This is a genomic window from Mycolicibacterium sp. XJ879 (assembly GCF_053483935.1).
This window is the reverse complement of the sequence record NZ_JBEFTH010000012.1, coordinates 56,457-111,983: the sequence shown is the minus strand read 5'-3', so window position 1 is coordinate 111,983 and position 55,527 is coordinate 56,457. Positions and strand designations below refer to the sequence as shown.

Genomic DNA, 55,527 nt, shown 5'->3' with positions numbered 1-55,527 from the left:
GGCTGGCCCTGGAAGGCCGCAGCGACCCCGTCGACACGCTCGAACAACCCGTCTTCGCGTGGTCATAGCCCGCAGATATCAAAGTCCTAACGATCTCGTCAATTCCGCGGGTGCGCCTCGCCCACGGGCCTCAGCCGTGGTCTGGTGGTGGCGATGTCAACACATGAGCCGTCCGCATTGTCCTTCTTGGCCGCCGCGACGGCGGGAGCCGCGCTGCTCACTTTCGGGGTACCAGTGGCGGCGGCCGCGCCCACGTCGGACAGCCGCGGCTACGTCGACTCCACCGCGCGCTGTGCCCCGCCGAGCACCGCGGTGGTCTTCGGCAGCACCGGCAGTTCGCGGGTGGCGATCTGTATGTCTACCGACGGCGATTACGAGTACCGCGGTGTGCGGGTGCGCGACGGCGCCAAGCTGATCGCGCCGGCTTCGCCTGCGGACGACGGCGGCTTCAGCGCCGACAACGACGGGATCACCTACACGGTGACCGCGGACGCCTTGACCATCACGTCCGGCACGAAGGTGATCCGGGAGGAGACCATGGTCGACTTCCATGGTTCAGCACCGTCGGGCAACCCGGGCGCCTCGCCGGCAGCGCCGAGTGCGACCGCCACGCCGACGACACCGCTGCCGCCGCCCTTACCCGCCGAGGTGGGTGGCGACAGCAGCAGCTAAGGCCTGGTGGCACAGGCTTAGCCGCGTACCCCACCGCGCAGGTACTCGTCGCGGCAGGCCCGTCGAGCCAGCTTGCCGCTGGTGGTGCGCGGGATCGAACCGGCGGGCACGAAGCGGACGTCGGCGACCGACAGGCCGTGCACATCCGCGACCGCGGCGCGGATGGCGGCGATCGCCGGCAGCGGGTCGGCGCGGCGGGTACCCGACGCACGTTCGGCGATGACCACCACGTCGTCATCGCCGACGGTGAACACCGCCACGTAACCCCGGCGCACCATCGCCGACGCCAGCGCCACCGTGTTCTCGATGTCGTGCGGATAGTGCTGGCGCGCACCGACGGTCACCAGATCCGCCATGCGGCCGGTGACGTAAAGCTCCCCGTCCAGATACACCCCGAGGTCGCCGGTGCGCATCCAAGCGGCGTCGCCCGGTGCCCCGTCGGCGTGGCTGGCCGTCGTCAGCCGCGAGTCCAGCGTGGCATCGAACGTCTGCTGTGATTCCTGCGGGCGGGCCCAGTACCGCCGCGCAACGTTGTCGCCGTGCAACCAGATCTCACCGACCCGACCGTCGGCGACTTCCTCGTGGCCCTCGGGGTCGACGATCACCGCCCACTGGCTGCGCGCGACCTGACCGCAGGACACCTGCGCCAGCGCACTTTTCGCGTCGGCTGGCACCCGCACCGCGCGTCCATCGGCGAGCTGCGCGCGATCGAGGTACACCACGGACGGCTCGGCGTCGGGCGCGATGGTCGACACGAACAGGGTGGCCTCCGCGATGCCGTAGGACGGTTTGATCGCCGTTGCAGGCAGCCCGTACGGCGTGAACGCATCGGTGAACGTCGTGATCGCGTCCATGCTGACCGGTTCGGATCCGACGATCATCACCACGTTGCGCAGGTCGATGTCCTGGCCCGCGGCGGGCACGCCGCGCTGGGCGGTGTACTCGTAGGCGAAGTTCGGCGCGGCGGTGACCACCCGGCCGCGGCCCGACTCGTCGGACAGTGCGCGGATCCAGCGCTCGGGCCGCCGAAGAAACGCGGTGGGCGCCAGCAGCGTCGAATGGCCGCCGTAGACCGCGGGAAAGCCGATCATCGACAAACCCATGTCGTGGTAGAGCGGCAGCCAGCTGAGCCCGTGGGTGTTTCGGTCCAGCAGGTCGATCGACAGGATCATCTGGATCAGGTTTGTGCCGACCGCCCGGTGGGTGATCTCCACGCCGACCGGGGGCCGCGTCGATCCGGAGGTGTACTGCAGGTGCGCGACGTCGTCCACATCCAGATTGACCGGTGAGAACGTCTCGCCCACGGAATCGGGTATCTCGTCGACGACGATGAGTACGGGGCGGGGCCGCAACGTGCGCTGTATCAGGAACGCCTCGATGGCGTCGGCGGCCGCGCGCGTCGTGAGAACCGCCGCGGGCCGGGCGTCGCTCAGGGCGGTGTCCAACCGTTCGGCGTGGCCCTGGAGTTCGGGGGCGAACAACGGAACCGCGATCATGCCCGCCTTGACCGCGCCGTAAAACCCGGCGACGTAATCGAGGCCCTGCGGAGCCAGGATGGCCACCCGGTCACCCCGCGAGGCGACGCGTTGTACGGCCGCACCGATCGCCCTGATACGACGTCCCAGTTCGTTCCATGTCAGCTCGATGGCCCGACCGTCTGCCGATCCCGTGTAGTCCAGGTACCGGTAGGCGACCGCGTCACCGACGTTGGCGATGTTGCGGTCGATGAGCGAAACCAGCGTGACGCCGGGCGGCAGAACGACGTTGCCCTCGGCATCCAGGCAGTCCTCGATCTGCAGCAGACCTCTATGGTCGGTGGAAGCGGCCATACCGTCGAGTCTAATTAATGTGACGCGCGGTATCACCTATCTCTACCGGGATGTGACCAAAAAGGCTCGCAAGGTGCTTTGTCAGGAAGTGAGGGATCATGACGCCAACCATGCCGCTCGTGCCGCCGTTCACCCTCGATACCGCCACCGCGAAGGTGCGTGTCGCCGAAGATCTCTGGAACACCAGGGATCCCGAACGCGTCGCCAACGGCTACACCCCCGACAGCTGGTGGCGCAACCGGTCCACCTTCGTGCAGGGGCGGGCGCAGATCGTCGACTTCCTCACCGCAAAGTGGGCAACCGAACTCGAATACCGGCTCATCAAGGAGATCTGGGCCTACGGCGACAACCGCATCGCCGTGCGGTTCGCATACGAGTACCACGACGACTCCGGCCAGTGGTTTCGCGCGTACGGCAACGAGAACTGGGAGTTCGACGCCGACGGGCTGATGAGGACACGCCACGCCAGCATCAACGACGTCGTTCTCACCGAGGCCGATCGCCTGTTTCGCTGGGACCGAAGCGGGCCGCGACCGGCCGACCACGCCGGGCTCACCGAGTTGGGCCTGTGAACGCAACGCCTCGTCGTTAGGATTTCGCCATGGCGGAACTGGTGCAGGAGTACCTGGACCAAATCTGTGCCGAACACCTCCCCAACACCGAAGGGGCATTGGCCGACTACATTCCCGAGCTGACCCGCGTCAACCCCGACGCGCTTGGGCTGTCGTTGTCGCTGGCCGACGGATATGTCTATGAATGCGGCGATGCCGCAACGGAGTTCACGATCCAATCGGTGTCGAAGCCGTTCACGTACGCGCTCGCGCTCGACCGTTTTGGCCAGCAAGCGGTGGATGCGAGGATCGGCGTGGAGCCATCGGGCGAGGCGTTCAACGAGATCAGCGTCGACCGAACCACCAAGAAGCCGAAGAACCCGATGATCAACGCGGGTGCCATCGCTGCGGTTTCGCTGATCCCCGGCGTCAGCGCCGAGGACCGGTTCAACCAGATACTCGAGTTCTATTCGGAGTTCGCGGGTCGAGAGCTTACGGTCGATCACGACGTGTACGCATCGGAGAAAGCCACTGGCAGCCGAAACCGTGCGATCGCCTACATGTTGCAGAGCTTCGGCGCCCTCGAGGGTGATCCCGACGAGATCCTCGACGTCTATTTCCGGCAGTGTGCGATCAACGTGACGAGCACCGACCTGGCCAGGATGGCGACGACGCTTGCCCGCGGCGGTGTCGAACCCCAATCGGGGCGGCGGGTGACCAACGCCGCTGTGGTCACCCGCACGCTGAGCGTGATGGTCACCTGCGGGATGTACGACGCGGCGGGTGACTGGGTGAGCGCGGTGGGTATGCCGGCCAAAAGTGGTGTGGGCGGCGGTATTACCGCCGTCCTTCCTGGTCAGCTCGGCATCGGGGTCTACTCGCCGCGGCTGGATGCCAAAGGTCACAGCGTGCGTGGCGTGGAGGTGTGCCGCAGCCTGTCCGCGAACCTGGGAATGCACTTCATGTCGGTCACCCGCGAGTCACTCTCGACGGTCCGGGCCGCCTACGACGCCCGTCCCGGCATCCGGATCTACGAACTGCACGGCGACCTGTTGTTCGCAGGAACCGAGCAGGTGCTGCGCAACATCGAGCGGGAATACGACGACTTCGACGTGGCCATCCTGGAAGTGTCACGGGTGGACGACATCGACGCCACTTCCCGGCGCATGCTTGCCGGCATGCGCGAGTTCCTCACGGCGGCAGGCAAAGAAGGTTATCTGGTCGATCCCGACGATACGTTGCGGGTGGCCGATGTTTCGGAGTCTAAAGCGCAAGTTTTCGGCACGTTCGATGATGCGTTGCGGGCCGCGGAGAAAGCCGTCGCGGCACGGCGCACGTCAGACGGGTAACGCCAGGCGGGTCGGCTCGTCGTGCCCACGCAGCGTCACGGTGTCACCGAATGTCCAATGCGCTCGCTCGCTTTCGGATGCATTGGAAACGGCCGCCGACGACGCCAGCAGGTGACAGGGCTTGGTCTTGGCCAGTTCGCACAGCCGCGCCGCCTCGTTGACGGGTTCGCCGATGACGGTGTACTCGAACCGTTCTCGGGCACCGACATTGCCGGCGACCGCTTCTCCCGCCGCGATCCCGATGCCGGCGCCGAACTCGGGAGTCTCATCACCGATGCGCCGCGCGATGGCCCGACCCGCGGCTAGCGCCGCGTCTTCGGGGGAGCGCAGGTGGTTGGGCGCGCCGAAGACGGCCAATGCGCCGTCGCCCTCGAACTTGTTGACGAACCCGCGATGGCGGTCGACTTCCTCGACCACCACCGAGAAGAACCGATTGAGAAGGTCGACGACCTGGGTCGCGGGCAGTTGTGTCACCAGATGTGTGGAACCGATGATGTCGACGAAGATCACTGCAACGTGACGTTCCTCGCCGCCGAGCTTGGTGTGCTCTTTCTCGGCGGCGGCTGCGACATCTCGGCCGACGTGGCGGCCGAACAGGTCGCGCAACCGCTCCCGCTCGCGCAGCCCGTTGACCATCCGGTTGAAGCCGCGCTGCAACTCGCCGAGTTCGGTGCCGTCGAAAACCACCACTTCACAGTTCAGGTCGCCTTCTTCGACGCGATTGAGGGCCGCGCGCACTACCCGCAGCGGCGTCGCGAACAGCCACGACAGCAGCCACATCAGAAGGAAACCGAACATCAACCCAAGAAGCGAGATGATCATCACGGCGACGGCGAACTGCGTTTCCGACAGGTTCTGCAACACCAGCGCAAACAGCGCTGTGATCACGATGCCGATCAGCGGTACGCCCGAGCCGAGCAGCCACACCGTCATCGTGCGCCCCATGAGTCCGCCGCTCAGCCGCCGCGGCGGCGGGGCGTACTCCAGCGCCTGCGCGGCCACCGGCCGCAACGCGAACTCCGTCGTGAGATAGCCGGCCGTGGCGACCATGACACCGGGGAACGCCAACGAGAACAGGAACCGCGGGATGAAGACCGTATCGACGATGCCGTAGAGCGTGGTGAACAGCGCCGTAGCCACACCCCACAAGGCGATCAGCGCCCACGCCACCCGCCACGGCGCCACGAACGCGTTGCGGTGATCCTCGGCGGTGGGCCGGCGTTCTTCGATGGCCCACCGCAGCGCGTTGACCGTGCGCCTGGTGATCCAGAAGACGCCGACCACCAACGCTCCGACGATGTAGGCCGGCACGGCTCCGAACGACAGCCACGCCGGAGCGTCGGTGAACACGCTGGGCACCGGAAACGCGACCGCCACCAACAGCGTCGACACCGCAATGCCGAGGAAGTTCCAGAACAAGACCAGCACCGTCAGGATGATCTGGATGCGCACCCGACGGCGTAGCTGGTTCTCCGTCGACTTGCCGAGCAGCCAGGACCCGTACTCCGGACCGTCGGGTAGCCGTCCGCTCTGCCGGGTGACGGCTTCGGCGATACGGCCCAGTCGGCGCGCGAGGGTACTCTTGTTGGCGTTCATCTGGCCCCACCCTAAATCGCCCGGACCGCCCCTTAATGTGGTTCGGGTGCGTCTTGTCATTGCCCAGTGCACCGTCGACTACGTTGGACGGCTCACGGCACATCTGCCGTCGGCCCGTCGCCTGCTGCTGATCAAGGCGGACGGGTCGGTGAGTGTGCACGCCGATGACCGCGCCTACAAGCCGCTGAACTGGATGACCCCGCCGTGCCGGCTGACCGAGAACCTCGATGGGCCGGTGCCGGTCTGGGTGGTGGAGAACAAGGCTGGCGAGCAGTTGCGTATCACGATCGAAGGGATCGAGCACGACTCGAGCCACGAACTCGGTGTGGACCCGGGGTTGGTGAAGGACGGGGTGGAGGCCCACCTGCAGGAACTGCTGGCCGAACACGTCGAGCTGCTGGGCCCCGGTTACACGCTGGTGCGCCGGGAATACATGACCGCGATCGGACCGGTGGACTTGTTGTGCCGTGACGAGCACGGCGGATCGGTCGCCGTGGAGATCAAACGCCGCGGCGAAATCGACGGGGTCGAACAGCTCACCCGCTACCTCGAGTTGCTCAACCGGGACACGCTGCTGGCGCCGGTGGCCGGCATCTTCGCGGCCCAACAGATCAAACCGCAGGCGCGGACACTGGCGACTGACCGCGGGATTCGCTGCGTGACTTTGGACTACGACCAGATGCGCGGTATGGACAGCAACGAGTTCCGGCTGTTCTGATGGCTCGGCACGGCAGGCCCTCGCGGCGGCGACCGGCGCCGTCGACGCCGATGCCTGTCCCGCGTCGCATCGAGATCGGCCCGGACGGATACGAATACGAAGTTCGACCGGTTCCGGCCTCGCGCGCCACCAAGACATACCGGTGCCCGGGGTGCGATCACGAAATCCAACCCGGCACACCACATTTGGTCGTTTTCCCAGCCGAGGGCGGCGGAGCGATCGAAGACCGTCGGCACTGGCACACGCCGTGCTGGACGCACCGCAATACGCGTAGCCCGACGCGGAAGTGGTCTTAGTCGGCGGCGTCGTCTGAAGCGGGCTCGACCAACTCGATGAGCACTCCGCCGGCATCCTTGGGATGGATGAAGTTGATCCGCGAATTGGCGGTGCCGCGCCGCGGTGCGTCGTAGATCAGCCGCACGCCGTCAGCGCGCAGCCGCTCGGAAAGCGCGTCGATGTCGCTGACGCGATAAGCCAACTGCTGCAGACCGGGGCCGCGCTTGTCGAGGAACTTCGCGATCGTGGAGGTCTCGTCGAGCGGAGCCATCAACTGGATCTGCGCGCTGCCGACGGGGGCACCCCGCACGGACAGCATGGCTTCACGAACGCCCTGGTCCTCGTTGATCTCTTCGTGCAGAACGATCATTCCGAGGTGGTCGTGGTACCACTTGATCGCTGCGTCCAGATCGGGCACCGCGATTCCGACATGGTCGATTGCTGTGACCAACGCGCTCGCGAGGGCCGGACGGGCATCAACCTGTTCGGTGGTCATAACGTAACGGTAACCTTGAGACAACTGGTTGCGGAATGTGTCATGGGCCACATATGTGTGTACCCATGGCTGGGAGGATTTAAATGACAACGTCGGTGATTGTTGCTGGAGCACGCACTCCGGTGGGCAAACTCATGGGTTCGCTCAAGGATTTTTCCGGCAGTGACCTCGGCGGCATCGCGATCGCCGGGGCACTGGAGAAATCCAAGCTTCCAGCCTCGGCCGTCGAGTACGTGATCATGGGACAGGTGTTGACCGCCGGTGCCGGGCAGATGCCGGCCCGCCAGGCCGCGATCGCCGCGGGTATCGGCTGGGACGTGCCCTCGCTGACCATCAACAAGATGTGTCTGTCCGGAATCGACGCGATCGCATTGGCCGATCAGTTGATCCGTGCCGGCGAGTTCGACGTGGTGGTCGCCGGGGGTCAGGAGTCGATGACGCAGGCGCCCCATTTGTTGATGAACAGCCGCTCGGGCTACAAGTACGGCGACGTCACGGTGTTGGACCACATGGCCTACGACGGCCTGCACGACGTGTTCACCGACCAGCCGATGGGCGCGCTCACCGAGCAGCGCAACGACGTCGACCAGTTCACCCGCGCCGAGCAGGATGAGTTCGCCGCGCGCTCGCACCAAAGGGCCGCTGCGGCATGGAAAGACGGCGTTTACGCCGACGAAGTCGTGCCCGTGCAGATACCGCAACGCAAGGGTGACCCGATCGAGTTCGCCGAGGACGAGGGCATCCGGGCCAATACCACTACCGAGTCGCTGGCGGGTCTCAAGCCAGCCTTCCGCAGGGACGGCACCATCACCGCCGGTTCCGCGTCGCAGATTTCCGACGGTGCGGCCGCAGTCGTGGTGATGAACAAGGACAAGGCCGTCGAGATGGGTCTGACCTGGCTGGTCGAGATCGGCGCCCACGGCGTCGTCGCAGGCCCGGACTCCTCCCTGCAGTCCCAGCCGGCCAACGCCATCAAGAAGGCCATTGCGCGCGAAGGCATCTCCGTTGATCAGCTCGATGTGATCGAGATAAACGAGGCGTTCTCCGCGGTGTCGTTGGCCTCGGCCAAGGAACTCGGCGTGAATCTGGACAAGGTCAACGTCAACGGTGGCGCGATCGCCATCGGCCATCCCATCGGGATGTCGGGGGCTCGGATCGCCCTGCATGCGGCCCTCGAGCTGGCGCGACGAGGTTCCGGCTACGGCGTGGCGGCCCTGTGCGGGGCGGGCGGCCAAGGCGACGCGCTGGTTCTGCGCGCCGGGTAGCGCCTACGACGCTGCGTAGTAATCGGCTCGGGTTTCGGGCACAATGGCGGCCATGACCCGTGCGCTCGATCCTCGGTCCGTCGCTCGATGGTTCCGATTGGTCGCCCTGCTTGAGGCAATCAGCTGGGCCGGACTGCTGATCGGGATGTATTTCAAGTACCTGGGCACGCCTCGGACCGAGATCGGGGTCAAGGTGTTCGGCGCGGCGCACGGGGCGATCTTCGTGGCCTTTGTTGCGGTCGCCTTGCTGGCCGGACTGGTGTTCAAATGGGCGTACGGCACCTGGTTGCTGGCGGCGTTGTCGAGCATTCTGCCGATGTGCAGTGTGATCTTCGTCATATGGGCCGATCGCACCGGGCGGATCGGCGTCGGCGCGGTCGCCGGGCCCGTTGCCCAGCCGGGCCTGACCGCACCCGAATCGACGTGACAAACTTGTAGCGTGACTCGTCCTCGACCTTCAATTGCGGCCTCGATGGCCGGTGCGGTTGACCTGTCAGCGCTCAAGCAGCGGGCGTCCGCGGGTGACGGTGGTTCGGCAGCCCCATCGGGTGGGGTAGAGATCACCGAGGCCAACCTCGAAGCAGAAGTTCTGGCCCGCTCCGGGCAGGTGCCCGTCGTCGTGTTGTTGTGGTCGCCGCGCAGCGACGCCAGCATCCAGTTGGGTGATGCGCTTGCCAACCTCTCGTCGACCGACGGCGGTAAGTGGGCGCTGGCGACGGTCAACGTCGACACGGTTCCGCGGGTGGCGCAGATGTTTGGCGTGCAGGCCGTCCCGACGGTCGTGGCCTTTGGCGCCGGCCAACCGTTGTCGAGCTTTCAGGGCGTGCAACCGCCCGAGCAGCTGCGGCAGTGGATCGATTCACTGCTGAACGCGGTCGCCGGCAAGCTCCCCGGCGGTGATGATCCCGACCAACCCGAACAGGTCGATCCCGAACTCGCGCAGGCGCGCGCGCACCTCGACGCCGGTGACTTCGACGCGGCGGGCAAGGCCTATCAGGCAATCTTGGACGCCAACCCAGCCCATGCCGAGGCCAAGGGCGCGGTGCGCCAGATCGGCTTTCTTCAGCGGGCGACTACGCGTGCCCCCGGCGCGATCGTCGCCGCCGATGCCCAGCCGGACGACATCGAGTTGGCGTTGGCGGCCGCCGACGTCGAGATCCTGCAGCAGAACGTCGGTGCGGCCTTCGACCGGTTGGTCGGGTTGGTCAAGCGCACCGCCGGTGAGGACCGCGCCAAGGTCCGCACGCGGCTCGTCGAGCTGTTCGAGCTGTTCGACGCCGCCGACCCCGAGGTGATCGCGGGCCGGCGCAAGCTCGCCAACGCGCTCTACTAGCTCCGCGCACCTGGCGCCGAGGGCACCCAGCTTCCGCCGAGATCGACGAAATGGCGGAATTTACTCGCACATTTCCGCCCGTTTGTGCCTTTGGGCGTGAATGTGTCAGGCCGGTTCGAACCAGAGGGCGGCCAGCGGCGGTAGCACCATGACCGCCGACGCGGGGCGGCCGTGCCACGGCTCGTCGGTCGCTTCGACCGCACCGTAGTTGCCGATCCCGGCGCCGTTGTAGATGTCGGCGTCGGTGTTGAGCACCTCGCGCCACGTGCCCGTGTGCGGCAGGCCCAGCCGGTAGCGGGTGTGCTCGGCGCCGGAGAAGTTGAAGACGCACGCCATCACGGAGCCGTCATCGCCGTAGCGCAAGAAGCTCAGCACGTTGTTGGCCGAGTCGTTGGCGTCGATCCAGGAATAGCCCTCGGGGCTGGTATCGCGCGACCACAGCGCCCGCCTGCTGCCGTAGATGGCGTTCATGTCCTGCACCATGCGCTGGATGCCCGTCGAGTAGCTGTTCTCGTCGAGCTGATACCAGTCGACGCCACGTTCCTCCGACCACTCGGCACGCTGGCCGAAATCCTGGCCCATGAACAACAGCTGCTTGCCCGGATGCGCCCACTGGTAGGCCAGCAGGCCGCGCAGCCCGGCCGCCTTGACGTGGTCGTTGCCGGGCATCCTGCCCCACAGTGTGCCCTTGCCGTGCACCACCTCGTCGTGGCTGACCGGCAGCACGTAGTTCTCGCTGAACGCATACAGCATCGAGAACGTGATCTCGTGGTGATGATAGCTGCGGTGGATCGGGTCGCGCTTGACGAACTCCAGGGTGTCGTTCATCCAGCCCATGTTCCACTTCATCGAGAACCCAAGGCCGCCAAGATTTGTCGCTCTGGTGACGCCCGGCCACGACGTCGACTCCTCGGCGACGGTGACGATGCCGGGTGCCCCCTTGTGCAGGGTCGCATTCATCTCCTGCAGGAACTGCACGGCTTCGAGGTTCTCCCGGCCACCGTAGATGTTCGGCGTCCAGCCGCCCTCGGGACGCGAATAATCCAGGTACAGCATGGAGGCGACCGCGTCGACGCGCAGACCGTCGATGTGGAACTCCTGGCACCAGTACAGCGCGTTGGCCACCAAAAAGTTGCGCACCTCGGCGCGGCCGAAGTCGAATACGTAAGTGCCCCAGTCGAGTTGCTCGCCGCGACGCGGATCGGAGTGCTCGTATAGCGCTGTCCCGTCGAAGCGGCCCAGCGCCCACGCGTCCTTGGGGAAGTGGGCGGGCACCCAGTCCATGATCACGCCGATGCCGGCCTGGTGGAGGGTGTCGACGAGGAAGCGGAACTCGTCGGGGGTGCCCAGCCGCGACGTCGGCGCGTAATACGACGTCACCTGGTAACCCCACGAGCCGCCGAACGGATGTTCGGCCACCGGCATCAACTCGACATGGGTGAAGCCTTGTGCCACCACGTATTCGGTGAGCTGCTCGGCCAGCTCGCGATAGCTCAGCCCGGGCCGCCACGACATGAGGTGCACCTCGTAGGTGCTCATCGGCTCGAACACCGGGTTGAGATCGGCCCGCCGGTCCATCCATTCGCCGTCGCGCCAGCGGTACTCGCTGTGCGTCACCTTCGACGCCGTCTGCGGCGGCACCTCGGTGGCGAACGCCATCGGATCGGCGCGGTCGCTGACCGAGCCGTCGGCGCCGTGGATCCGGAACTTGTACAGGCCCCCGATCTCGAAACCGGGCCAGAACAATTCCCACACACCGGTGGAGCCCAGCACCCGCAACTGAGCCTCCGTGCCGTCCCAGTGGTTGAAGTCACCAATCAGGCTGACACCTTTGGCATTCGGCGCCCACACCGCGAACGAGACCCCGTCGACCACACCGTCGGGCGTGGTGAAGCTGCGCGGGTGGGCGCCCAGCACCTCCCACAGCCGCTCGTGGCGGCCCTCGGCGAACAGGTGCAAGTCGATCTCGCCGAGCGTGGGCAAGAACCGGTAGGCGTCGGCCACGGTGTGGCGATGGGTCTTGCCGTCCTGGCCGGCGTAGCTGACCTCGAGGCGGTAGTCGACCAGGTCGGTGAACGGCAGCGCCACCGCGAACAATCCGGCCTCGATATGGGTGAACGGATACCGCGCGTCGCCGATCAGCGCGACCACCTCCAGCGCGTGCGGCCGGTAGGCCCGGATGACGGTGTGGTCGTCGTACTCGTGGGCGCCGAGAACCGAATGCGGATCGTGATGGTCGCCGGACAGCAGCCGGTTGAGGTCGGCGGTGTGTGGCCTCAGATGGGGGCTGGTGAGTGGATTGGTCTGCGTCATGTCGGTCACTCCCTACGCAGCAGGTTCAGTCGGTGCTCCGGCGCAACCTGAGGCATGTTGAGCACGTGCGCCACGGCTCTGGCCGGATCGATACGGACGTAATTCGCTTGGCCCCACTGGTATTCCTCGCCGGTGATCTCGTCGCGCACCCAGAACCGGTCGTAGGGTTCCATACCCAGCGCGGCCATGTCGAGCCACAAGGTGGTCTCTTCGACGCCGAACGGGTTGAGTGTCACCACCACCAGCACCTGGTCGCCGGTTGCGGGGTCGAACTTGCTGTACGCCAGCAGCGCATCGTTGTCGGGGTGGTGGAACTTGATGGTGCGCAGCTGGTGCAGCGCCGGGTGGACGCGCCGAATCTCGTTGAGCTGAGTCAAAAACGGCTCCAGCGATTCGCTGTCGGCCACCGCGGCCTCGAAGTCGCGCGGCCGAAGTTCGTACTTCTCGGAGTTCAGATATTCTTCGCTGCCCTCGCGCACGGCCCGATGCTCGAACAGCTCATAGCCCGAATACACCCCCCATGACGAGCTCATCGTCGCCGCCAGCACCGCCCGGATCGCGAACATGCCGGGCCCGCCGTGTTGCAGGCTCTCATGCAGGATGTCGGGGGTGTTGACGAACAGGTTGGGCCGCGCATAGTCGGCGTGCTCGGCGATCTGCTCGCCGAATTCGGTCAGCTCCCACTTCGCCGTGCGCCAGGTGAAGTACGTATAAGACTGGGTGAAGCCGAGTTTGGCCAGCCCGTACAACCGGGCCGGGCGGGTGAAGGCCTCGGACAAGAACAGCACGTCGGGGTCGTCGTTCTTCACTTCGCCGATCAGCCAGGCCCAGAAGTCCGGCGGCTTGGTGTGCGGGTTGTCGACGCGAAACACCTTCACGCCGTGTGAAATCCAGTACCGCACGACGCGCAGCACTTCCTGGTACAGCCCGGCCGGATCGTTGTCGAAGTTCAGCGGGTAGATGTCCTGGTACTTCTTGGGCGGGTTCTCCGCGTAGGCGATGGTCCCGTCGGGTAAAACGGTGAACCACTCGGGATGCTCACGCGCCCAGGGATGATCGGGCGCGGTCTGCAACGCCAGGTCCAGCGCGACCTCCATACCCTCGTCACGGGCGGCGGCGACGAAATCGTCGAAATCGGAGATGGTGCCCAGCCTCGGGTGCACGGCGTCGTGGCCGCCCTCGTCGCTGCCGATCGCCCACGGTGAGCCGACGTCGTTGGGCGCCGCGGTGACGCTGTTGTTGCGGCCCTTGCGGTGCACTTTGCCGATCGGGTGGATCGGCGGCAGATACACCACGTCGAACCCCATCCGCGCGATCCGCGACAGCGCCTTGGTGGCGGTGGCGAACGTGCCGTGTACGGGGTTGCCGCTGGCGTCCCACCCGCCCGTCGACCGCGGAAACATCTCATACCAGGCGCTGAACCTCGCCAGGGGGCGGTCGACCCACACGCCGTACTGCTCGCCGCGGGTGACCAGTTCGCGCAGCGGATAGCGCGATAACAACTCGTCCACCTCGGGGGACAGCGCCGCACCCGCACGGGCGAACGGATCGCCGGGTTCCCGCAGCCGGGCCGCCGCGTCGATCAGCGGAAACCGATCCTGGCGGGGCACCCCGGCGGCGGCGCGCTCCAACAGAGTGGCGCCGACCAACAGGTCATTGGACAGTTCGGCCTCGCTCTGCCCGGCGTCCAGCTTCGCGGTCACGTTCTTGCGCCACGTCGAAATGGGGTCGCCCCACCCGTCGACCCGGAACGTCCACAGACCGACCGCGTCGGGGGTGAACTGACCGTGCAACACGTCCGGCGTCGTGCCCGTCGACATGGGCAGCCGCTGCGGTTTGATTCGTGAGGCTCCGGTGACGACCTCCTCGATCGGCACGGCTTCGGCCGCCCGCACCAAACCGGGTGGGTCCTCGACCAGCTTCGGGTAGCCGCGGCCGTGGTAGCGCACGACCAGCGTGGCCGCGACGGCGTCGTGGCCCTCGCGCCACACCGTCGCCGTCACCGGCACGATTTCGCCGATGACGGCCTTGGCCGGGTACCGACCGCCGGAAATGACAGGTGCGACGTCGTCGATTGCGATCCGACCGGCCACCCCACCACTCCTTAACGTTGTCGCGGCCCTGTGCCTAACAGCCTCGTGAGAACCCTCTGCCGCCCTATACCCACCGTAATGCGCGGCCCAACCCCTCGCGCCGAAGCGAACAGGGTTCCCAGCTGCGCCGGTGTGACAGATCAGTAAGGTTGTCTCGCGTGAAAGCCCTGAGACGGTTCACCGTGCGCGCCCACCTCCCCGATCGGATGGCCGCGCTCGAACGGCTGTCCATCAACCTGCGCTGGACGTGGGACAAACCCACGCAGGACCTGTTCGCCACCATCGACGAGGATCTGTGGCGGCAGGTCGGCTGCGACCCGGTCGCCCTGCTGGGGCAGGTGAGCCCGAAGCGCCTCGATGAGCTGGCGGTCGACGAATCGTTTCTGGGTCGCCTCGACGGGCTCGTCGCCGATCTCGACGACTACCTGACCCGCCCGCTGTGGTATCAGCAGCAGCTTGACCACGGCGCCGAACTACCCCACGGCATCGCCTACTTCTCGATGGAGTTCGGGGTGGCCGAGGTGCTGCCGAACTACTCCGGCGGCCTGGGCATCCTGGCCGGTGACCATCTCAAGTCAGCCTCCGACCTGGGCCTGCCCCTGGTCGCGGTGGGGCTGCTGTACCGCTCGGGCTACTTCCGTCAGTCGTTGACCGCCGACGGCTGGCAGCACGAGAGCTACCCGTCACTGGATCCGCAGGGCCTTCCGCTTCGACAGCTCACCGACCGCAGCGGCAGGCCGGTGCTCGTGGACGTGGCGATGCCCGAGCAAAACCAGCTGCGCGCACGGATCTGGGTCGCTCAGGTGGGCCGAATTCCCTTGCTGCTGTTGGATTCCGACATTCCGGAAAACGACCACCGGCTACGCGGGGTGACCGACCGGCTCTACGGCGGCGACCAGGAACACCGAATCAAGCAGGAGATCCTGGCCGGCATTGGCGGGGTGCGCGCGATCCGGGCGTTCATCGAAATGGAGGGCCGCCCCTCTCCCGAGGTGTTCCACATGAACGAGGGACATGCGGGCTTCCTCGGTGTCGAGCGCATCCGGGAGCTCGTCGACGCCGGGCTGGACTTCGACACCGCGTTGACGGTGGTGCGCTCGTCGACGGTGTTCACCACCCACACGCCGGTGCCCGCGGGCATCGACCGGTTTCCGGTGGAAATGGTCAGGCGCTACTTCGGCGGTGGCGCCGATGCGCCCGCGCACGACGGGCAGCCGGCCGGTGGTCCGCCCTCGCGGCTGCTGCCCGGGGTCCCGCTGGACCGCATCGTCGCGTTCGGCGCCGAAGAGGACCCGGCGAAATTCAACATGGCCCACATGGGTCTACGGCTAGCCCAGCGGGCCAACGGTGTATCGCTGCTGCACGGCAAGGTCAGCCGCCACATGTTCAACGCGCTGTGGCCGGGGTTCGACCCCACCGAGGTGCCGATCGGCTCGATCACCAACGGCGTGCACGCCCCGACGTGGGCGGCGCCGCAGTGGCTGGAGTTGGGTCGCGAACTGATCGGCGCCGGCTCGCGTGGTGAGCCCGCGGTGTGGGAGCCCGAGGTGTGGGAGCGGCTGCATCAGGTCGATCCCGGCCATATGTGGTGGATCCGCTCGCAACTGCGCAATCAGCTGGTCGAGGACGTGCGGGTGCGGCTGCGCCGGTCGTGGGCCGAACGCGGCGCAGCCGATGCCGAACTCGGTTGGATCGCAACGGCGTTCGACCCGGAAGTGCTGACCATCGGGTTCGCCCGGCGGGTTCCCACGTACAAGCGGCTGACGCTCATGCTGCGCGACCCCGAACGCCTGGAACGGTTGCTGCTCGACGAGCAGCGGCCGATCCAGCTGATCGTGGCGGGCAAGTCCCACCCCGCCGACGAGGGCGGCAAGGCGCTGATCCAGCAGGTGGTCAAGTTCGCCGACCGGCCCGAGGTGCGGCACCGCATCGCCTTTCTGCCCGATTACGACATGTCGATGGCCCGCCAGCTGTACTGGGGATGCGATGTATGGCTGAACAATCCGCTGCGGCCGCTGGAGGCGTGCGGCACCTCGGGGATGAAGAGTGCGCTCAACGGCGGGCTCAACCTGTCGATCCGCGACGGCTGGTGGGACGAGTGGTACGACGGCGAAAACGGTTGGGAGATCCCGACTGCCAACGGCCTCGCCGACGAAGAGCGACGCGATGACCTCGAGGCGGCCGCGCTCTACGATCTGCTCGAGCAATCGGTGGCGCCGAAGTTCTACGACCGCAACGAGCACGGCATCCCGATGCGGTGGGTGGAGATGGTGCGGCACACGCTGATCGCACTCGGACCGAAGGTGTTGGCGTCGCGCATGGTTCGCGACTACACCGAGAAGTATTACGCGCCCGCCGCCCAATCCTTGCGTAAGACAGTGCAACCCAACTCCAACGGTGAACCGTTCGGTGCGGCCTGCGACCTCGCGGCCTACCGGCGGCGCGCCCAGGACGCCTGGCCGAAAATCCAGATCACCGATGTCGACAGCTCCGGGCTGCCCGACACCCCGCTGCTCGGGTCCGAGCTCACGTTGACCGCGAAGGTGCAACTCGCCGACCTGCGACCCGATGAGGTGACCGTGCAGGCGGTGCTGGGTCGCGTCGACGCCAGCAACACCCTGGTGGATCCGGTGACCGTGCCGATGCAGCACACCGGCACGGCCGACGGTGGCAATGCGATCTTTTCGACGACGACGCCGCTGCCGGCCGCCGGTCCGGTCGGATACACGGTGCGGGTGCTGCCCCACCACCCGCTGCTGGCCGGCGACAACGAACTCGGCCTCGTCACCTCCGCATGACGGGTGCGCTGAAGGTCCCGCTCGACGGGGGGCCCTACGCACTGGCTCTCGGCGCCGACGGTGCGCTGTGGGTGACGCTGGTGCACGCAGGCGCGATCGCGCGGGTGACGACCACAGGTGAGGTCGCGGTGTTCCCCGTCGACGTGCAGAGTCGCCCGTCGCTCATCACCGCGGGTCCCGACGGCGCGTTGTGGTTCACCCGCGCCGGCGACCACCGTATCGGCCGGATCACCACGGCGGGGGAGTTGAGCGCGGTTGCGCTCGGCGAGGACCGCGGCCCCTACGGCATCACCGTGGGACCCGACGAAGCGCTGTGGTTCACCGCGATGGCCTCCGGTGAGGTCGGCCGGATCTCGCTCGACGGGCAGGTGACCGATCGCCATGCGGTCGGCGGCGCGCCGGCGATGATCACGACCGGACCCGACGACGCGTTGTGGTTCACCCTCAACCAGGCCAACGCGATCGGTCGGCTGTCGCCGCCGGATGGCCTGACCGTGCGCGAATTACCCACTGCTGCAGCGGGTCCGGTGGGAATCGCCGCAACGCACGATGACGCGGTGTGGTTCACCGAGATCCGCGCCGAGAAACTCGGCCGCATCCCGCTTGACGACGCGATCCAGGAGATCGACCTGCCCGGTAAACCACACGCGGTGGTGGCCGATCCCGACGACGGCGTGTGGGTGAGCCTGTGGGGGTCGCATCAGATCGCCAGGGTCGGTGGCGACGGCGAGATCGTCGTCATCGACCTCCCGCAGGGTAGCGAGCCGCACGGGCTGGCGATCGGCCCCGACGGCGCACCGTGGGTCGCGCTGGAGGCCGGCTACGTGTTGCGGATGCCGACCTGAGACCTGTGCCGCGCAATTATCCGGACACTCGTACAGCAGCCGCGGCGGCCCAGGTAGGTTGCCCTCCAGTGCGTCAATTACCGCGACGCGTGGCGAAGGACTTCAGCAGTGACGGTTGGACATGGGTTGCGGGGCGCCATCACCTTCCTGGCGATCAGCGGGCTGCTCGGAGGGCTGGCAGCTGCCACGGCGTCGGCCGAACCGGCGATCGAGCCCGTCGTCGACGTGGCGCCCGCCGCACCGCCACCAGAGGGCGCACTCGCACCTGACGCGCCACGGCCGCACGACGACGGTGCGGTCGCATCCACGCCGCCGGTGGTGAAGGAGGCTCCCGACGGTTGGCGTCTGGAACTGGGCGCCAGGGACGAGACCCAGGCCCCGGTTCCTCCGCTGACGACGGCGCTGTCGTCGCGCGAGTACGTGGTCGGCGGCACCTACACCGGCAAGCTGAGCGGTCCCGACGACGGCAGCACTCCGGGGGGCACCCTCGAGGTCGGCTACGAGATCGGCTGCGGCATCGACATGAGCACGTCCAACGGCGTCTCGCTGACCGGCACCGCGGGCATCAACCCGTCGCTGGGAATTCTGGGCATCGACGCCGCCGGACCGGTGGAGCTCGGGGTATTGCCCAGCGTCGGCGGCAATATCGGCGGCGGTATCACCGTCGGCCTCAAACCCGGTCTGATCAACGTGGTTCCGGTGACGAAAAAGGAGTTCACCGGCGCCGAGCCGTGGGTGATGGTGAGCGACTTCCGGGTCAAGATCGACGGCTGCGTCGGCGAGTCGTTCATCCGCTCGTATGCGTTCTTGACTCGCTCCACCGAGATGTCGGAGGCGATCGTCGCCTGGTACGGCGTGACCAAACACATTTAGCGGCTCAGCTCAGCCGCGAGCAACCCGCTGTCATGAGAAGCGTTTGAAGCAGCGGTCCTGATCGCCGAGCACCCCGATGCGGAACGCGTCGATCCGGGAAAACCCGGATGGCACCGACTCACCGTTGACATCGCTGGCGACCAAGCCGTTGGTGAGGATGCCCGACACCGCCTCGTCGACGTCGCCCGCGGTCAGCGCGACGGTGTTGCCGTCGGGCGTGGTGACCGACTTCGACAGCATCGTGGTGGCCACACCGGTCAGACAGGCGGTGCGCAGCGCAGCCTCGGCGTCGTCGAGCGCGACGCCGCCGCGCTGGTGCTGGATCGCCTGCATGTAGCGCGACACCAGCACCGAGTAGGCGGTGTTGTCGCCGGTGGCCAGCCCGACACCGCCGCTGGTGACGTCTAACGTGCCCATCCGGGCCAGCTCGTCGAGGTCGACGGCGATGGTGTTGGTGGCCGGGCAGTACGCCACCGGCGGGCTCGGTCGGGTGCCGGGACAGTCGGCGACCGCAAAGCTCAGCCGCGGCGGATCGGCGGGCTCGAAGAGAATGTTCAGCACGTCAATGATGGCGCGCACCGAGGTCTCGCTGACTTCCCACTCGCCCGTCTCGTTTTCGTCGAGCAGCACGGGCAGATCGCCTCGGCGCTGGCCGATTTCGCGCATGTCGATCGAGGCGCATGCGGCCGCGCCGTCGGTGAAGCCGAACTGGAACGCCGAGAGCCGTTCGAACGCCGAGCCGTGCGCGTCGACCCCGGCGTCCGGGTCGGTCTCGCTCATCAGCGGATCGCGGAACGCGATCACCGCGGCCAGCACGTTGTTGAGGCCTTCGCCGGTGGACAGCGTGAACCGCGGCGAGTGGTCCTCGGCCACCCAGCGCATGTAGACCCCGGCCAGGCAGTCGGCTTGCTGTTCGGCGACCAAGGTGGGGGTGATATCGCCGACCATCTTGGCCTGTCGCTGCACGGCGTGGCCGTACTCGTGGGCGAGCACCATCGTGACGCCCATGTCGCCGTAGGCGTGCTGCAGGTCGGGCAGCAGTTCGCCGCGGTCCCAGCCGATGGTCTGGTCGTCGTGGCAGAAGCCGGCGTTGACCAGGCCGTAGGTGTCGCCGCCGCAGAACTCGATGCTGTCGAATCCGTTGGCGTCCCAGGAGATCAGGGCCTTCACCCGGCGGAACGCGCCGCCGAGCGGCTCGCGGTAGGCGTCGGACCAGAATTCCTCGATGTCGCTGACGGCCTGGCGGGCCAGTTCGTCGACGTCGCCGCCGTCGGTGCCGTGGACCTTGCGGGTCGGTTCGGCGGCGTCGGGCCGCAGCCCGGTCGGTCCGTCGGTCGCCGGCATACCCGCGACGCGGAACGGGTCGGCGAACACCGAGACGGGTTGGCCCTGCAATGTCGCCGTACATGCCGCGACGAGCAGCGCCGACGCCGCAGCGAGCACGGCGCCCACCAGGTGTCGTCGACCCATGCAGATATACCTAATACGCCAAGTTTCGCCCAATGGGACATTTGGGCGCGAAAGTGCGAGTGAATTTCGCCAATACGTCGATTTCGGCGCAAGCGGGTCAGGCGCCGCGCAACCGTTGCAGCGCCTGGCGCACCCGCGTCGGATCGGTCGTCGCCCAGAACGGCGGCAGCGACGCGCGCAGGTAGCCGCTGTAGCGGGCAGTGGCCATCCGCGAGTCGAGCACCGCGACGACGCCACGGTCCTCCACGGTGCGCAGCAGCCGGCCCGCGCCCTGAGCCAACAGCAACGCGGCGTGGCTGGCGGCGATGGCCATGAACCCGTTGCCGCCGCGGGCCGCCACCGCACGCTGGCGCGCGGTGAGCAACGGATCGTCGGGCCGCGGAAACGGGATGCGGTCGATGAGCACCAGCGACAGCGACGGGCCCGGCACGTCGACGCCCTGCCACAGCGACAACGTGCCGAACAGCGACGTCTCGGGATCCTCGGCGAACCGCTTCACAAGCGCCGACGTGGTGTCCTCACCCTGGCACAGCACCGGGGTGTCGAGGCGCTCGCGCATGATCTCGGCGGCGGCCTTGGCCGCCCGCATCGACGAGAACAGGCCCAGCGTGCGCCCGCCCGCCGCGGTCACCAGCGCCGCGATCTCGTCGAGCTGTTCGGGGTTGTTGATTGTCGCCGACTCCGCGCCTCCGGGCCCGCTGCCGCGATGCCCCGGCGGCGGCAGATGCGCGGCGACGTAGAGGATGCCCGACTTCGCGTGCTCGAACGGCGACCCGACGTCGATACCGCGCCACTTGGTGTCCTCGCCGAGCCCCCAGGCCGCGGCCATCGCGTCGAACGTGCCGCCGATGGTCAGCGTCGCCGAGGTCAACACGGTCGTCGAATGCTCGAAAAGCCTGCCGCGCAACAACCCTGCCACCGAAAGCGGCGCCACCCGCAGCACCGCACGCACGTTGCCGCGGTTGTCCTCGCGGTCCAACCACACCACGTCGGTGCGGTCAGGGATGGCCGGCACGAACGAGTCGAGGATGCGCGACGCGGTGTCGGCGACGTCGGTCAGCGCGGTGACGGCCTCCGCGCGCGCCGACGCGGCCTTCGGGTCGGCCGGGCTGGTATCGATCGCCGAACGCACCCCGTGCGCGGCGTCCCGCAACGCGGTCAGATAGGTCGCCAACTCGTCGTCCAGCATGTCGATGCGCCCGGGCGTGGCGTCGTGGATCGCCGACGAGATCGTCGCGGTCGCGGCCTCCAGCCGTTGCGCGAGTTCGGCGTCGACGAGGCGCGCCGCGCGGCGCTGCGCCACCCCGAGCGACGTGGCCGAGAGCTCGCCGGTGGCCACCGACGTCACCCGGTCGACCAGTTCGTGTGCTTCGTCGACGACGAGCACGCGGTGCTCGGGCAGCACGGCCGCATCGGAGATCGCATCGATGGCCAGCAGCGCGTGGTTGGTGACGACAACATCGGCGTGCCCGGCCTTGTCGCGGGCCCGCTCGGAAAAGCAGTCGGTGCCGAACGGGCACCGCGACACCCCTATGCACTCCCGCGCCGACACGCTGACCTGCGACCACGACCGGTCCGGAACCCCCGGGGTCACTTCGTCGCGATCACCTGTGTCGGTGTTCGACGACCACGCGATGAGCCGCTGCACATCGCGGCCCATAGCGCTGGCGGCCATCGGCTCGAACAGCTCCTCCTGCGGCCGGTCTTCGGGTTCGGCCGCAGCCGACCCGTTATGAATCTTGTTCAGGCACAGGTAGTTTCCCCGGCCCTTCAGCAACGCGAACTCCGGGGCCCGTGGCAGCGCGTCGGCCAGCGACTCCGCCAGCCGCGGCAGGTCGCGGTCTACCAGTTGGCGTTGCAGCGCGATGGTCGCCGTCGACACCACGACCGGTTCCTCGATCTCGAGGGCACGTGCGATCGCGGGCACCAGGTAGGCCAACGATTTGCCGGTGCCCGTTCCGGCCTGCACCGCCAGATGCTCACCGGTGGCGAAGGCGCGCGCCACCGCCTCGGCCATCTCGATCTGACCGCTGCGCTGGCTGCCGCCCAACGAGGACACGGCCGCGGCCAGCAGGTCGGTGACCCGCCGCTGTTCCCGGGTCGTCCCCTGCGCTGCGCGCGTGGGCCCAGCGCTCCTACCCTCCGAAGCCGTGGTGCCTCCTAAGTTGCGCGCGAAACCATGCGGGTCGGGATCGCCGGTTCACCGCGGGACAGCGCCAGACCATGCCACGGCAAGCTTTCCAGCCCGGCGCGGACCCGGTCGCGCGCCGTCTCCAGCCTGAGGTCGCCGACCGGTTCGCCGTCGCGCACCAGCGCCTCGGTGAGCGGCCGCTCGACCAGCCCCCGCTCGTCTGCGGGCGGCTGTCCGTACAGGTGCACGACCTCTTCGACGACGGTGCCGGTGGTCTTGGCCAGCCGCGTCGCCTGTTTGCGTCCGCCGTGGGATTCCTTGTGGCTGCTGCGCTTCTCCACCGGCATCCCATCGACCTCGACGAGCTTGTACACCATGCCTGCGGTCGGTGCGCCCGATCCGGTCACCAGCGAGGTGCCGACGCCGAACATGTCGACGGGTTCGGCGCGCAGCGCGGCGATCCCGAACTCGTCGAGATCGCCGGAGACCACGATGCGGGTCCGGTGCGCACCGAGCCGGTCGAGTTGCTCGCGGACCTGACGCGCCAGCACCCCCAGGTCACCGGAGTCGATGCGGACCGCACCGAGTTCGGGCCCGGCTACCTCGACGGCGTTGGCTACGCCGGTGGTGATGTCGTAGGTGTCGACCAGCAGCGTGGTGCCCACGCCGAGCGCCTCGACCTGCGCCGCAAACGCCGCCTTCTCGTTCGGCCCCTGCTCGGTGGTGTAGAGCAGCGTGAACGCGTGGGCGCTGGTGCCCGCGGCGGGCACCCCGTAGACGCGCTGCGCCTCGAGGTTGGACGAGGCGCTGAACCCGGCGAGATAGGCCGCCCGGGCGGCGGCGACGGCGGCTTGCTCATGCGTGCGCCGTGAGCCCATCTCGATCAGCGAGCGGCCCTCGGCCGCCGACACCATGCGCGCGGCCGCCGACGCGATTGCGCTGTCGTGGTTGAAGATTGACAGCGCAAGGGTTTCCAGCACCACGCACTCGCCGAATGTGCCGTGCACGGACAGCACCGGCGAGCCCGGGAAATACAGCTCGCCCTCGCCGTACCCGTCGATGTCGCCGCGGAACCGGTAGTCGGCGAGGTAGGCCAGCGTCTCGGGGTCGCAGAAGTCCGAAAGCGCCGCGAGCGCGGCGTCGTCGAACGTGAACTGCGCCAACGACTGCACGAACCGGGCGGTACCGGCGACCACGCCGTAGCGGCGGCCCTCGGGCAGACGTCGGGCGAAAACCTCGAAGGTCGTCCGCCGGCGCGCAGTGCCGTCGCGCAGGGCGGCCGCGAGCATCGTCAGCTCGTACTTGTCGGTAAACAACGCCACAGCCGGCCGGGTCACACCGCAACCGTAGTAGTTAAAGGCCCTCGATATGCCCCGGCTATCCTGAAGAACATGGTTACGCCGGCCAAGGCTCGACCGGGAACCCGCGAGGAGCGTGACGTCGCCACGCACGAGGCGGCCGACGTCCCTTGGGTGACGATCGTCTGGGACGACCCGGTCAACCTGATGACCTATGTGACGTACGTTCTCCAGAAGCTGTTCGGCTACAGCGAGCCGCACGCGACCAAACTCATGCTGCAAGTGCACAACGAAGGTAAGGCCGTGGTGTCGGCGGGCAGCCGTGAGTCGATGGAGGTCGATGTGTCCAAACTCCATGCCGCCGGCTTGTGGGCGACCATGCAACAGGACCGCTGACAGAGCAGTGCGTAAATGGAAGCGGGTCGAGACTCCCGACGGCCCGCGGTTCCGGTCGGCGTTGGCCGCGCATGAGGCCGCGTTGCTGCACAGCCTCGCCACCTCGATGATCGGTATGCTCGATGAGCGCCAATCCACCGCTCCCGCAGATGAATTGGAACAGATCACCGGTATCCGCACCGGAAACTCCGCCCCGCCGCAGGACGAAACGATGAAACGCCTGCTGCCCGACTTCTACCGGTCCCAGACCGACCATCCCGCTGGTTCGGGCACGGCCGAATCCCTCAACAGCGCGTTGCGCAGCCTGCACGAGCCCGAGATCATCGACGCGAAACGTCAAGCCGCACAGCGGCTTCTGGACACCGTTCCGCAGGCGGGCGGCAAGCTCGAGCTGACCGAGGACGACGCCCACGCGTGGTCGGCCGCGGTCAACGACATGCGGCTGGCGCTGGGCACGATGCTCGGAGTCGCGTCGGGCGGACCCGACGCGCTGCCCGACGACCATCCGTTGGCAGGGCACCTCGACGTGTACCAGTGGCTGACCGTGCTTCAGGAATATCTGGTCCTCGGGCTCATGGGCAAGTCGCGTTGATGAGCGCCATTGGCGGAAAGAGAGAACAGTGACGGGTTCGATCACCGAGGTCGCCGGCGTCCTCGTCGGTCAGCACCATCAAATCGACGCCGATGCCACGCTCGGGTCCGGATGGGCCAGTGGCACCACGGTGGTGCTGGCGCCGCCCGGCACGGTCGGCGCCGTCGACGGCCGCGGTGGTGCCCCGGGCACCCGCGAGACCGACCTGCTCGACCCGAGCAACTCGGTGCGCCACGTCGACGCCGTGGTGCTGTCGGGTGGCAGCGCGTTCGGGTTGGCCAGCGCCGACGGCGTGATGCGGTTCCTGGAGGACCAGGGCCGCGGGGTGGCGATGGAGGGCGGGGTGGTGCCGATCGTGCCCGCCGCGGTGGTCTTCGACCTGCCCGTCGGCGGCTGGGCGTGCCGGCCGACGCCGGAGTTCGGCTACACCGCGGCCCAGAGCGCAGGCACCGAGGTGGCGCTCGGCACCGTCGGCGCGGGCACCGGAGCGCGCGCCGGCGTGCTCAAAGGCGGCGTCGGCACGGCGTCGACGACGCTCGAATCGGGCGTGACCGTCGGGGCGCTGGTGATCGTCAACTCCGCCGGTGACGTGGTGGACCCGGCGACCGGGTTGCCGTGGCTGGCCGACCAGGTCGACGAACTGGGCCTGGTAGCGCCGCCGCACGACCAGATCGCCGCCTACGCCGGAAGGCACCAGGAGTTCAGCCCGCTCAACACCACGATCGCCGTAGTCGCCACCGACGCGGTCCTGAGCAAGGCGGGGTGTCGGCGCGTCGCCGTCGCCGCGCACGACGGTCTGGCCCGCACCATCCGCCCGTGCCACACCCCGTTGGATGGCGATACGGTGTTTGCGCTGGCCACCGGTGCTGTCGAGGTACCGCTGGACCCCACCACCCCGGCCTCGATGTCGCCGGAGACGCCGCTGATCACCGCGATCGGGGCGGCCGCCGCGGACTGTCTGGCCCGCGCGGTGCTGGCGGGTGTGCTGGCGGCGGAGTCGGTGGCCGGAATACCGACGTACCGGGACATGTTGCCCGGAGCATTCGGGTGACCCGTCCACGAACAGGGCCCGTAGAAAGGGAATGACAGTGCTGGTGATCCGCGCCGACCTGGTCGACGCCATGGTCGCGCACGCCCGCGCCGACCACCCCGACGAGGCGTGCGGGATCATCGCCGGACCGGAGGGCTCCGATCGTCCCGAGCGGTTCATCGCGATGGTCAACGCCGAACGGTCCCCGACCTTCTACCGCTTCGACTCGATGGAGCAGCTGAAGGTGTGGCGGGCGATGGAGGAGGCCGGTGAGACGCCCATCGTCATCTACCACTCCCACACCGCGACCGAGGCGTACCCCAGCCGCACCGACATCTCTCTCGCTTTCGAACCCGACGCCCACTATGTGCTGGTGTCGACCCGCGATCCCGACGCGCACGAACTGCGCAGCTACCGCATCGTCGACGGCGTCGTCACCGAGGAACCCGTCAAGATCGTCAAGCAGTACGAGGAGCAACCATGACCGTGAACGTCTCGATCCCAACCATCCTTCGCCCCCACACCGGCGGTGAAAAGCGGGTGACCGCATCCGGTGACACCTTGGCCGCCGTCATCAGCGACCTCGAGACGAACTACTCCGGCATCGCCGAACGGCTCGTCGATAACGGCAAGCTGCACCGCTTCGTCAACATCTACGTCAACGACGAGGACGTGCGGTTCTCCGGCGGGCTGGACACCTCGATATCCGACGGCGACTCGGTGACCATCCTTCCCGCCGTGGCAGGAGGCTGAGTGGGCGCCCGATGACCCGTTACGAGTCACTGCTCGACGCGCTTGGTGACACCCCGCTGGTCGGGCTGCGCCGGCTGTCGCCGTGCTGGGACGACGCGCCCGACGGCGCACCGCACGTGCGGCTGTGGGCCAAGCTCGAGGACCGCAACCCCACCGGCTCCATCAAGGACCGCCCCGCGCTGCGGATGATCGAAGACGCCGAACGCGGCGGCCTGCTGCAGCCCGGCGCGACGATCCTAGAGCCCACCAGCGGCAACACCGGGATTTCGTTGGCGATGGCCGCGCTGCTCAAGGGCTACCGAATGATCTGCGTGATGCCCGAGAACACCTCGATCGAACGCCGTCAGCTGCTCGAGCTCTACGGCGCGCAGATCATCTTCTCCCCGGCCGAAGGCGGATCCAACACCGCGGTGGCGCACGCGAAAGAGCTTGCGCAACAGAACCCGTCGTGGGTGATGCTCTATCAATACGGCAACGCGTCCAACACCCTGTCGCACTACGAGGGCACCGGGCCTGAGCTGTTGGCCGACCTGCCCGAGATCACCCACTTCGTCGCAGGCCTCGGCACCACGGGCACGCTGATGGGCACCGGGCGCTATCTGCGTGAGCAGGTCCCCGACGTGCAGATCGTGGCCGCCGAACCCCGCTACGGCGAAGGGGTTTACGCGCTGCGCAACATCGACGAGGGGTTCATCCCCGAGCTGTACGACCCCGACGTGCTGACCACCCGCTTCTCCGTCGGCTCCTATGACGCCGTCAAACGCACCCGCGAACTGGTCCAGGTCGAGGGCATATTCGCCGGCATCTCCACCGGCGCGGTGCTGCACGCCGCGCTGGGCATGGCCGCCAAGGCGGTCAAGTCAGGTCAGCGCGCCGACATCGCATTCGTGGTCGCCGACGCCGGTTGGAAGTATCTGTCGACCGGTGCCTACGCCGGTAGCCTGGATGAGGCTGAAGACGCGTTGGAAGGACAGCTGTGGGCATGACAGGCACGGGCGGATACCCTGGCGCACCCGGGCCCGCGCAGCCAAAGAAGCGCCCCGCCTGGCTGGTCGGCGGCCTGACCATCGTCAGTTTCGTGGTGCTGCTGTGGCTGATCGAGCTGTGGGACTCGCTGACCGGACATCGCCTGGACGACAACGGAATTCGACCGCTGGAAAGCGACGGGCTGCTGGGCATCCTGTTCGCCCCGCTGCTGCATTCGGACTGGGATCACCTGATCGCCAACTCCATTCCCGCGCTGGTCCTCGGATTCCTGATGACGCTGGCGGGGATGTCGCGGTTCATTTTCGCCACCGCGATCGTGTGGATCCTCGGCGGCTTCGGCACTTGGTTGATCGGCAATGTCGGCACGTACTGCCCGTACGTGCGCTGCGAAACCAATCACATCGGCGCGTCAGGGCTGATCTTCGGCTGGCTGGCGTTTCTGATCGTGTTCGGTTTCTTCACCCGCAAGATCTGGGAGATCGTCATCGGCGTGGTCGTGTTGCTGCTCTACGGCAGCATTCTGCTCGGCGTGCTGCCCGGCACCCCGGGCGTCTCCTGGCAGGGCCACCTGAGCGGGGCGGTCGCCGGCGTCATCGCGGCCTACGTGCTGTCGGGGCCCGAACGTAAGGCGCGGGCGCTGCGACGGCCGGTCGAGCCGCCGCGGCTGACGTGACCGGACCTTCGGTGGACGCGGCTCTGCCGGTCGGCATCTTCGATTCGGGGGTCGGCGGGCTGACGGTCGCCCGCGCGATCATTGACCAGCTACCCGACGAGGACATCGTCTACGTCGGCGACACCGCCAACGGACCCTACGGGCCGCTGACCATTCCACAGATCCGCGCGCATGCGCTGGCGATCGGCGACGACCTGGTGGCGCATGGCGTCAAGGCCTTGGTGATCGCCTGCAACTCCGCGTCGGCGGCGTGCCTGCGCGACGCCAGGGAACGCTACGCGCCGGTGCCCGTCGTCGAGGTGATCCTGCCCGCGGTGCGGCGTGCGGTGGCCGCAACCCGCAACGGCCGCATCGGGGTCATCGGCACCGAGGCGACCATCACGTCGGGGGCCTACCAGGACGCCTTCGGGGCCGCGCGCGACACCGAGGTGACCGCGGTGGCGTGTCCGCGGTTCGTTGACTTCGTCGAGCGGGGTGTGACCAGTGGGCGCCAGGTGCTGGGCCTGGCCGAGGGCTACCTCGAACCGCTGCAACGCGCCGAAGTCGACACCCTGGTGTTGGGCTGCACCCACTATCCGATGCTGTCGGGGCTGATCCAGTTGGCGATGGGTGATCATGTGACGCTGGTGTCCAGCGCGGAGGAGACTGCCAAGGACTTGCTACGGGTGCTCACCGAACTGGATCTGCTGCGTCCCCACCGCGAGCAGCCGGACGGCCGCGGTGCGCAGCGGATCTTCGAGGCGACCGGTGAACCTGAGTCGTTCACCGCACTTGCCGCCCGGTTTCTCGGTCCGTCACTGGACGGTGTTCGACCTGTTCAACGTCACGTCGGGGCCGGGAAGTGATCTACCGCAGGAAAGAAGCGCAAACGCGCCATGTCTTCGTCACATGAGTGACGGGCATGGCAAGCTAGAGAGCGTGCGAATCACCGTACTCGGTTGCTCCGGCAGTGTCGTCGGACCTGATTCGCCAGCGTCTGGTTATTTGATCACGGCTCCGGATACCCCGCCGCTGGTAGTCGATTTCGGCGGCGGCGTGTTGGGTGCGCTGCAGCGCTACGCCGATCCCAACGATGTGCATGTGTTGCTTTCGCATCTGCACGCCGACCACTGCCTTGACCTTCCCGGGTTGTTCGTCTGGCGCCGCTACCACCCGGCGCCGGCCCAGGAGCCCGGCGTGCTGTACGGGCCGGCGAACACGTGGGCGCGGCTCGGCGCAGCGTCATCGCCGGAGGGCGGTGAGATCGACGATTTCTCCGACGTTTTCGAGGTGCGCCACTGGGTGCACGACGAGCCGGTGACGATCGGCGCACTGACCGTGGCGCCTCATCTTGTTTGTCACCCGACCGAGTCCTACGGTCTGCGCTTCACCGATCCGTCTGGTGCGACGTTCGTCTACAGCGGTGACACCGGCTACTGCGAAGCGCTGATCGACCTGGCCCGCGACGCCGACGTGTTCCTCTGCGAGGCGTCGTGGACGCATTCCGAGGACCGGCCGCCCAACCTGCACCTGTCGGGCACCGAGGCCGGGCGGGCGGCCGCCGAGGCCGGCGTCGGCGAACTGTTGCTGACCCATATCCCGCCGTGGACGTCGCGTGAGGACGTCATCAGCGAAGCGAAGGCGGAGTTCAACGGCCCGGTGCACGCGGTGGTGTGCGGGGAGACGTTCGACGTCCCCCGCAAGTGAGCTTTTCCCGCCCAAAGGGACAAGCGGGCGCGACAAAACGTCGACCTCGGCGATGACGGTGGCACCCGATAGGGTTGGCCCGTGTCCACACGAGAAGACGGCCGACGCGACGACGAACTGCGGCCGGTGCGCATCACCCGCGGTTTCACCACCCATCCCGCCGGGTCAGTGCTGGTGGAGTTCGGCGAGACCCGCGTCATGTGCACCGCCAGCGTCACCGAAGGTGTGCCGCGCTGGCGCAAGGGCACTGGGCAGGGCTGGCTGACCGCCGAATACGCGATGCTGCCCGCGGCCACCCACGAACGCTCGGACCGTGAGTCGGTCAAGGGCCGTGTCGGCGGGCGCACGCAAGAGATCAGCCGGCTCGTCGGCCGGTCGCTGCGCGCGTGCATCGACCTGGGGGCGCTGGGGGAGAACACCATCGCGATCGACTGCGACGTGCTGCAGGCCGACGGCGGCACTCGCACCGCCGCAATCACCGGCGCCTACGTGGCGCTGGCCGACGCGGTGACCTACCTCTCGGCGGCCGGTAAGTTGTCGGACCCGCGGCCGCTGTCGTGCGCGATCGCAGCGGTCAGCGTCGGCGTCGTCGACGGTCGCATCCGCGTCGACCTGCCCTACACCGAGGACTCCCGCGCCGAGGTCGACATGAACGTCGTCGCCACCGACACCGGAACGCTCGTGGAGATCCAGGGCACCGGGGAAGGCGCGACGTTCCCGCGATCGACGCTGGACAAGATGCTCGACGCCGCGATGGCGGCCTGCGAACAGATCTTCGAAATCCAGCGCCAGGCACTGGAATTGCCTTATCCCACGGAGTTGCCCGAATCTGCGGAGCCGGCGAAGAAGGCGTTCGGAAGCTGACCACGCTGCTGGTGGCCAGCCGCAACCGCAAGAAGCTGGCCGAACTGCACCGGGTGCTCGACGCCGCGGGGGTATCCGGGTTGACCTTGCTGTCCCTGGACGACGTGGCGCCGTTCGACGAAGCCCCGGAGACCGGGGCGACGTTCGAAGAGAACGCATTGGCCAAGGCGCGCGACGCATTTCGGGCCACCGGGCTGGCCACGGTTGCTGACGACTCCGGGCTGGAAGTCGACGCGTTGAACGGGATGCCGGGGGTGTTGTCGGCGCGGTGGTCGGGCGTGGCCGGCGGTGCCGCCGAAAGGGACCAAGCCAACACCGCGTTGCTGCTGGCGCAATTGCGCGACGTGCCCGACGAGCGGCGCGGTGCGGCGTTCGTGTCGGCGTGCGCACTGGTGTTTGACGCGGGCGGCGGCCAAAGAGAAGCAGTCGTACGTGGGACCTGGCCCGGCAGCATCGCGCGTGAACCGCGCGGCGACGGCGGCTTCGGCTACGACCCGGTGTTCCTACCGGCGGGTGCGACGCGCACCGCCGCGGAGCTGAGCCCGGCGGAGAAGGACGCCGTATCGCATCGCGGGCGGGCGTTGGCCGCGCTGCTGCCGGTGCTGCGTGAACTGGCCGGCTAGCCGAATTTTGTATAGCTGATCTAATCGGTAGCATGCCCGAGGTGCGCAGCCGCTTCGCTACCTCACGTGCCGAGGGCCCGCGCACCCGGCACCCCGCGATCGTTGTCGCGGTGCTCGCGGCCGCCGGTATCAGCGTGTCGCTGATGCAGACCCTGGTGATCCCGCTGATCCCCGAACTTCCCATGCTGCTGCACACCAACGCCGCGAACGCATCGTGGATGATCACCGCGACGCTGCTCACCGCGTCGGTGGCGACCCCGGTGTTCGGCAGGCTCGGCGACATGTACGGCCCCAAGCCGATTCTTCTTCTCTGCGCCGTCATCCTGACGGTCGGTTCGTTGATCGCGGCGACGACGAGCGCGTTGCTTCCGGTGCTCATCGGCCGCGCGCTGCAGGGGTTCGGCATCCCGATCATTCCGTTGGGCATCAGCGTGTTGCGGGCGTCGGTACCGCCGCACCGGGTGGGCACCGCGATGGGACTGATGAGCTCGTCACTGGGTGTGGGCGGAGCCCTGGGCCTTCCGCTGTCGGCGATCATCGCCGACCGCTTCGACTGGCACGCGCTGTTCTGGTTCGCCGCCGCGCTGGGTATCGCGTCGGGTCTGCTGTTCGCGGCGCTGGTTCCGCGGATACCGCCGACGTCGACCGACCGGTTCGACCCGCTCGGCGCGCTCGGCCTCGGTGTCGGGCTCGTGACGTTGCTGCTCGGCATCTCCAAGGGCGGGGATTGGGGCTGGACGAGTGCGACGACGCTGGGGATGTTCATCACGTCGTTCGTCGTCTTCGGCCTGTTCGGGCTGTGGCAGTTCCGCACCGCCGCGCCGATCGTCGACCTGCGCACCACGTTGAAGCGGCCCGTGCTCAGCACCAACGTGGCGTCGATCGCGGTGGGTTTCGCGCTGTTCGCAATGTCGTTGATCGGACCGCAGGTCCTGGAACTACCGCCGGCAACCGGTTATGGGTTGGGCCAGAGCATGTTTCAGGCCGGGCTGTGGTTGGCGCCCGGGGGTCTGGCGATGATGGTCTCGGCGCCGATCGCGTCTCGAGTGGCCGCGGCGCGCGGCCCGAAGTTCACGTTGATCGTCGGCAGCCTGATCGTCTCCGGGTCGTATCTGGCCGGTTTGGTGATGATCGGCAGCGCGTGGCAGGTGTCGGTGTTCAACGTGTTGGTCAGCATCGGGGTGGGGTTCGCGTTCGCGTCGATGCCCGCTTTGATCAACGCCGCGGTGCCGATCTCCGAAACCGCTGCGGCCAACGGTATCAACGCGCTGGCGCGGTCGCTGGGAACGTCCATCTCGAGCGCCGTCGTGGGTGCGGTCCTTGCGGGGATGACGATCTCGGTCGCGGGCCAGGCCTATCCGACGCTGACCGCCCTGCGGATCGCGCTGGTGATCGCCGCCGCCATGGCCGCACTCGCCGCGTTGCTTGCCGTGTTGATTCCGGCTGGGGTGGGTGGCGTCGACGAATCCGCCGCCCCGATGCGGGAACCGGTTACAAGCCGAAGCGGTCCTTGATCTCCTTGGTCTGCACCTGCTCGACGATGATGCCGACAAGGGGGATGGTGCCGGCCAGCAGCACGCCGATGGTCTTGGCGATCGGCCAGCGCACCTTCACCGCAAGGTTGGCGGTGAAGAGCAGATAGACGAAGTACACCCAGCCGTGCACGACGGCGATCCAGTTCAAGCCCTCGACGTGGTACACGTACTTCATCACCATCTCGTAGCACAGCGCGATCAGCCAGATACCCGTCGTCCAGGCGAGGATGCGGTAGCCGAGCAGCGCCTTGCGGATGGCGTCGATCGGGGTAGTGGGCGCAGGCGTTTCGGTCATGTCGTCGGCTGTTCCTTGTCTTTCTTTGCGGAGTCTTTCTCTGCGAGCTCGGCGAGGTAGGCGTTGTACTCCCGCAACGCTGGATCGCCGTCTGTGGCGGGCTCCGGCGTATGTCGTTCGGGCAGCAACCCGGCGGGGATCTCGGTGACGGTATCGCGGCTGGTCGGCTCGGGCGGCGCCTCTTCGTAGCGGACGAACTTGTAGTAGGCGTACACGAGGAAACCCGCGAACATGGGCCACTGCAAGGCGTAGCCGAGGTTCTGGTAGTCGCCCGCCGTGGACTCGAAGCGGGTCCACTGCCACCACGCCAGGGCCAGGCAGCCGGCGGCGCCGACGATCACCAATGCGATGAGCGCCGGTCTGCTACGCCGTGTAGTGGACACCATTCAACGGTACCGCGACGGCCTTCGGCCCGACGAACTCATCCAGCCGAGCGGTGGCCGCCTTGCGGTAAATGGAGACGATGTACTTACTCGACCGGGTCCAGGGGATGTCCAGCTGGTCGAGCGCGGCGGTGAACAGCCCCAGGATGTCTTCGGATCGGTTCGTGAAGTGGTACCGGATGCTGCGAACCCCGCGATCGTTGGCGACGACGCGGCAGCCGTCGCTGTGGATGAGGCCGAGAACGAACTCCTCGGTCGCCTGGTCAACGAGCGCTTCTTGCCAGGGCTCGAGTTTGATCGACCTCTCATGCTTCTTGCCCGGCCCGTGTTGCGGGAGGAGGCAGGGCCAGTGCTTCGAGAAGAGAGAAACATCGACACAGCCAACACGCTGCACACGACCCGCTCGTTGACCTGGCATCAGCATTTCGATGGCGTAGCAACACCGGTCAATAATCGACGGATACTTCTTATCGAGGGTGATTCGCAGACGCCAAACTCGACGTGCTCGTGAGATGGACCCGTCCCCGAGGTACAGGCCGAGCAGATAGCAATACGCTGCGGGGGACAGAGCCGCGAAGTCGTGGACAGCACCGCACTCGCTTGTCCCCGTGGGCCTCACCGCCATCTGCGGTTTGTTCCGCCAGTCTCGTACCGTCGAGCGTGGTAGACCTAGTTGACGGGCGACCTCGCAATCGTTAGCACCGGATGCGATGAGCCGCATCGCGGCCTCAAATTCTTCTGCTGACCGCACGTTCTATGCCCCTACCTTGTGTGTTTGCTATCAAGGTATGCGGCACGGCCGACATCTTTGCGAAGGCATAGGGCGGTACGATCGCCACGCCGCGGGCGTGATGAAATTGGCAAACATGATGGCTTTAGGTGCCATTGCTCGAGAGAGCTTGTGGGTTCGAGTCCCACCGCCCGCACGATGTTCGAGCGACCGCCGCGTAGAAATCGGCAGGAGCCGACGGTTTGCTGTGCCGCCTAGGTTCTCGGTGAAACGATCTCCGGTTCGGCGGACTGCCTGACGAAACAGACGATGCTGCCCCCGGTGCTCACCGCGGCGATCGAGCCGAACACCAGGGCCAGCATCCCGTCCCCGACCGTCCAGCTGGCCAGCGCTATCGCGATCGCGATCACCCCTGCGATGTTGAGGAACAGTCCCGTTGTCGCGATGGCCTCCGACCATGCCTCGGACTTCATGTCGTCAGAAGGTGCGGAGGTCCCCCCGTGCATCAGCACTCCCATCGGCGATCCAACTCAGTTGCCGATGAATTGACCTCTCAGGAAATTTCTAAACGCGTTGATGCCGAGAGAACGTCAGGCGGAGTGCTCGATCGTGTCCTGGCGATGGCGCACCGGGAAGCCGTTGAGTTCGGCGAGCGAGCGCAGTTGCCTCAGCGCGAACCGCCGGGCACGACCCGATTCCGGGATCAAAATGCCTGCCCATATGCCCTCGGCCGCCGGCGTCTCACACGCCTCCTGCGCGCACCGCCAGCGTCGCGGGCAGGCGCGACAGATCGCTTTGGCACCCTCGTCGGCGCTCATCGTCCAGCGGTCCGGATCGCGCGTGCAGGCACCGAGCGGGCTTTCATCGGCGGTCTTCCGATCGGCCAGCGTGTTGCCCGGCCACGCGACCACCCCAGGTGGCCGCGCATTGACCCCTTCGCGGTTCTGCATCTGTTGGCCTTCCGATGTCGCCGGTTCAGACCGCCGGCAAGCCGACAATACACGTGTATCGGAACTGACGATACAGGCGTATTGCTACGCTGCCACGGTGACAGTGACCGCCGACACGAGCACACGGTCGAGCGTCGAGAAAATCCGTGACGCGGCATTGCGGAGTTTTGCCACGACCGGAACGGGGATGACGTCATTGCGCGCAGTGGCCGCGGCTGCCGGCGTGTCCCTCGGTCTGGTCCAGCACCACTTCACGACGAAGGCCGGTCTGATCCAGGCCGTCGACGACTACGTGATGTCGGTGGTGAACGCGACCCTGTCGGAGCCCGTCCCCGAACCGCCCAGCGATTCGATCTCCGACATCGGGCAGCGGGTCACCCAGTTGGTCAACGAGCACCCCGACGTCATCGACTACGTCGGGCGTGCCCTGACCGACGGCAGCGCGCTGGGGCGCAAGTTGTTCGACGCACTGGCGGCCATGGGTGCGGCCCGCTGGCAACAGCGCACCGAGTTGGGGCTGACCCGGCCCGATCTGGACCCGACGTGGGCGACGCTGAACCCGCTCGTACTCGCGCTGGGCACCTTTATCCTGCGCGCGCACATCGAGCGGCACCTGCCCGAACCGTTCACCACGCCCACACAGCTGCAGCGTTGGCAGAACGCCGTCGACGGGCTGTTGCGCGACGGGCAGATACGCGACTAAAGACGGTCGCTACCAACTCTTTTGCGGTAGGTAGTCGGTGTCTCACCGCAGAACTGGGCGAACGCGCGGGTGAACGAGCTGAGGCTGTCGAAGCCGACCGCCGACGACGTCGCCTGCACAGATTGGCCCGGTGCTGCCAGGAGCGCCATGGCGCGCAGCATCCGTGCGTTTAAAAGGTATGTTCGCCAAGGCATTCCGAGCGTGTCGTGGAACAATCGCCGCAGTGTGCGCTCGGATACGGCGACGGCGCGGCTGACGTCTTCGACGGTGGCGGTGTCGAGGTGCTCCTTGGTGTAGGCCATGGCGGCCGCGACGATCGGTTGCTCGGAGGTCGGCAGGCTCAGCGGTGCCTCGTGATCCAGCGCTTCGCTGACCAAGTTGGCCAGGGTGCGAAAGAAGCCGTCGGATATGTCGTCGCCGTCCGGGCGGTCGATCGGCCAGCGCAGCGCGTAGAGCATCATCTCCCGGATCAGCGGCGAGACCGCGATGATCCGGGCGCGGTCACCGCCGTCGGGGATCAGCAGCGGGTCGAACATCACCGCGACGGTGCGCACGTCGGGGTTCATCGTCGCCTGGTGTTCCAGCCCGACGGGGATCCAGGCCGCCTGTTGCGGTGGTAGCAGGTAGTGCGCCGAGTCGGTCTCCACCTCGACGACGCCACCGACCGCGTACTCGATCTGGTGCACGTCATGGGAGTGCCACCCGGTGATCAGTGCGTCGCCGTGGTACAGGTAGCTGCCGCGCAAGGCGCGTCCGCCGCGGCGCAGGTCGATTACCCGGCGCGAGGCCGCAGCCACGTCGTTGGCCGATTCAGTCAATACTCTGTCCGATAGCGCAGAGACGGTCACACCATTAGACGGTACTACTGGGGGTATGAGCGAAGGTATGCGACCTGACGACCTGATCCTGGTGAGCATTGACGACCACGTCGTGGAGCCTCCCGACATGTTCCTGCGGCACGTGCCGGAGAAGTACAAGGCCGAGGCGCCGATCGTGGTGACCGACGACAAGGGCGTCGACCAGTGGATGTATCAGGGCCGCCCGCAAGGTGTCAGCGGGCTGAACGCGGTGGTGTCCTGGCCCGCTGAGGAGTGGGGCCGCGATCCGGCTGGGTTCGCCGAGATGCGCCCGGGGGTGTACGACGTGCACGAGCGGGTCCGCGACATGAACCGCAACGGCATCCTGGCCTCGATGTGCTTTCCGACGTTCACCGGCTTCTCCGCGCGCCACCTCAACATGACACGCGAAGACGTCACGCTGGTGATGGTGTCGGCCTACAACGACTGGCATATCGACGAGTGGGCCGGCTCGTATCCGGACCGGTTCATCCCGATCGCCATCCTGCCGACGTGGACTCCTGAGGGGATGTGTGCCGAGATCCGCCGGGTGGCCGCCAAGGGTTGCCGCGCTGTGACGATGCCGGAACTGCCGCACCTGGAGGGGCTGCCGAGCTACCACGACGAAGATTACTGGGGCCCGGTGTTTCGCACCCTGTCCGAGGAGAACGTGGTGATGTGTCTGCACATCGGCACTGGCTTCGGCGCGATCAGCATGGCGCCCAACGCGCCGATCGACAACCTGATCATCCTGGCCACCCAGGTGTCGGCGATGTGCGCGCAGGATCTGTTGTGGGGTCCGGCGATGCGCAACTACCCCGACCTGAAATTCGCGTTCTCCGAAGGCGGTATCGGCTGGATCCCGTTCTACCTGGACCGCAGCGACCGGCACTACACCAACCAGAAGTGGCTGCGCCGAGACTTCGGTGACAAGCTGCCCTCCGAGGTGTTCCGCGAGCACTCATTGGCTTGCTACGTCACCGACAAGACGTCGTTGAAGCTGCGGCACGAGATCGGTATCGACATCATCGCGTGGGAGTGCGACTACCCGCATTCGGACTGCTTCTGGCCCGATGCGCCCGAGCAGGTGCTGGCCGAGTTGAACGCCGCGGGCGCCGACGACAGCGATATCAACAAGATCACCTGGGAGAACTCATGCCGGTTCTTCGGTTGGGATCCGTTCGCGCGCACCCCGCGCGAGCAGGCGACCGTTGGGGCGTTGCGCGCCAAGGCCACTGACGTCGACGTGTCGATCCGCCCGCGCAAGGAGTGGGCACGCCTCTACGAGCAGAAGCAGCTCGCCAAGGCGTGATGTGATCAGCGTCGGTCTGCGTCGCCGCGTGGTGGATCTCCGAGCCTGAGCCGCTGCATCGAGGCGAGAACCGATGCCACGCCGATGGCCAGAAAGGCCACAGCCATCAGCAGGAACATCAGTCCGCCGTTGGTGAAAAAGGCGTAGCCGCGTAGTGCGCCCATCGCGATGGCGAATACGCCGCCCAGTATCAGCCATCGCGCCTGACGGACCGTGGGCGGTACGAGGCTGTTCACCACATCAGCCCGCGGACCATCTCGGCCGGCGGGACGTCCTCCACGGCAATGATTCCCTTGGGGGCGCGGCATACCCAGTCGATCACGTTGAGGACGCGGGCGGCGGTGGAGACGCAGCCGGCCTCGGTGACGTCGAGCGTCGGATGGGACAGTAGGGTGCTCATCTCGATGCGCGGTTCACCTTCCACGATCACCTTGTGCACACCGGAGTGGCCCTTGGGCGGATACTCCCAATCCGGTGCCGCGTCGGGGGTGAGCCGGGTGGTGTGCTCCACGGTGATGATCGGAACTCCGCCGCGTACCCCTTCTGCAGCGAAACGCACCCCGGCCAGCCGGCCGGGCTCGACGGTCATCATCTTGCACTCGATGCGTTTGTCGGTGTACCAGGGCTCGTAGCGGTCGGTGACCTCGTCGAGTTCGACGCCGAGATGGTGCGCGAGGTTGCGCACCAGCCCGCCGAATATCGACGCGACGACGCCGGGCTGAAACGCCATCGGCCGCTCATCGTCCGGGCCGGCACCGAAACCCATTGCAGTGCCTGTGTATTCGTAGTCATCGTAGTTGCCGTAGTCGAAGACCTCCTGCACGGCGACGGACTTTGCGCGGGTGACCAGGCTCAGCGCGGCGAGCGCTGCGGTGTCCCCGGAGTAGCCGGGGTCGATGCCGTTGACGTAGAGCGACGAATTACCTGCCTCACAAGCCTGTTCCAACGGTGTCCGAAGCCAGTCGTCGGCCTGGTTCGGTGTCACCAACCACACCATCGACGTGCCGACGACGTTGATGCCCGCGGCAAGGAACTTCGCCATCTGTTCGATCGCCTCCATCGGACGCGTCTCACCCAGCGCGGTGTACACCACGCAATCGGGCTTCAGCGCGATGAGCGCGTCGATGTCATCGGTTGCGATCACCCCGGTCGGTTCGCTCAGCCCGCACAGCTGGGCCGCGTCCTTGCCGATCTTGGCGGGGCTGGCGGCGTGCACCCCGACGAGCTCCAGATCGGGACGCCCGATCAGCGCAGGCAACGAGTGCTGCCCGACGTTTCCGGTGGAAAACTGGACTACTCTGCGCATCTGGTATCCGTTCTCGGTCAGTAGTCGGGGATGGGCAGTGGCAGGTTATTCGAGTCGATCCCGCCGTCGACGTGGAAGATGGCGTTGGTCGCGTAGCAGTCCTTGGTCGATAGGTAGACGCAGAGCCGACCGAGATCATCGACGTCGCCGAGTCGATGCAGCGGCGTGAGTGAGAGCATCGTGTCCAGTGCCCCCGGCATCATATCGAGGCCGCTTTGCAGTCCCTCGGTGGCGAATGAGCCGAGTGCGATGGCATTGACGCGGATCTTCGGTGCCAACTCCTGGGCCATCGCCCGAGTGAGTGCTTCGAGCCCACCCTTCGCGACGCAGTACGCGGTAAGTGCGCGGATGCCGAAACGTGCTGAGCCCGAGGAGATATTGACAATGTTGCCGTGTCCGGCCTCGATCATGTGACGGGCGGCGAGTTGACTCATGATGAACGCTGACGTGACACACCAGTCGAAGGTGTGCCGGAAGTCCTCGTCGGTGATGTCGAGAAACGACCCGAACGTCGAACCACCCACATTGTTGATGAGGATGTCGATACGCCCGAACTCTTTCATCGCCGTGTTCACCACACGTTCACCGTCCGCACGGCTCGTCGCGTCGGCGACGAGCGCCAACCCCTTGCCGCCGTTCTCCTCGATGCCGGCGATCGTCGCGTCGATGTCGGACTCGGTGCGCGCGGTGCCGACCACCGTCGCCCCCGCTTCGGCAAGCACCCTGGCGATCCCTTGTCCGACACCCTTACCCGAGCCCGTGACGATCGCCACCTGGCCGTCGAGGTTGAACTGTTCCAACGCCATGCGAACTCCTCCGTGAAATTGACTGCAGTCAATCACAGATGTCGAGCCAAGAAAAGTGTTGCTATCGTCAAGGTATGGCAGTGGTGGAAAGGCCATCGGCACGTGAGGCCAAGCGGCTACAGACCCGAGAGCGACTGATGGGTGCGGCCATTGCCGAGTTCAAGCGGGCAGGTATGGCCGAGGCCGACGTGGGCGCGATCGTGACCGCCGCCGGAGTTGCCCACGGCACCTTCTTTTTCCATTTCCCGACCAAGCAGCATGTGTTGCTCGAGTTGGAGCGGCGCGAGGAAGAGCGCATCGCCAAACAGCTCGGCCGGTTCGCGGAATCCAGGCGCACGCTGCCAGCGATCCTCAAAGAGGCCGTTCGACTGGTGCTGGGGCTGGAACGTCGCCTTGGCGCGGTACTGTTCAAAGATTTTCTCGCCCTGCATTTCTCGCAGAGTCGGCCTACCGACGAAAGCCAGGAGCACCCGGTCATCGTCAGGGTGGCCCAGGAGATCGAACGCGCCCAACAGGCCGGTCGGGTGGCCCCCGACGTCAATCCAATGAACAGCGCGGTGTTCTTCCTGCTCGGCCTGTACGCCTTGCTGACCACCACGTCCGAGTGGCCCACCCGGAGTGCGATGCTCGACGATTACATCGCCAGAACACTGCGCGGCATCGAGGTCCGCTGACTGATTGACTTGAGTCAACGTCGCTGACAAGCTCATGGCACCACGCCCGCTTCAGGAGGTGCCTGTGAACCCGCCCGCGATGACCGCAACCGTAAGCGGACTCGACGAACATGCGGAGGCCTCGCGGCAGGCCCAGCGCCAGGCCGACAAGTGGCTGATCTCGGGCAGTGTGCTCATCGGCACCGCGGCGCTCGGGATCTTCGGACTGCCTCTCTTTCTGCGGGGGGTGTGGCTGCTGCGCAGGGCGGCACGGAGCGGGCTGTCCGTGCGGCCGATGTTGGTGACGCTGCTGGGTTACTGCGTCATCGTCGACGCCGCGATCAACGTGTTCGGTTGGGCGCTGGACCTGGTGGCCCACCACACGATCCTGGCCCGAGTGTTGTTGAACGGCTGGGGTGCGATGTTCGACGCCGGATACTTCTGGCACTACAACGAACTGTGGCTCGGCGGTGCTGCCGGACCGGGGGAGAAGGCGCTCGAAGTCGGTCTGATCCTCACGGTGTTCTGCATGCGCATCGCCGCCGGCATCGGCTTTTTGCAGATGAAGCGCTGGGGTCATCAGTGGATGATCATCACCTGCTGGATGGGCGTGGTGATCTGGTGCGTGTACGTGTTCAACATGACGATGTACGCCGACGTCCGCTACGCCGGAGTGATACTGCCCGTCATCGGCTGGTGGATCTACGACATCTTCTACATCACCCCGTTCCTCGCGATTCCATATTTGCACTCGGTGAACAGAGAAATCTTCTCCGATTGACCTCGACTGACTGAACTCATTGACTTCAGTCAGCCCCTGCGTTACAAAGAGCGAATCATGACCGCACAGGTGAAGGCGTCGGCGCGCAAAGCGCAACGGCTGCAGACGCGCGAACGCATCCTCGGCGCGGCGATCACCGAGTTCACGAAGTCCGGCATGGCCGGCGCCGACGTCAACGCGATCGCGGCGGCGGCCGGTGTCGCGCACGGCACGTTCTTCTTCCACTTCCCCAGCAAGGAGCATGTGCTCCTGGAGCTGGAGAGCCGCCAAGAGGCACGCATCGCGACGGAGTTCGCGGAGTTCATCGAGCACCGCCACGATCTGGTCACCACATTGACCGCGGTGGTCGATCTGGTCACCGATCTGGAACACCGGTTCGGCCCGGTGCTTTTCAAGGAACTGCTGGCACTGCACTTTTCACCGACACGGCCGCACAAGGACGAATGGACCGACCACCCGGTGATCGTCCTGCTGGTCCGCGAACTGGAACGTGCCCGCGGCGACGGCGAAGTCCATCCCGAGGTCGACGCCTTCTACAGCGCGACGTTCTTCCTGCTCGGCATCTACGGCGTGCTGACAACCACGGCCAACCCGAACACCCGCGACATCATGCTGGCCAAATTGGTCTCGACCGCCGTTCGCGGCTTGGCAGTGCGATGACCGGTTCGCACTGGCAACGACACAACAACCGAGGAGATCGACGTGTGGGCTTGGATATGGGAGATATTGCGCTACGTAGGGGCGTGGGGTGGCGCCGCGCTGGTCATCTGGTTCTGGTACTGGATGTTCTCCAGCCTCGGCACGTTTTAGGCCAGCCATGACTGATCTGTCCGACGCTCACGCGCTGGCGGTCGAACGCAGTTGCGCCGTCACCGCTGTCGCGCTCAGCGGCCAGCGCCGCGAGGGCGTACGCCTGGTGACCGGTGAACATCGCCAGTTCAGCCTGAACGCGGGATTGGATTACGTGCTGGTGCCGTATCCGTCCCTGGCGCCGGACTGGACCCGCAGAACCCTGACGTGCGGTGTCGCGCTGCAGTGTGCACCGTCGAAGGAGCGGCTCGCCCACTTCCGGCTCAACGAACTCACCGCGCGTGAGCTTCGCGCGCTCACGCTGGTCGAGGCCGGCGTCGCACTGGGTTGGGTCGCGGTCAACTGGCCCGGGCTGGTGGTCGAGGCGCAGCGATTGCTGCCCGATCTCGAGGCGTTGCCCGACGACATGGCTGCCGACGCGATGCTCGAACGCGCGATCTCGTTGACGCGCAACGGCCAGCCGGTCGGCGACGTCCCCGCCGTCGTGGGCAGGCTGCCGCTGGCCTACACGGTGCCGCAGGGCCTGTCGGACAAGCTGCGGCGCAGCTTCGGCCGGATGCCGTGGACCACGACGCAAAAGCGGCTGCCGCGACCGTACTCCGTTCCGGTCGGCGGCGACGGGGGAGTCCGCAACCCCAACCTGCCGCCGCCCAGCCGCCCGCAGGACAACGATCTGGATCTCACGCCGGATCACCGGCCAGGCATTCCCTATCCGGAATGGAACGCCTGGACAAAGAGTTTCATGGCCGACCACGTCGCTGTCCTCGAACGTGCGCACGCCAGCCGCAACCGGCAGCCCGGAACGGTGTCGGCGGATCTGCGCAAGTGGTTCAGCGAACACACCCACCGTTCGATGAAGAACCGCCTCGAAGACGGTTCCGACCTGGACGTCGAGCAGTATGTCAACCATTACATCGACCTCACAACCGGCGAGGCCATCGAACCCCGCATCTTCAGAGAACTGCTGCCCAGCAGCCGCGACGTCACCACCGCGCTGCTGTTGGACGGCAGTTCGTCGCTGGGGGTACACGGCGGCCGGGTCTTCAAACTCGAATTAGCTTGTGCCGACGCACTGTCACGCGCCATGACACTGGCCCGCGAACGCCACGGCATCTTCGTGTTCACCGGCAACACCCGGCACCGGGTCGAGGTCAACTGCCTCAAGGACTTCGAGGACCGGCGCTTCGTTCCGCCCGGCCGGCTCGGCCTGTCGGCCGGTGGCTATACCCGGCTCGGGGCACCGTTGCGGCACCTGACAAGCCGCCTGCTAGCGCAGCCGTCGGAACGTCGGCTGCTGATCGTGATCGGTGACGGCCTGATCTCCGACGAAGGATACGAAGGCCGCTACGCGTGGGCCGACGCAGCACATGCGGTCGAGGAGGCCAACGACGCGGGCGTCTCGATGTACTACGTCGGCGTCGGACCGACCCGCGTCGACCCGCTTCCCGAGGTCTTCGGAGCTCGCCGGTCCCAACGCATCCGACGCGTTGAGGACCTGCCACGGGTGCTCGCCCACGTCCACCGCGAACTCGTCGCCGCCTGACCGCATCATCAACCCGAGGGAGCTCGAACCACCGATGACCACCGACACCTACTACTCGAACAGCAACGAGGTCCAGTTGTTCGAGCAGGCCTACCACCAGCGCCTGCCCGTCATGCTCACCGGGCCGACGGGCTGTGGAAAAACGCGATTGGTCGAGCACATGGGTGTGCTGCTGCGCCGGCCGGTCGTCACGATCAGCTGCCACGACGACCTGACCAGTTCGGACCTCGTCGGCCGGTTCATGGTCACCGGTGGCGACGTGGTGTGGACCGACGGACCGCTGACCCGGGCCGTCAAAGCCGGCGCGATCTGCTATCTCGACGAGGTGGTGGAGGCACGCCACGACTCACTGGCCGTGCTGCATTCGTTGACCGATCACCGACGCACGCTCTATCTCGACCGGGCCGACGAAGTGGTCCAAGCGCCGGAGACCTTCATGCTCGTGTGCTCGTACAACCCCGCATACCGAAGCTCGCTGAAGGAACTCAAGCCATCGTTTCGGCAGCGGTTCGTCACCCTGCCGATGAGATACCTTTCGCCCGAACGTGAGGCCGAGGTCATCGTCGCCGAAACCGGCATCCCGCTGCAGACGGCGACGCGGCTCGTCGCGTGCGCCACCGCGATCCGCACCGCCGACGAGGCGTTTCACTTCGAACCCCCGTCCACCCGCGTCCTGGTCACCGCCGCGTACCTGATCGCCGCGGGTGCAACGGAATTGGATGCCGCCGAAGCCTGCATTCTCGCGCCGTTGTCCAGTGACGGTGCGGTGACCGACGGCCTACGTGAAGTGGCCGTGGCCAGCCTGGCCGCCGCCGGCAACTCGAGCAAGCCGCACTGAGAAAGGGAGTTGTGATGGACCCCAAGGAGAAGCAGCGCAAGAAGGCGCTCATCATCCTGCAGATCGTCATCTACGGCTATCTGCTGGCGATGTTCCTCATCCAGCTCTACATGTCGTTCGAGCGTGGCTGGTGGTCGCTGTGAGTGCGACGGCCACAGTCAGTCTCGAAGATCATCACGAAGAATCGCGCGTCGCTCAACGTCGGGCCGACAAGTGGATGATCGTGGGCGCCGCACTGATGGGTATGTGGGCGCCCGGCATCATCGGGTTCCCCATCTTCATGCGCGGAGTCTGGCTGCAACGGCAGGCTGCCCGCGCCGGACTGTCGGTGCGACCGATGATCGTCACCCTCATCGGGTACCTGGTGTTGATCGACGGCATGCTCAACAGCCTCGGTTGGGCGCTGGACCTGGTCGCCAACCACACGCTGATCAACCGGGTGTTGATGATCGGGTGGGGCCACATGTTCGACGCCGCGTACTTCTGGCACTACAACGAACCATGGGTGGGCGGTTCCGCGGTGCCCGGCGAAAAGGCCTACGTCGCAGGCCTGATCCTCACCGTCTTCGCGATGCGCTGCGCCGCAGCGATCGGCTTTTTGCAGATGAAGCGCTGGGGCCACCAGTGGATGATCATCACCTGCTGGATGGGCGTGGTGATCTGGTGCGCGTACGTATTCAACATGACGATGTACGCCGACGTCCGCTACGCAGGTGTCCTGTTCCCCGTCATCGGCTGGTGGATCTACGACATCTTCTACATCACGCCGTTCCTGGCCATCCCGTACCTACACACGGTCAACCGCGAAATCTTCTCCGACTGAACAGGTTAAGGAGCACCTCATGACGTCACCATCGGATCCGTCGGCCACCGACGAAAAGGACCCCGCCGAGGACCTGCCGCCCGGCACAACGCCCTACTACGCGCGGATGCACAAATACATCAAGCGTGCGGTGCTCGTCTGCCTGATCGCGCTCGTCATCGAGGGTGCGTTCACGTTGCCGTTCATGGCGGTGTGGTACGGGTACCCGACGCTGAGCCTGACCGAGATCTGCAGCGGTCTGCTCAAGGTCCGCTACTCCGACGACACCCTCGAGTGCAAGGTTCCGTATCCGCCGCTCGGTCCCCCGGAGGGTGCCGAGGGCAAGGACACCGCACAGGACGAGTGGGGGATCCAACCGGTGCCGAAGTACGACCGGATCGGGTTCCGCGAGCTTGTGCGGATCCACGAAGAAAGCGAAGCGCGCAAAGCCGCTCAGCAGCATGAAGATTCAGCCCAGTGAGTTCAAAGCCGCCCGGACAGCATGCCCGTAACTGGGATCTGCGCCACGAGGATTTCAACGACAACGACTTCCTCTACGACGTGTACTCGGTGATGCGGCGGACTGCACCGTTCGTCCACACCGACACGCCGTTTCTCAGTGCGACCCCCGGGGGCGCCTGGGTGGCGGTGCGCTACGAGGAGTGCTACCGGATCCTGCAGGACTGGCAGCACTTCTCCAGCAACCCGACACCGGAGGCAAGCGAGCAACTGGCGGGCGATCTGGTGATCACCCTGGATCCCCCGCGGCAGCAGAAGTTCCGCAAGGTGCTCAACCCGTACTTCTCACCCGCGCGGATGAAGGCGCTGCGTCCGCAGATCCGCGAGGAGTCCGACCGGCTGATCGACAGCTTCATCGAAGCAGGAAGCGGTGACCTTGCCGATGTGGCGTGGCGCCAGCCGGGAATCGTCTTCTTCAAATATGTCCTCGGCATGCCGATCGAGGACGTCCCGTTGTGCGTCGAGCTCACCGACTCCGCGCTCAACGGTGCCACCGAGGAAACCCGGATGGCGGCCTGGGGCGGGCTGTATCAACATCTGCACGACGGGGTGAGCGAGCGCACCACTCAACCGCCGCGCGACGACATGATCGACGTGCTGCTGACGGCCGAGATCGACGGCGAGCGGCTCCCGTTCGGCGACGTGGTGGCCAATGCGATGCTGCTGGTGCAGGCCGGGCTCGAAACCACCGCCAGCGCCATGTCGTTTGCCTTCCACTATCTGGCGACCAACCCCGGTGAGCGCGACCGGCTCATCGCCCAGCCCGACATCATGGGCCGCGCAGTCGAGGAGTTCATCCGCTTCGGGGGCTCGATCCACGGAATCCCGCGCACGGTCGCCAACGAGGTCGAACTCAACGGGCAGACGTTCTGCCCCGGAGAATCGGTCATCGTCAACTACGCGTCGGCCAACCGTGACGAACAGGTGTTCCCCGATGCCGATCGGTGCATCCTCGACCGGCGCGAAAACCGGCACCTCGGGTTCGGCGCCGGCGTGCACCGTTGCCTGGGATCCAACCTCGCCCGCCTCGAACTGCAGGTCGGTCTCGAGCAGGTACTGGTGCGGATGGCGGACTTCCACCTCGACCCCGGCCGTCAACCGCACTTTCACGGCAGCTCGGTCACCCGGGGATACCGTTCGGTGCCCGTGGTTTTCGAGCCAGCACAACGGTTAGTGGCATGACCTACCGCATCATCCAGTGGACGACGGGCAACGTCGGCAAGCGATCCGTGCGTGCCGTCGTGGCCAACCCGCAGCTAGAGCTCGTTGGCTGCTACACATGGTCGAAGGACAAGGTCGGCCGAGACGTCGGCGAGCTGTGCGGTATCGAACCCGCGGGTGTGGCGGCCACCGATGACGTCGACGCCCTGTTGGCGCTCGAGCCGGACTGCGTGGTCTACAACCCGATGTTCGCCGACGTCGACGAGATGGTCCGGATTCTGAGCTCGGGCATCAACATCGTGTCCACCTCGGAGTTCATCACCGGCCACTTCCTGGGAGAGGGCCGCGACCGCATTTCAGAAGCATGCCGACAGGGCGGATCGACCGTTTTCGGCAGCGGCATCAACCCCGGCTTCATCCAGCTCTTCGCGATCGTCTCGGCAGGCCTGTCGGAGCGCGTCGAAAAGGTCAGCGTCACAGAGGCCATTGACACCACTATCTACGACTCGCCGGCCACCGAAAAGCCGATGGGCTTCGGCTATCCCATCGACCAGCCGGACCTGCCCGCGATCACCGAGAAAGGTTCAGCCATCTTCGGTGACGGTGTCCGCCTGGTCGCCGACGCACTTGGTGTCGAACTCGACGAGGTGCGTTGCGACGTCGCGTACGCCCAGACCACCGATGACCTGCACCTGCCTGGTGACTGGACGATCGCGAAAGGTTGTGTCGCCGGCGTCGACGTCGCCTGGTTGGGAATCATCGCTGGCAAAGAGGTCATCGAGATCCGCGGACGCTGGCGCAAGGGCCAGACACTGGACCCGGATTGGGAACTCGACATGGGCTACACGGTCGAGGTCCGCGGCACACCGACGATCAAGACCACGCTGAGCTTCCTGCCACCTGTCGACTTCGTCGGCGAAACGTTGGATGACTACATCATGCTGGGACTGTCGATCGTCGCGATGCCTGCGGTCACGGCGATACCTGCCGTTGTGGCGGCACCTGCAGGCATCGCCACGTATAACGATCTACCACTGCTACTTCCGCGGGGAGTCCTCCATGTCTGAGAAAACGTATCGGGTGATCCAGTGGATGACGGGAGATGTCGGGCAGGTCGGCGTGCGGCACTTCGCGCAGTGCCCGGTCTTCGACCTGGTCGGGGTTCTGGTGCACAACAAGGACAAGGTCGGCAAGGACGCCGGAGAGATCGCAGGCATCCCACCGATCGGGGTGACCGCAACCGACGACGTCGAATCGCTGATCGCCATGGACGCCGACTGCGTGTTCTACACACCGGTGATCATGGACGTCGACACCGTGTGCCGGCTCCTGCGCTCGGGCAAGAACGTCGTGACCACAAGCGGCTTGTTCTATCCCACAGACGATTTCCGCGAGCCGGGGGACAAGGTCCGCGCTGCGTGCCAGGACGGCGGGACGTCGTTCTCCGCGGGCGGTATCCACCCCGGCTATGCGGGTGACATCCTGCCGCTCACCCTGGCCCGTGTCGTCAGCCGGATCGACAAGATCCAGGTCTACGAGGTCGTCAACGTCCTCACCGATGCGCCCCTGGACCACATTGACTGGATGGGGTTCGGCAAAGACCGCGACAAGTTCCTCTCCGAACCAACGATTCTGGGTCTCGGCGTGTCATTTTTTGCCCAATCCATGCACATGGTCGCCGACGGCCTCGGGGTGGACATCGACGAGGTGAAAGCCGATCTGCGCGCGGCCGTTTCGACCGATGACATACCTCATGAACTGGGTGTCATCCCGCGGGGCACTGTCGCCGCCCAGCATCACGAGTGGACCGCATGGGCCGATGGCAAGCCGCTGATCGTGTACCACGCCATCTATCTGACCGCGGGGCGCGATCAGCTGGATCCGCCGTGGGACTGGGGTAAAACCCGCTACCGCATCGTGATCGAAGGCGACCCGCCGACCGAACTGACCCTACAGGGTGTCGACCGGCCGGACGGCACCATGGTCCACCCGGGCTACGACTGGACCGCGATGGGCGCCATCAACACGATCCCCGACGTCTGCGACGCCGCGCCGGGCTGGCTCACCCACCACGACCTCGGACTGGTTCGACCGCGCGGTCTGGTACGCAAATGAGCGACGACGGTTCCCGGCTGCACCACGTGGTCTTCGCCGTGGCCGCCGAACGGCAGGCCGACGTCATCCGGATGTTCACCGAACTCGGCTTCACCTTCAACCCCGCCGAGTTGACCGAGTTGGGCGTGACCGTGCAACTGGACTGGGACGGCGGACTCGAACTGATCAGCCCGATACCGGGGTCCACGGCGTCGGTCGCGTTGTCGGTTAACGACTTTCTCACCACCCACGGCGACGGCGTGTACACGGTGGTGCTGCGGGTGCCCGACGCCGCAGCAGCCGAGGCAGTGACCGACCGGTACGGTTCGGTCACCCGGTTTCGCCAAGGCTTCTCCGGAAAAGGTTCCTATCTCGACGAAATCGATCTCTCGGTGCTCAACCTGCCAATTACCCTGCTAGCAACGAATGTGACATGACTGAAATCTCTGCCAACCTGCCGCCACCCGTCTGCTACGAAGACCTGCCGATGTCGCATGACCGCGGCGCGGGCTGGGCCAAACTTCGCGACCTCGGACCGGTGCTGTACGGCGACGACTCGTACTACTTCACCCGCCGCGAGGATGTTCTTGCCGCGCTACGCGATCACGAGACGTTCTCGTCACAAACCAGCTATGACGATATGATCAGCCCGGTACCGATGGTGCCGCTGGGGTTCGACCCGCCCGAACACACGCGCTACCGCCGCATCCTGCATCCGTTCTTCAGCCCACAGAAACTGAGCACCGTCCTCCCATCGTTGCAGGCGCAGGCCATCGACATCATCGACGGCATCGCGCACCGAGCCGAGTGCGAGGTCATGGCCGACCTCGCTACGCCCTACCCCTCACAGGTGTTCCTCACCCTGTTTGGGCTGCCCCTCGCAGACCGGAAGCGGCTGATCGCCTGGAAGGACGCGATCATCGCCGTCAGCCTGGCCAAAGACCCGACCAGCGTCGACCTGACCCCGGCGGCGGAGTTGTTCGCCTACCTCGCCGAGGCCGTGCACCGGCAACGGCGCGAACCGCAGGACGGCATGCTGTCGCAGTTGCTGCACAGCGATGACCCGTTGACCGACGAGGAGGCGACCGGGCTTTCGCTGGTTTTCGTACTCGCCGGGCTCGACACGGTCACCTCGGCTATCGGCTTCACCATCCTCGAGCTGGCCCGACGGCCCGAGCTGCGCGCGCAGCTCCGCGAAACACCAAGCCATATCGACGGTTTCGTCGAGGAGATGATCCGGTTGGAGCCGCCGGCACCGACAATGGGCCGACGTACCACCCGACCGGTGACCGTCGCCGGCGTGGCGCTGCCCGCCGGAGCGGAAGTCCGGTTGTGTCTGGGCGCGATCAACCGCGACGGCAGCGATGCCACCTCCGGCGACGACCTCGTGATGGACGGCAAGGTGCACAAGCACTGGGGGTTCGGCGGGGGACCGCACCGCTGCCTCGGTTCGTACCTGGCCCGCATGGAGCTGAAAATCGTCGTCACCGAATGGCTGCACCGGATACCGGATTTCGAACTCGCACCCGGTTACATCCCCGAGATCACGTGGCCGTCGGCCACCTGCACACTGCCGCAACTGCCGTTGCGGCTCGGTGCAAACGCGTAGCGCCAGCAGGAGGAGAAAGCCATGACGGTCGGGGCCGCGAAACCCAGTGTCTTCGAGGCCGGGCTCCCGACGCTGGACTATGACCTCACCGCCACGCCGCAACAGATCTATCCGCAGTTCCGGGCCGCCCAGCAGGTCGCGCCCATCGCATTGGGACCCATTGGCCCCGAAGTGATTTCGTATGAGATGGCCAGGACGGTGTTGCGCGACCCGCGGTTCGGGATACCGCAGGGCATCCACCTGTCGGCCCACGGGATCACGTCGGGGCCGCTGTGGGACAGGGTGACCCGCAGTATCTTGAATATGGACGGCGCCGAGCACCGGCGACTGCGCGGCCTGGTGTCGAAGGCCTTCACCCCTCGCGGCGCCGCGCGCATGGACCCCACCATTCACGCCGTGGTCAACGAGCTCATCGACCGGGTCGCCAACCAAGGGGGGTGCGAGTTCGTCGCCGACATCGCCAAGCCGTACCCGATACCGGTGATCTGCGCGTTACTCGGTGCGCCACCCGAAGATTGGCAGCAGTTCTCGCGATGGGCCGAGGACATCTTCAAGATCGTCAGCTTCGATTGCGACCTCGCCGCAGAACAGCCGGTGATCTTGGCGGCGTGGGGTGAATTCGACGACTACATCGACGAGATGATCGAGCGGCGGCGGAACCGACTCACCGACGACCTGTTGTCCGAACTCATCCGCGCCGAGCACGACGGCGACCGACTCAACCAAAGCGAACTGCGCATGCTGGCGTTCAGCATCCTGGTCGCCGGTACCGACACCACCCGAAGTCAACTGGCCGCGTCCATGCAGGTGCTCTGCGACCACCCCGACCAGTGGGCGTTGCTCCAGGACCGCCCCGAACTGGCGATGCCGGCCGTCGAGGAGACGATGCGCCACTCTCCGTCGATGTGCAGCACCGTGCGCAGTGCCATCGACGACGTCACGGTCGGCGAATACATCTTTCCCGCAGGCACGTTCATCATCGTGAACACGTATGCGGCCAACCGTGACCCGACGATCTACGATGATCCGTCCCGCTTCGACATCACCCGAAGGGACCCGCCCGCCATTCTGACGTTCGGCGGCGGAGCGCACTACTGCCTAGGCGCCAACCTGGCCCGCCGCGAACTCGCCGAAGCGCTGACCATCCTGGCGCGCCGGATACCGAACGTGCGGCGCGTCGGGCAGGCGCCGTGGAAGCCGCTACTCGGTATGAGCGGACCGACCGCCCTGCAGGTCGAGTTCGATGTCGTGGCGTGACGTGCGCGACCACCCGCCGGGCAGAAAGCACGCCGACACCGCGGAGATCACCGACACCACCACCAGGTAGGCGACGATCGCGTTGCTGGTCTGCGTCGCGGCGTAGAGGGCGGTGGCGATCGTCGGCGCGAACGCCGAACCCACCACCTGCGACAGCGTGTAGCCGATCGACACCCCGCTGTAGCGCACGTCGGCGTCGAACGAGAGGCTGAACAACGACCCGGTGACACCGGCGGCCGGTGCCATCGCGAAGCCGAACACCAACAACAACGCGGCCAGAAACAATGCCGGTCTACCGGTGTTGATCAACGCGAAGGCGGGCCAGATCGAGAGCCCCATCGCCACCACCCCGGCGACGAAGACCGGTTTGCGGCCCACCCGGTCCGATAGCGCACCGAACATCGGATAGGTCACCACGGCCACGACAGCAGCGACCGAAACCCCGAAAAGTGCTGCAGTGCGGTCGATCCCGGCCACCCTCGTTGCATACGACACTAGATACGCGACGCAGATGTAGGCGAACACCCCCTGGGACAGATAGGCGCCCGCGACCAACAGAATCTGCTGGGGATGCTTGCGGAACGCCTGGGTGATCGGCATCCGCACTACCTGTGAACGCTGTCGCAGGACATCGAAATCGGGGCTTTCGGTGATCGAAAGCCGGATCACCAGGCCGATCGCGATCAGCACCGCGCTGGCCAGAAACGGGATGCGCCAACCCCATGCGAGAAACTGCGGATCGGGCAGACCTGACACCGCGAAGAACGCCAGCGTCGCGGTCGCGGTGCCCGCCGGCGCACCCATCTGCGGAAAGGCGCCGTAGAGACCCTTGCGGTCGGTGCTCGCGTGCTCGACCGCCATCAGCGTGGCGCCACCCCACTCCCCACCCACGGCGAAGCCCTGCACCAGGCGCAACAGCGTCAACAGGATCGGCGCGGCCATACCGATCTGGGCGTAAGTCGGCAGCAAGCCCATCAACACCGTCGTAGTGCCCATCAGCAGCAGTGAGTACACCAGCATCTTCTTGCGACCCACCCGGTCACCGAAATGGCCGAACACCACGCCGCCGAGGGGACGGGCGACAAAGCCGACACCGAACGTCGCGAACGACAACAGCAGTCCCAGCGCGGGAGACGCCTCCGGAAAGAACAGCTTCGGAAACACCAACGCGGCGGCCGTGCCGTAGATGAGGAAGTCGTAGAACTCCACGGTGGTGCCGATGAAGCTGGCGAACGCCACCCGCGTCGGAGAGCTCGTCGCAGGGGTATCAGTCGCAGACATCGTTCCGTTTCGGCGCCCATAGCTGTGTGGGAGACGTGCGGCCCCGCAGCAATACTTCTGAATTATCTGCCGACCAATGACTTTGCTCGGCCTCACCTGCGCATTCGAGCACCGCGGCCGAACACAACACCCGGCTCTGGTACTCCTTGGCGAGGTCGGCCAGCCGGGCCGCTTCGTTGACCGCGTCACCGACCACCGTGTACTCGTAGCGGTTCTGTCCGCCGATATTGCCGGCGAACACCGGACCCGCCGAGACACCGATGCCGAAGTCCACTGGAAGACTGCGCAATTGGCGCCGCAGGGAACGCGCGGTGGTCAGACCGGCCGCCGCTGGATCGTCGATACGCAGCGGCGTGCCGAACACCGCAAGCGCCGCATCACCTTGAAACTTGTTGATCAGACCGTGGTGGGCGTCGACCTCGTCGACGACAATCCGGAAGAAGTCGTTGAGCACTTCGGCCACCTCGTGCGGTTCCCGCGTCGCCGCCAATTGTGTCGACTCCACCAGGTCGACGAAAAGGACCGTGACCTCGCGCTCGTCACCCGAGAACGACTCGTCTGCGTCGATGGCACGGCGCGCGACTTCCTCGCCGACGTGACGGCCGAACAGATCCCGCAGCCGGTCACGCTCGCGAAGTCCGGCGACCATGCTGTTGAAACCCCGTTGCAGGCGCCCGATCTCCGACCACTCGTACACGTCGACCGCGTGGTCGATCCTGCCCCGCTCGACCTCGGCCATCGCGTCGACGACCTCGCCCACCGGATCCGAGATCGACATCGACACCAGGATCATCGCCCGCAGACCGAGTACCACCGCGACGAGCGCCAGCACCAACAGGGCCAGGTCGATCGAGGTGCTCTGCGTGGTGAGCCAGCCGCGAGACCGCATGATCAGCAGCAACGCGATCGTCAAGCCCGGCAACGCCGTAAAGACCGTCCACACGAGCACCAGCCGGGCCCGCACGCCGGGGGCTATCAGCCCACGCAGCGCCGGATCCGGGGACACGCTGGCCAGTACCGGACGCAGAGTCCGCAGCGTGAAGAGGAAGCCGGTGGGCACGGTGGCTATAGCGCCGAACACGATGGCCGATGCGATGACCACCTTCACCTCGGGTCCCGCGTCGAGGTTGAGCGGGACCAGCACTGCGGCGGTGAGCACCCACGGCGCAACGGCGATCATGGACTGGCGTTGCAGCGTCTTGAGGGCCGTTTGCCGTTCGGCTTCAGTCGGCGCCCGGCCGGAACCGACCCAGCGCAGGGTGGGCGCGACGATGAGCACGGCGCCCACGGCGGTGGTGGCCGTTCCGATGCAGATGAGCACCGCCGCGGTGAGGATGTTCTCGGTGGTGGCGGTACGTCCCGCGGTGAGCGCCAAGACGATCGCGATGACCTCGGCGACCGTCAGGAGATAGGCGAACGTAAGGCCTGCCGCGTAGCGGGCGAGCAGGCGGCGTGGCCTCACAAAGTGGAAGGTATCAGTCGCTCGCGGGCAGCGGCTTGGCTTCCTTGAGAGACAACGGTGTCGTGCCGACGCTCAGCGTGCCCGCGCCGGCTTTGGTGACGAGCACCTCGGCGCCGTTGTCGTCGACGTAGCGCTTGCCCATCGCGTTGCCTTCGGAGAACTCTGGGTCCAGTGCGGCGCCCGCATCCTTTTCGCCGTCCAACGGGATCATCGGGATCCCGCCGGCGCGCAGGTCGTCGAGGCTGTCGGCGCTGCGCACCACGATTACCTGGGTGTCGCAGACCTGGCTCTGCAATCGTGTGCCGTTCTTGATCATGTTCGGCTCCTTAGTTTTTCGCGCTCGTCGGCGAG

Annotated in this window: 61 protein-coding genes, 1 tRNA gene and 1 pseudogene (2 of these 63 running past the window's edge); 41 read left to right on the top strand and 22 right to left on the bottom strand. The window is 66.5% G+C overall.

Annotated elements, in window-relative coordinates; translation table 11 throughout:
- Positions 1-68, top strand: the 3' end of a protein-coding gene (locus ABQF13_RS22105) for an NUDIX hydrolase (RefSeq protein WP_448394923.1). Its footprint begins 652 nt before the window's first position; 68 of the gene's 720 nt are visible here — the last part of the coding sequence; its start codon lies off the left edge, out of view; its stop codon occupies positions 66-68.
- Between the two features lie 85 nt (positions 69-153).
- On the top strand, positions 154-672 hold the full coding sequence (locus ABQF13_RS22100) for a hypothetical protein (protein WP_448394922.1): 519 nt from the start codon (positions 154-156) through the stop codon (positions 670-672).
- 17 nt (positions 673-689) lie between these two features.
- Here ABQF13_RS22100 and ABQF13_RS22095 read toward each other — a convergent pair whose 3' ends face one another.
- A complete protein-coding gene (locus ABQF13_RS22095; protein WP_448394921.1) occupies positions 690-2,501 on the bottom strand; it encodes a fatty acyl-AMP ligase in 1,812 nt (603 codons plus the stop codon).
- 98 nt (positions 2,502-2,599) lie between these two features.
- Here ABQF13_RS22095 and ABQF13_RS22090 point away from each other — a divergent pair, with 98 nt between their 5' ends.
- Together ABQF13_RS22090 and glsA are read left to right on the top strand one after the other, a co-directional pair.
- Entirely contained in the window at positions 2,600-3,073 is a 474-nt protein-coding gene (locus tag ABQF13_RS22090) for a nuclear transport factor 2 family protein (protein ID WP_448394920.1), read from the top strand.
- Between the two features lie 29 nt (positions 3,074-3,102).
- Positions 3,103-4,401 (top strand): glutaminase A, encoded by a 1,299-nt coding sequence (glsA, locus tag ABQF13_RS22085; RefSeq protein ID WP_448394919.1) that lies wholly within the window; start codon positions 3,103-3,105, stop codon positions 4,399-4,401.
- On the opposite strand, the gene ABQF13_RS22080 is transcribed toward glsA, so the two are convergent.
- Complete coding sequence (locus ABQF13_RS22080; RefSeq protein ID WP_448394918.1) at positions 4,390-5,997, bottom strand: adenylate/guanylate cyclase domain-containing protein; 1,608 nt, start codon at positions 5,995-5,997, stop codon at positions 4,390-4,392. The two genes, glsA and ABQF13_RS22080, sit on opposite strands and share 12 nt — an antisense overlap.
- Before the next feature lie 46 nt (positions 5,998-6,043).
- Between ABQF13_RS22080 and nucS the strand changes: the two genes are divergently transcribed.
- Positions 6,044-6,715: an endonuclease NucS gene (gene nucS, locus ABQF13_RS22075; RefSeq protein ID WP_448394917.1), complete on the top strand. Its 672-nt coding sequence runs from the start codon at positions 6,044-6,046 to the stop codon at positions 6,713-6,715.
- A complete protein-coding gene (locus tag ABQF13_RS22070) occupies positions 6,715-7,011 on the top strand; it encodes an Rv1322 family protein (RefSeq protein ID WP_448394916.1) in 297 nt (98 codons plus the stop codon). The genes nucS and ABQF13_RS22070 overlap by 1 nt, the downstream gene beginning before the upstream one ends.
- Here ABQF13_RS22070 and mce read toward each other — a convergent pair.
- Positions 7,008-7,487, bottom strand: a complete 480-nt coding sequence (gene mce / locus ABQF13_RS22065) for a methylmalonyl-CoA epimerase (RefSeq protein ID WP_448394915.1) — start codon at positions 7,485-7,487, stop codon at positions 7,008-7,010. The two genes, ABQF13_RS22070 and mce, sit on opposite strands and share 4 nt — an antisense overlap.
- Before the next feature lie 83 nt (positions 7,488-7,570).
- Between mce and ABQF13_RS22060 the strand changes: the two genes are divergently transcribed.
- Genes ABQF13_RS22060 through ABQF13_RS22050 form a run of 3 tightly spaced genes read left to right on the top strand, consistent with a single transcriptional unit; the run spans position 7,571 to position 10,085 of the window.
- Positions 7,571-8,752: an acetyl-CoA C-acetyltransferase gene (locus tag ABQF13_RS22060; protein ID WP_448394914.1), complete on the top strand. Its 1,182-nt coding sequence runs from the start codon at positions 7,571-7,573 to the stop codon at positions 8,750-8,752.
- A gap of 43 nt (positions 8,753-8,795) precedes the next feature.
- A complete protein-coding gene (locus tag ABQF13_RS22055; protein ID WP_448394913.1) occupies positions 8,796-9,179 on the top strand; it encodes a DUF3817 domain-containing protein in 384 nt (127 codons plus the stop codon).
- A gap of 12 nt (positions 9,180-9,191) precedes the next feature.
- On the top strand, positions 9,192-10,085 hold the full coding sequence (locus ABQF13_RS22050) for a tetratricopeptide repeat protein (protein ID WP_448394912.1): 894 nt from the start codon (positions 9,192-9,194) through the stop codon (positions 10,083-10,085).
- A 105-nt stretch (positions 10,086-10,190) separates the two neighbouring features.
- Here ABQF13_RS22050 and glgB read toward each other — a convergent pair whose 3' ends face one another.
- Together glgB and ABQF13_RS22040 are read right to left on the bottom strand one after the other, a co-directional pair.
- Positions 10,191-12,398, bottom strand: a complete 2,208-nt coding sequence (gene glgB / locus ABQF13_RS22045) for a 1,4-alpha-glucan branching protein GlgB (protein ID WP_448394911.1) — start codon at positions 12,396-12,398, stop codon at positions 10,191-10,193.
- 5 nt (positions 12,399-12,403) lie between these two features.
- Positions 12,404-14,491: an alpha-1,4-glucan--maltose-1-phosphate maltosyltransferase gene (locus ABQF13_RS22040; RefSeq protein WP_448394910.1), complete on the bottom strand. Its 2,088-nt coding sequence runs from the start codon at positions 14,489-14,491 to the stop codon at positions 12,404-12,406.
- 158 nt (positions 14,492-14,649) lie between these two features.
- On the opposite strand from ABQF13_RS22040, the gene ABQF13_RS22035 reads away from it, so the two are divergent.
- From ABQF13_RS22035 to ABQF13_RS22025, 3 genes are all read left to right on the top strand, one after another.
- Positions 14,650-17,289 carry a glycosyltransferase family 1 protein gene (locus ABQF13_RS22035; protein WP_448394909.1) on the top strand — a complete coding sequence of 880 codons (2,640 nt, stop codon included), beginning with the start codon at positions 14,650-14,652 and terminating at the stop codon, positions 17,287-17,289.
- Positions 17,286-18,134 carry a Vgb family protein gene (locus tag ABQF13_RS22030; RefSeq protein WP_448394908.1) on the top strand — a complete coding sequence of 283 codons (849 nt, stop codon included), beginning with the start codon at positions 17,286-17,288 and terminating at the stop codon, positions 18,132-18,134. The genes ABQF13_RS22035 and ABQF13_RS22030 overlap by 4 nt, the downstream gene beginning before the upstream one ends.
- Positions 18,135-18,242: 108 nt before the next feature.
- Positions 18,243-19,007, top strand: coding sequence for an MspA family porin (locus ABQF13_RS22025; protein ID WP_448394907.1), 765 nt, complete (start codon positions 18,243-18,245; stop codon positions 19,005-19,007).
- A 30-nt stretch (positions 19,008-19,037) separates the two neighbouring features.
- On the opposite strand, the gene ABQF13_RS22020 is transcribed toward ABQF13_RS22025, so the two are convergent.
- The 3 genes from ABQF13_RS22020 to ABQF13_RS22010 all read right to left on the bottom strand — a co-directional run bounded on the left by ABQF13_RS22020 (position 19,038) and on the right by ABQF13_RS22010 (position 23,945).
- Positions 19,038-20,477, bottom strand: a complete 1,440-nt coding sequence (locus tag ABQF13_RS22020) for a neutral zinc metallopeptidase (RefSeq protein WP_448394906.1) — start codon at positions 20,475-20,477, stop codon at positions 19,038-19,040.
- A gap of 97 nt (positions 20,478-20,574) precedes the next feature.
- Entirely contained in the window at positions 20,575-22,536 is a 1,962-nt protein-coding gene (locus tag ABQF13_RS22015; protein ID WP_448394905.1) for an ATP-dependent DNA helicase, read from the bottom strand.
- A gap of 101 nt (positions 22,537-22,637) precedes the next feature.
- Entirely contained in the window at positions 22,638-23,945 is a 1,308-nt protein-coding gene (locus ABQF13_RS22010; protein ID WP_448394904.1) for a nicotinate phosphoribosyltransferase, read from the bottom strand.
- Between the two features lie 54 nt (positions 23,946-23,999).
- Here ABQF13_RS22010 and clpS point away from each other — a divergent pair, with 54 nt between their 5' ends.
- The 12 genes from clpS (at position 24,000) to ABQF13_RS21950 (ending at position 33,024) form a co-directional block, all read left to right on the top strand.
- Positions 24,000-24,302, top strand: coding sequence for an ATP-dependent Clp protease adapter ClpS (gene clpS, locus ABQF13_RS22005; protein ID WP_448394903.1), 303 nt, complete (start codon positions 24,000-24,002; stop codon positions 24,300-24,302).
- Between the two features lie 7 nt (positions 24,303-24,309).
- Positions 24,310-24,894 (top strand): oxidative stress transcriptional regulator AosR, encoded by a 585-nt coding sequence (gene aosR / locus ABQF13_RS22000; RefSeq protein ID WP_448394902.1) that lies wholly within the window; start codon positions 24,310-24,312, stop codon positions 24,892-24,894.
- A gap of 28 nt (positions 24,895-24,922) precedes the next feature.
- The gene (locus tag ABQF13_RS21995) at positions 24,923-25,945 is read left to right on the top strand and encodes a P1 family peptidase (RefSeq protein WP_448394901.1); all 1,023 of its coding nucleotides are present in this window, start codon (positions 24,923-24,925) and stop codon (positions 25,943-25,945) included.
- 37 nt (positions 25,946-25,982) lie between these two features.
- Positions 25,983-26,408 (top strand): M67 family metallopeptidase, encoded by a 426-nt coding sequence (locus ABQF13_RS21990; RefSeq protein ID WP_448394938.1) that lies wholly within the window; start codon positions 25,983-25,985, stop codon positions 26,406-26,408.
- A complete protein-coding gene (locus ABQF13_RS21985; RefSeq protein WP_448394900.1) occupies positions 26,405-26,677 on the top strand; it encodes a MoaD/ThiS family protein in 273 nt (90 codons plus the stop codon). Before ABQF13_RS21990 ends, ABQF13_RS21985 begins: the two co-directional genes overlap by 4 nt.
- A gap of 11 nt (positions 26,678-26,688) precedes the next feature.
- Positions 26,689-27,663: a cysteine synthase gene (locus ABQF13_RS21980; protein WP_448394899.1), complete on the top strand. Its 975-nt coding sequence runs from the start codon at positions 26,689-26,691 to the stop codon at positions 27,661-27,663.
- Complete coding sequence (locus ABQF13_RS21975; RefSeq protein ID WP_448394898.1) at positions 27,660-28,337, top strand: rhomboid family intramembrane serine protease; 678 nt, start codon at positions 27,660-27,662, stop codon at positions 28,335-28,337. Before ABQF13_RS21980 ends, ABQF13_RS21975 begins: the two co-directional genes overlap by 4 nt.
- Before the next feature lie 11 nt (positions 28,338-28,348).
- Positions 28,349-29,182, top strand: a complete 834-nt coding sequence (murI, locus tag ABQF13_RS21970; protein ID WP_448394937.1) for a glutamate racemase — start codon at positions 28,349-28,351, stop codon at positions 29,180-29,182.
- A gap of 43 nt (positions 29,183-29,225) precedes the next feature.
- Positions 29,226-30,023, top strand: coding sequence for a cyclic nucleotide-degrading phosphodiesterase (locus tag ABQF13_RS21965; RefSeq protein WP_448394897.1), 798 nt, complete (start codon positions 29,226-29,228; stop codon positions 30,021-30,023).
- An 81-nt stretch (positions 30,024-30,104) separates the two neighbouring features.
- Complete coding sequence (gene rph / locus ABQF13_RS21960) at positions 30,105-30,887, top strand: ribonuclease PH (RefSeq protein ID WP_448394896.1); 783 nt, start codon at positions 30,105-30,107, stop codon at positions 30,885-30,887.
- Entirely contained in the window at positions 30,884-31,510 is a 627-nt protein-coding gene (gene rdgB, locus ABQF13_RS21955; RefSeq protein WP_448394936.1) for an RdgB/HAM1 family non-canonical purine NTP pyrophosphatase, read from the top strand. Before rph ends, rdgB begins: the two co-directional genes overlap by 4 nt.
- A gap of 32 nt (positions 31,511-31,542) precedes the next feature.
- A complete protein-coding gene (locus ABQF13_RS21950) occupies positions 31,543-33,024 on the top strand; it encodes an MFS transporter (RefSeq protein WP_448394895.1) in 1,482 nt (493 codons plus the stop codon).
- On the opposite strand, the gene ABQF13_RS21945 is transcribed toward ABQF13_RS21950, so the two are convergent.
- The 4 genes and pseudogenes from ABQF13_RS21945 to ABQF13_RS21930 all read right to left on the bottom strand — a co-directional run.
- Positions 33,002-33,340: a DUF3817 domain-containing protein gene (locus ABQF13_RS21945; RefSeq protein ID WP_448394894.1), complete on the bottom strand. Its 339-nt coding sequence runs from the start codon at positions 33,338-33,340 to the stop codon at positions 33,002-33,004. The genes ABQF13_RS21950 and ABQF13_RS21945 overlap by 23 nt on opposite strands.
- On the bottom strand, positions 33,337-33,723 hold the full coding sequence (locus ABQF13_RS21940) for a hypothetical protein (protein WP_448394893.1): 387 nt from the start codon (positions 33,721-33,723) through the stop codon (positions 33,337-33,339). The genes ABQF13_RS21945 and ABQF13_RS21940 overlap by 4 nt, the downstream gene beginning before the upstream one ends.
- Positions 33,704-34,147 (bottom strand): hypothetical protein, encoded by a 444-nt coding sequence (locus tag ABQF13_RS21935; protein ID WP_448394935.1) that lies wholly within the window; start codon positions 34,145-34,147, stop codon positions 33,704-33,706. The genes ABQF13_RS21940 and ABQF13_RS21935 overlap by 20 nt, the downstream gene beginning before the upstream one ends.
- A gap of 222 nt (positions 34,148-34,369) precedes the next feature.
- Positions 34,370-34,444, bottom strand: a pseudogene (locus ABQF13_RS21930) (hypothetical protein); the annotation flags it as partial.
- Positions 34,445-34,565: 121 nt separating this feature from the next.
- Here ABQF13_RS21930 and ABQF13_RS21925 point away from each other — a divergent pair.
- Positions 34,566-34,649: transfer RNA gene (locus ABQF13_RS21925), tRNA-Leu, on the top strand.
- A gap of 58 nt (positions 34,650-34,707) precedes the next feature.
- Here ABQF13_RS21925 and ABQF13_RS21920 read toward each other — a convergent pair.
- Both ABQF13_RS21920 and ABQF13_RS21915 read right to left on the bottom strand, forming a co-directional pair.
- Positions 34,708-34,959: a hypothetical protein gene (locus ABQF13_RS21920; protein ID WP_448394892.1), complete on the bottom strand. Its 252-nt coding sequence runs from the start codon at positions 34,957-34,959 to the stop codon at positions 34,708-34,710.
- Between the two features lie 84 nt (positions 34,960-35,043).
- Positions 35,044-35,340, bottom strand: a complete 297-nt coding sequence (locus ABQF13_RS21915) for a WhiB family transcriptional regulator (protein WP_448394934.1) — start codon at positions 35,338-35,340, stop codon at positions 35,044-35,046.
- A gap of 160 nt (positions 35,341-35,500) precedes the next feature.
- On the opposite strand from ABQF13_RS21915, the gene ABQF13_RS21910 reads away from it, so the two are divergent.
- Positions 35,501-36,106, top strand: coding sequence for a TetR/AcrR family transcriptional regulator (locus ABQF13_RS21910; RefSeq protein ID WP_448394891.1), 606 nt, complete (start codon positions 35,501-35,503; stop codon positions 36,104-36,106).
- On the opposite strand, the gene ABQF13_RS21905 is transcribed toward ABQF13_RS21910, so the two are convergent.
- On the bottom strand, positions 36,103-36,954 hold the full coding sequence (locus ABQF13_RS21905) for an AraC family transcriptional regulator (RefSeq protein ID WP_448394890.1): 852 nt from the start codon (positions 36,952-36,954) through the stop codon (positions 36,103-36,105). The genes ABQF13_RS21910 and ABQF13_RS21905 overlap by 4 nt on opposite strands.
- 37 nt (positions 36,955-36,991) lie before the next feature.
- Here ABQF13_RS21905 and ABQF13_RS21900 point away from each other — a divergent pair, with 37 nt between their 5' ends.
- Complete coding sequence (locus tag ABQF13_RS21900) at positions 36,992-38,254, top strand: amidohydrolase family protein (protein WP_448394933.1); 1,263 nt, start codon at positions 36,992-36,994, stop codon at positions 38,252-38,254.
- A gap of 5 nt (positions 38,255-38,259) precedes the next feature.
- On the opposite strand, the gene ABQF13_RS21895 is transcribed toward ABQF13_RS21900, so the two are convergent.
- From ABQF13_RS21895 to ABQF13_RS21885, 3 genes are read right to left on the bottom strand one after another with little or no spacing between them, the layout of a single operon-like run.
- Positions 38,260-38,490 carry a hypothetical protein gene (locus ABQF13_RS21895; protein WP_448394889.1) on the bottom strand — a complete coding sequence of 77 codons (231 nt, stop codon included), beginning with the start codon at positions 38,488-38,490 and terminating at the stop codon, positions 38,260-38,262.
- Positions 38,487-39,560 carry an NAD(P)H-dependent amine dehydrogenase family protein gene (locus ABQF13_RS21890; RefSeq protein WP_448394888.1) on the bottom strand — a complete coding sequence of 358 codons (1,074 nt, stop codon included), beginning with the start codon at positions 39,558-39,560 and terminating at the stop codon, positions 38,487-38,489. The genes ABQF13_RS21895 and ABQF13_RS21890 overlap by 4 nt, the downstream gene beginning before the upstream one ends.
- Positions 39,561-39,577: 17 nt before the next feature.
- Positions 39,578-40,366, bottom strand: a complete 789-nt coding sequence (locus ABQF13_RS21885) for an SDR family NAD(P)-dependent oxidoreductase (RefSeq protein ID WP_448394887.1) — start codon at positions 40,364-40,366, stop codon at positions 39,578-39,580.
- A gap of 74 nt (positions 40,367-40,440) precedes the next feature.
- Between ABQF13_RS21885 and ABQF13_RS21880 the strand changes: the two genes are divergently transcribed.
- The 14 genes from ABQF13_RS21880 (at position 40,441) to ABQF13_RS21815 (ending at position 52,433) form a co-directional block, all read left to right on the top strand.
- Entirely contained in the window at positions 40,441-41,040 is a 600-nt protein-coding gene (locus tag ABQF13_RS21880; RefSeq protein ID WP_448394886.1) for a TetR/AcrR family transcriptional regulator, read from the top strand.
- 79 nt (positions 41,041-41,119) lie between these two features.
- Complete coding sequence (locus tag ABQF13_RS21875; protein WP_448394885.1) at positions 41,120-41,800, top strand: hypothetical protein; 681 nt, start codon at positions 41,120-41,122, stop codon at positions 41,798-41,800.
- Between the two features lie 57 nt (positions 41,801-41,857).
- A complete protein-coding gene (locus tag ABQF13_RS21870; protein WP_448394884.1) occupies positions 41,858-42,460 on the top strand; it encodes a TetR family transcriptional regulator in 603 nt (200 codons plus the stop codon).
- 157 nt (positions 42,461-42,617) lie between these two features.
- Positions 42,618-44,153, top strand: coding sequence for a nitric oxide reductase activation protein NorD (locus ABQF13_RS21865; RefSeq protein WP_448394883.1), 1,536 nt, complete (start codon positions 42,618-42,620; stop codon positions 44,151-44,153).
- Between the two features lie 34 nt (positions 44,154-44,187).
- Positions 44,188-44,991, top strand: a complete 804-nt coding sequence (locus ABQF13_RS21860; protein WP_448394882.1) for a CbbQ/NirQ/NorQ/GpvN family protein — start codon at positions 44,188-44,190, stop codon at positions 44,989-44,991.
- 14 nt (positions 44,992-45,005) lie between these two features.
- On the top strand, positions 45,006-45,134 hold the full coding sequence (locus tag ABQF13_RS21855) for a hypothetical protein (protein WP_268875954.1): 129 nt from the start codon (positions 45,006-45,008) through the stop codon (positions 45,132-45,134).
- Positions 45,119-45,814: a hypothetical protein gene (locus ABQF13_RS21850; RefSeq protein ID WP_448394932.1), complete on the top strand. Its 696-nt coding sequence runs from the start codon at positions 45,119-45,121 to the stop codon at positions 45,812-45,814. The genes ABQF13_RS21855 and ABQF13_RS21850 overlap by 16 nt, the downstream gene beginning before the upstream one ends.
- A gap of 19 nt (positions 45,815-45,833) precedes the next feature.
- On the top strand, positions 45,834-46,274 hold the full coding sequence (locus tag ABQF13_RS21845) for a hypothetical protein (RefSeq protein ID WP_448394881.1): 441 nt from the start codon (positions 45,834-45,836) through the stop codon (positions 46,272-46,274).
- Positions 46,271-47,494, top strand: coding sequence for a cytochrome P450 (locus ABQF13_RS21840; RefSeq protein ID WP_448394880.1), 1,224 nt, complete (start codon positions 46,271-46,273; stop codon positions 47,492-47,494). The genes ABQF13_RS21845 and ABQF13_RS21840 overlap by 4 nt, the downstream gene beginning before the upstream one ends.
- The gene (locus ABQF13_RS21835) at positions 47,491-48,540 is read left to right on the top strand and encodes an NAD(P)H-dependent amine dehydrogenase family protein (RefSeq protein ID WP_448394879.1); all 1,050 of its coding nucleotides are present in this window, start codon (positions 47,491-47,493) and stop codon (positions 48,538-48,540) included. The genes ABQF13_RS21840 and ABQF13_RS21835 overlap by 4 nt, the downstream gene beginning before the upstream one ends.
- Entirely contained in the window at positions 48,533-49,588 is a 1,056-nt protein-coding gene (locus tag ABQF13_RS21830) for an NAD(P)H-dependent amine dehydrogenase family protein (RefSeq protein ID WP_448394878.1), read from the top strand. The genes ABQF13_RS21835 and ABQF13_RS21830 overlap by 8 nt, the downstream gene beginning before the upstream one ends.
- Positions 49,585-50,004 carry a VOC family protein gene (locus ABQF13_RS21825; protein WP_448394877.1) on the top strand — a complete coding sequence of 140 codons (420 nt, stop codon included), beginning with the start codon at positions 49,585-49,587 and terminating at the stop codon, positions 50,002-50,004. The genes ABQF13_RS21830 and ABQF13_RS21825 overlap by 4 nt, the downstream gene beginning before the upstream one ends.
- Complete coding sequence (locus tag ABQF13_RS21820; RefSeq protein ID WP_448394876.1) at positions 50,001-51,176, top strand: cytochrome P450; 1,176 nt, start codon at positions 50,001-50,003, stop codon at positions 51,174-51,176. Before ABQF13_RS21825 ends, ABQF13_RS21820 begins: the two co-directional genes overlap by 4 nt.
- 21 nt (positions 51,177-51,197) lie before the next feature.
- Positions 51,198-52,433 (top strand): cytochrome P450, encoded by a 1,236-nt coding sequence (locus tag ABQF13_RS21815; RefSeq protein WP_448394875.1) that lies wholly within the window; start codon positions 51,198-51,200, stop codon positions 52,431-52,433.
- On the opposite strand, the gene ABQF13_RS21810 is transcribed toward ABQF13_RS21815, so the two are convergent.
- The 4 genes in view from ABQF13_RS21810 to ABQF13_RS21795 are tightly spaced (at most 13 nt apart) and all read right to left on the bottom strand, a layout consistent with a single transcriptional unit that may run on beyond the window.
- Complete coding sequence (locus ABQF13_RS21810) at positions 52,377-53,714, bottom strand: MFS transporter (protein ID WP_448394874.1); 1,338 nt, start codon at positions 53,712-53,714, stop codon at positions 52,377-52,379. The two genes, ABQF13_RS21815 and ABQF13_RS21810, sit on opposite strands and share 57 nt — an antisense overlap.
- Positions 53,701-55,176: an adenylate/guanylate cyclase domain-containing protein gene (locus tag ABQF13_RS21805; protein ID WP_448394873.1), complete on the bottom strand. Its 1,476-nt coding sequence runs from the start codon at positions 55,174-55,176 to the stop codon at positions 53,701-53,703. Before ABQF13_RS21805 ends, ABQF13_RS21810 begins: the two co-directional genes overlap by 14 nt.
- 13 nt (positions 55,177-55,189) lie before the next feature.
- Positions 55,190-55,492: a hypothetical protein gene (locus ABQF13_RS21800; protein WP_448394872.1), complete on the bottom strand. Its 303-nt coding sequence runs from the start codon at positions 55,490-55,492 to the stop codon at positions 55,190-55,192.
- A 10-nt stretch (positions 55,493-55,502) separates the two neighbouring features.
- Positions 55,503-55,527, bottom strand: partial view of a class I adenylate-forming enzyme family protein gene (locus ABQF13_RS21795; RefSeq protein WP_448394871.1) — the final stretch only. It continues 1,487 nt past the right edge of the window; only the last 25 of its 1,512 coding nucleotides appear in the window; its start codon lies beyond the right edge, outside the window — the gene reads right to left on this strand; it ends in the stop codon at positions 55,503-55,505.

Bases quoted from the DNA above. Each gene is read 5' to 3' on its own strand.
- ABQF13_RS22100 (WP_448394922.1), top strand. From the start codon at position 154: ATGTCAACACATGAGCCGTCCGCATTGTCCTTCTTGGCCGCCGCGACG.
- ABQF13_RS22095 (WP_448394921.1), bottom strand. From the start codon at position 2,501: ATGGCCGCTTCCACCGACCATAGAGGTCTGCTGCAGATCGAGGACTGC.
- ABQF13_RS22090 (WP_448394920.1), top strand. From the start codon at position 2,600: ATGACGCCAACCATGCCGCTCGTGCCGCCGTTCACCCTCGATACCGCC.
- glsA (WP_448394919.1), top strand. From the start codon at position 3,103: ATGGCGGAACTGGTGCAGGAGTACCTGGACCAAATCTGTGCCGAACAC.
- ABQF13_RS22080 (WP_448394918.1), bottom strand. From the start codon at position 5,997: ATGAACGCCAACAAGAGTACCCTCGCGCGCCGACTGGGCCGTATCGCC.
- ABQF13_RS22070 (WP_448394916.1), top strand. From the start codon at position 6,715: ATGGCTCGGCACGGCAGGCCCTCGCGGCGGCGACCGGCGCCGTCGACG.
- mce (WP_448394915.1), bottom strand. From the start codon at position 7,487: ATGACCACCGAACAGGTTGATGCCCGTCCGGCCCTCGCGAGCGCGTTG.
- ABQF13_RS22060 (WP_448394914.1), top strand. From the start codon at position 7,571: ATGACAACGTCGGTGATTGTTGCTGGAGCACGCACTCCGGTGGGCAAA.
- ABQF13_RS22055 (WP_448394913.1), top strand. From the start codon at position 8,796: ATGGCGGCCATGACCCGTGCGCTCGATCCTCGGTCCGTCGCTCGATGG.
- glgB (WP_448394911.1), bottom strand. From the start codon at position 12,398: ATGACGCAGACCAATCCACTCACCAGCCCCCATCTGAGGCCACACACC.
- ABQF13_RS22030 (WP_448394908.1), top strand. From the start codon at position 17,286: ATGACGGGTGCGCTGAAGGTCCCGCTCGACGGGGGGCCCTACGCACTG.
- ABQF13_RS22020 (WP_448394906.1), bottom strand. From the start codon at position 20,477: ATGGGTCGACGACACCTGGTGGGCGCCGTGCTCGCTGCGGCGTCGGCG.
- clpS (WP_448394903.1), top strand. From the start codon at position 24,000: ATGGTTACGCCGGCCAAGGCTCGACCGGGAACCCGCGAGGAGCGTGAC.
- ABQF13_RS21985 (WP_448394900.1), top strand. From the start codon at position 26,405: ATGACCGTGAACGTCTCGATCCCAACCATCCTTCGCCCCCACACCGGC.
- ABQF13_RS21980 (WP_448394899.1), top strand. From the start codon at position 26,689: ATGACCCGTTACGAGTCACTGCTCGACGCGCTTGGTGACACCCCGCTG.
- ABQF13_RS21975 (WP_448394898.1), top strand. From the start codon at position 27,660: ATGACAGGCACGGGCGGATACCCTGGCGCACCCGGGCCCGCGCAGCCA.
- ABQF13_RS21965 (WP_448394897.1), top strand. From the start codon at position 29,226: ATGAGTGACGGGCATGGCAAGCTAGAGAGCGTGCGAATCACCGTACTC.
- ABQF13_RS21950 (WP_448394895.1), top strand. From the start codon at position 31,543: ATGCCCGAGGTGCGCAGCCGCTTCGCTACCTCACGTGCCGAGGGCCCG.
- ABQF13_RS21945 (WP_448394894.1), bottom strand. From the start codon at position 33,340: ATGACCGAAACGCCTGCGCCCACTACCCCGATCGACGCCATCCGCAAG.
- ABQF13_RS21935 (WP_448394935.1), bottom strand. From the start codon at position 34,147: ATGCTGATGCCAGGTCAACGAGCGGGTCGTGTGCAGCGTGTTGGCTGT.
- ABQF13_RS21920 (WP_448394892.1), bottom strand. From the start codon at position 34,959: ATGCACGGGGGGACCTCCGCACCTTCTGACGACATGAAGTCCGAGGCA.
- ABQF13_RS21900 (WP_448394933.1), top strand. From the start codon at position 36,992: ATGCGACCTGACGACCTGATCCTGGTGAGCATTGACGACCACGTCGTG.
- ABQF13_RS21890 (WP_448394888.1), bottom strand. From the start codon at position 39,560: ATGCGCAGAGTAGTCCAGTTTTCCACCGGAAACGTCGGGCAGCACTCG.
- ABQF13_RS21885 (WP_448394887.1), bottom strand. From the start codon at position 40,366: ATGGCGTTGGAACAGTTCAACCTCGACGGCCAGGTGGCGATCGTCACG.
- ABQF13_RS21880 (WP_448394886.1), top strand. From the start codon at position 40,441: ATGGCAGTGGTGGAAAGGCCATCGGCACGTGAGGCCAAGCGGCTACAG.
- ABQF13_RS21875 (WP_448394885.1), top strand. From the start codon at position 41,120: ATGACCGCAACCGTAAGCGGACTCGACGAACATGCGGAGGCCTCGCGG.
- ABQF13_RS21870 (WP_448394884.1), top strand. From the start codon at position 41,858: ATGACCGCACAGGTGAAGGCGTCGGCGCGCAAAGCGCAACGGCTGCAG.
- ABQF13_RS21865 (WP_448394883.1), top strand. From the start codon at position 42,618: ATGACTGATCTGTCCGACGCTCACGCGCTGGCGGTCGAACGCAGTTGC.
- ABQF13_RS21860 (WP_448394882.1), top strand. From the start codon at position 44,188: ATGACCACCGACACCTACTACTCGAACAGCAACGAGGTCCAGTTGTTC.
- ABQF13_RS21855 (WP_268875954.1), top strand. From the start codon at position 45,006: ATGGACCCCAAGGAGAAGCAGCGCAAGAAGGCGCTCATCATCCTGCAG.
- ABQF13_RS21845 (WP_448394881.1), top strand. From the start codon at position 45,834: ATGACGTCACCATCGGATCCGTCGGCCACCGACGAAAAGGACCCCGCC.
- ABQF13_RS21835 (WP_448394879.1), top strand. From the start codon at position 47,491: ATGACCTACCGCATCATCCAGTGGACGACGGGCAACGTCGGCAAGCGA.
- ABQF13_RS21830 (WP_448394878.1), top strand. From the start codon at position 48,533: ATGTCTGAGAAAACGTATCGGGTGATCCAGTGGATGACGGGAGATGTC.
- ABQF13_RS21825 (WP_448394877.1), top strand. From the start codon at position 49,585: ATGAGCGACGACGGTTCCCGGCTGCACCACGTGGTCTTCGCCGTGGCC.
- ABQF13_RS21820 (WP_448394876.1), top strand. From the start codon at position 50,001: ATGACTGAAATCTCTGCCAACCTGCCGCCACCCGTCTGCTACGAAGAC.
- ABQF13_RS21815 (WP_448394875.1), top strand. From the start codon at position 51,198: ATGACGGTCGGGGCCGCGAAACCCAGTGTCTTCGAGGCCGGGCTCCCG.
- ABQF13_RS21810 (WP_448394874.1), bottom strand. From the start codon at position 53,714: ATGTCTGCGACTGATACCCCTGCGACGAGCTCTCCGACGCGGGTGGCG.
- ABQF13_RS21800 (WP_448394872.1), bottom strand. From the start codon at position 55,492: ATGATCAAGAACGGCACACGATTGCAGAGCCAGGTCTGCGACACCCAG.